General features: G+C 61.7%; 41 protein-coding genes and 2 pseudogenes (2 of these 43 running past the window's edge). 18 read left to right on the top strand and 25 right to left on the bottom strand.

Features of this window, described 5'->3' with window-relative positions; translation table 11 throughout:
- Positions 1 to 370, bottom strand: the 5' portion of a protein-coding gene (locus BFQ01_RS19640) for a DsbA family oxidoreductase (RefSeq protein ID WP_065926542.1). 284 nt of this gene lie to the left of the window's left edge; the window shows 370 of its 654 coding nt (coding positions 1-370); it begins with the start codon at positions 368 to 370; its stop codon lies beyond the left edge, outside the window.
- Between the two features lie 55 nt (positions 371 to 425).
- Complete coding sequence (locus tag BFQ01_RS19645) at positions 426 to 1,445, bottom strand: alpha/beta fold hydrolase (protein ID WP_065926543.1); 1,020 nt, start codon at positions 1,443 to 1,445, stop codon at positions 426 to 428.
- 182 nt (positions 1,446 to 1,627) lie between these two features.
- Here BFQ01_RS19645 and metR point away from each other — a divergent pair, with 182 nt between their 5' ends.
- On the top strand, positions 1,628 to 2,545 hold the full coding sequence (gene metR, locus BFQ01_RS19650) for a transcriptional regulator MetR (protein ID WP_027604617.1): 918 nt from the start codon (positions 1,628 to 1,630) through the stop codon (positions 2,543 to 2,545).
- A 50-nt stretch (positions 2,546 to 2,595) separates the two neighbouring features.
- On the opposite strand, the gene BFQ01_RS19655 is transcribed toward metR, so the two are convergent.
- The 3 genes from BFQ01_RS19655 to BFQ01_RS19665 are packed head-to-tail and all read right to left on the bottom strand — an operon-like array spanning position 2,596 to position 4,870.
- The gene (locus BFQ01_RS19655; RefSeq protein ID WP_065926544.1) at positions 2,596 to 3,102 is read right to left on the bottom strand and encodes a GNAT family N-acetyltransferase; all 507 of its coding nucleotides are present in this window, start codon (positions 3,100 to 3,102) and stop codon (positions 2,596 to 2,598) included.
- A 5-nt stretch (positions 3,103 to 3,107) separates the two neighbouring features.
- Positions 3,108 to 3,521, bottom strand: coding sequence for an NUDIX hydrolase (locus tag BFQ01_RS19660; protein WP_065926545.1), 414 nt, complete (start codon positions 3,519 to 3,521; stop codon positions 3,108 to 3,110).
- Positions 3,522 to 3,553: 32 nt separating this feature from the next.
- On the bottom strand, positions 3,554 to 4,870 hold the full coding sequence (locus BFQ01_RS19665) for an HD domain-containing phosphohydrolase (protein WP_065926546.1): 1,317 nt from the start codon (positions 4,868 to 4,870) through the stop codon (positions 3,554 to 3,556).
- Positions 4,871 to 5,089: 219 nt separating this feature from the next.
- On the opposite strand from BFQ01_RS19665, the pseudogene BFQ01_RS19670 reads away from it, so the two are divergent.
- The 12 genes and pseudogenes from BFQ01_RS19670 (at position 5,090) to BFQ01_RS19720 (ending at position 25,386) form a co-directional block, all read left to right on the top strand.
- Positions 5,090 to 6,964: pseudogene (locus BFQ01_RS19670) on the top strand (putative bifunctional diguanylate cyclase/phosphodiesterase).
- Between the two features lie 25 nt (positions 6,965 to 6,989).
- On the top strand, positions 6,990 to 7,958 hold the full coding sequence (locus BFQ01_RS19675; protein WP_065926547.1) for a cytochrome-c peroxidase: 969 nt from the start codon (positions 6,990 to 6,992) through the stop codon (positions 7,956 to 7,958).
- A 10-nt stretch (positions 7,959 to 7,968) separates the two neighbouring features.
- Entirely contained in the window at positions 7,969 to 9,783 is a 1,815-nt protein-coding gene (locus tag BFQ01_RS19680) for a DAHL domain-containing protein (protein ID WP_065926548.1), read from the top strand.
- Between the two features lie 569 nt (positions 9,784 to 10,352).
- Positions 10,353 to 10,436, top strand: a pseudogene (locus BFQ01_RS33420) (hypothetical protein); the annotation flags it as partial.
- Positions 10,437 to 10,496: 60 nt separating this feature from the next.
- Positions 10,497 to 11,159, top strand: a complete 663-nt coding sequence (locus tag BFQ01_RS33425) for a sensor histidine kinase (RefSeq protein ID WP_370671269.1) — start codon at positions 10,497 to 10,499, stop codon at positions 11,157 to 11,159.
- Between the two features lie 208 nt (positions 11,160 to 11,367).
- On the top strand, positions 11,368 to 12,948 hold the full coding sequence (locus tag BFQ01_RS19690) for a glucan biosynthesis protein (protein ID WP_256097764.1): 1,581 nt from the start codon (positions 11,368 to 11,370) through the stop codon (positions 12,946 to 12,948).
- Positions 12,945 to 15,209 (top strand): beta-glucosidase BglX, encoded by a 2,265-nt coding sequence (bglX, locus tag BFQ01_RS19695; RefSeq protein WP_083244911.1) that lies wholly within the window; start codon positions 12,945 to 12,947, stop codon positions 15,207 to 15,209. The genes BFQ01_RS19690 and bglX overlap by 4 nt, the downstream gene beginning before the upstream one ends.
- Before the next feature lie 81 nt (positions 15,210 to 15,290).
- The gene (locus BFQ01_RS19700) at positions 15,291 to 16,910 is read left to right on the top strand and encodes an FMN-binding glutamate synthase family protein (RefSeq protein WP_065926551.1); all 1,620 of its coding nucleotides are present in this window, start codon (positions 15,291 to 15,293) and stop codon (positions 16,908 to 16,910) included.
- Positions 16,911 to 16,921: 11 nt separating this feature from the next.
- Positions 16,922 to 17,206 carry a putative quinol monooxygenase gene (locus BFQ01_RS19705; RefSeq protein WP_065926552.1) on the top strand — a complete coding sequence of 95 codons (285 nt, stop codon included), beginning with the start codon at positions 16,922 to 16,924 and terminating at the stop codon, positions 17,204 to 17,206.
- A 59-nt stretch (positions 17,207 to 17,265) separates the two neighbouring features.
- On the top strand, positions 17,266 to 17,562 hold the full coding sequence (locus BFQ01_RS19710; protein ID WP_065926553.1) for a cupin domain-containing protein: 297 nt from the start codon (positions 17,266 to 17,268) through the stop codon (positions 17,560 to 17,562).
- A 132-nt stretch (positions 17,563 to 17,694) separates the two neighbouring features.
- Positions 17,695 to 18,828 (top strand): OpgC family protein, encoded by a 1,134-nt coding sequence (locus tag BFQ01_RS19715; protein WP_065926554.1) that lies wholly within the window; start codon positions 17,695 to 17,697, stop codon positions 18,826 to 18,828.
- Between the two features lie 66 nt (positions 18,829 to 18,894).
- Positions 18,895 to 25,386: an NEL-type E3 ubiquitin ligase domain-containing protein gene (locus tag BFQ01_RS19720; protein WP_065926555.1), complete on the top strand. Its 6,492-nt coding sequence runs from the start codon at positions 18,895 to 18,897 to the stop codon at positions 25,384 to 25,386.
- Between the two features lie 48 nt (positions 25,387 to 25,434).
- Here BFQ01_RS19720 and BFQ01_RS19725 read toward each other — a convergent pair whose 3' ends face one another.
- Together BFQ01_RS19725 and BFQ01_RS32985 are read right to left on the bottom strand one after the other, a co-directional pair.
- On the bottom strand, positions 25,435 to 26,853 hold the full coding sequence (locus tag BFQ01_RS19725) for an amino acid permease (RefSeq protein ID WP_065926556.1): 1,419 nt from the start codon (positions 26,851 to 26,853) through the stop codon (positions 25,435 to 25,437).
- A 361-nt stretch (positions 26,854 to 27,214) separates the two neighbouring features.
- Positions 27,215 to 31,846, bottom strand: a complete 4,632-nt coding sequence (locus BFQ01_RS32985) for a hypothetical protein (RefSeq protein WP_065926557.1) — start codon at positions 31,844 to 31,846, stop codon at positions 27,215 to 27,217.
- Between the two features lie 178 nt (positions 31,847 to 32,024).
- On the opposite strand from BFQ01_RS32985, the gene BFQ01_RS19735 reads away from it, so the two are divergent.
- Positions 32,025 to 35,120 carry a transglycosylase domain-containing protein gene (locus BFQ01_RS19735; protein WP_065926558.1) on the top strand — a complete coding sequence of 1,032 codons (3,096 nt, stop codon included), beginning with the start codon at positions 32,025 to 32,027 and terminating at the stop codon, positions 35,118 to 35,120.
- Here BFQ01_RS19735 and BFQ01_RS19740 read toward each other — a convergent pair.
- From BFQ01_RS19740 to BFQ01_RS19765, 6 genes are all read right to left on the bottom strand, one after another.
- Positions 35,110 to 35,850 carry a pilus assembly protein gene (locus BFQ01_RS19740; protein WP_065926559.1) on the bottom strand — a complete coding sequence of 247 codons (741 nt, stop codon included), beginning with the start codon at positions 35,848 to 35,850 and terminating at the stop codon, positions 35,110 to 35,112. The two genes, BFQ01_RS19735 and BFQ01_RS19740, sit on opposite strands and share 11 nt — an antisense overlap.
- 20 nt (positions 35,851 to 35,870) lie before the next feature.
- Positions 35,871 to 36,404, bottom strand: coding sequence for a CS1 type fimbrial major subunit (locus BFQ01_RS19745; protein WP_176718755.1), 534 nt, complete (start codon positions 36,402 to 36,404; stop codon positions 35,871 to 35,873).
- Positions 36,404 to 37,150 carry a pilus assembly protein gene (locus BFQ01_RS19750; RefSeq protein WP_065926560.1) on the bottom strand — a complete coding sequence of 249 codons (747 nt, stop codon included), beginning with the start codon at positions 37,148 to 37,150 and terminating at the stop codon, positions 36,404 to 36,406. The genes BFQ01_RS19745 and BFQ01_RS19750 overlap by 1 nt, the downstream gene beginning before the upstream one ends.
- Positions 37,151 to 37,162: 12 nt before the next feature.
- Entirely contained in the window at positions 37,163 to 38,398 is a 1,236-nt protein-coding gene (locus BFQ01_RS19755; RefSeq protein WP_065926561.1) for a hypothetical protein, read from the bottom strand.
- 26 nt (positions 38,399 to 38,424) lie between these two features.
- Positions 38,425 to 40,950, bottom strand: a complete 2,526-nt coding sequence (locus tag BFQ01_RS19760; RefSeq protein ID WP_065926562.1) for a CS1-pili formation C-terminal domain-containing protein — start codon at positions 40,948 to 40,950, stop codon at positions 38,425 to 38,427.
- A 125-nt stretch (positions 40,951 to 41,075) separates the two neighbouring features.
- The gene (locus tag BFQ01_RS19765; protein WP_065926563.1) at positions 41,076 to 41,567 is read right to left on the bottom strand and encodes a CS1 type fimbrial major subunit; all 492 of its coding nucleotides are present in this window, start codon (positions 41,565 to 41,567) and stop codon (positions 41,076 to 41,078) included.
- A 524-nt stretch (positions 41,568 to 42,091) separates the two neighbouring features.
- Between BFQ01_RS19765 and BFQ01_RS19770 the strand changes: the two genes are divergently transcribed.
- Entirely contained in the window at positions 42,092 to 42,640 is a 549-nt protein-coding gene (locus tag BFQ01_RS19770) for a PadR family transcriptional regulator (protein ID WP_065926564.1), read from the top strand.
- Positions 42,637 to 43,404 carry a siderophore-interacting protein gene (locus BFQ01_RS19775; RefSeq protein WP_065926565.1) on the top strand — a complete coding sequence of 256 codons (768 nt, stop codon included), beginning with the start codon at positions 42,637 to 42,639 and terminating at the stop codon, positions 43,402 to 43,404. Before BFQ01_RS19770 ends, BFQ01_RS19775 begins: the two co-directional genes overlap by 4 nt.
- Before the next feature lie 3 nt (positions 43,405 to 43,407).
- On the opposite strand, the gene BFQ01_RS19780 is transcribed toward BFQ01_RS19775, so the two are convergent.
- The 11 genes from BFQ01_RS19780 to BFQ01_RS19830 all read right to left on the bottom strand — a co-directional run bounded on the left by BFQ01_RS19780 (position 43,408) and on the right by BFQ01_RS19830 (position 52,494).
- Positions 43,408 to 44,364, bottom strand: a complete 957-nt coding sequence (locus BFQ01_RS19780; protein WP_065926566.1) for a fimbrial protein — start codon at positions 44,362 to 44,364, stop codon at positions 43,408 to 43,410.
- Positions 44,365 to 44,476: 112 nt separating this feature from the next.
- Positions 44,477 to 45,025: a fimbrial protein gene (locus BFQ01_RS19785; protein WP_065926567.1), complete on the bottom strand. Its 549-nt coding sequence runs from the start codon at positions 45,023 to 45,025 to the stop codon at positions 44,477 to 44,479.
- Between the two features lie 9 nt (positions 45,026 to 45,034).
- Entirely contained in the window at positions 45,035 to 45,514 is a 480-nt protein-coding gene (locus BFQ01_RS19790; protein WP_065926568.1) for a fimbrial protein, read from the bottom strand.
- 13 nt (positions 45,515 to 45,527) lie between these two features.
- Complete coding sequence (locus BFQ01_RS19795) at positions 45,528 to 46,022, bottom strand: fimbrial protein (RefSeq protein WP_065926569.1); 495 nt, start codon at positions 46,020 to 46,022, stop codon at positions 45,528 to 45,530.
- A gap of 10 nt (positions 46,023 to 46,032) precedes the next feature.
- Positions 46,033 to 46,614, bottom strand: a complete 582-nt coding sequence (locus tag BFQ01_RS19800) for a fimbrial protein (RefSeq protein ID WP_065926570.1) — start codon at positions 46,612 to 46,614, stop codon at positions 46,033 to 46,035.
- A gap of 22 nt (positions 46,615 to 46,636) precedes the next feature.
- Entirely contained in the window at positions 46,637 to 47,398 is a 762-nt protein-coding gene (locus BFQ01_RS19805; RefSeq protein WP_065926571.1) for a fimbria/pilus periplasmic chaperone, read from the bottom strand.
- The gene (locus BFQ01_RS19810; protein WP_176718756.1) at positions 47,398 to 49,998 is read right to left on the bottom strand and encodes an outer membrane usher protein; all 2,601 of its coding nucleotides are present in this window, start codon (positions 49,996 to 49,998) and stop codon (positions 47,398 to 47,400) included. Before BFQ01_RS19810 ends, BFQ01_RS19805 begins: the two co-directional genes overlap by 1 nt.
- Positions 49,999 to 50,017: 19 nt before the next feature.
- Positions 50,018 to 50,578: a fimbrial protein gene (locus tag BFQ01_RS19815; RefSeq protein ID WP_065926572.1), complete on the bottom strand. Its 561-nt coding sequence runs from the start codon at positions 50,576 to 50,578 to the stop codon at positions 50,018 to 50,020.
- Between the two features lie 50 nt (positions 50,579 to 50,628).
- Positions 50,629 to 51,138 carry a fimbrial protein gene (locus BFQ01_RS19820; RefSeq protein ID WP_065926573.1) on the bottom strand — a complete coding sequence of 170 codons (510 nt, stop codon included), beginning with the start codon at positions 51,136 to 51,138 and terminating at the stop codon, positions 50,629 to 50,631.
- A 491-nt stretch (positions 51,139 to 51,629) separates the two neighbouring features.
- Positions 51,630 to 52,256 (bottom strand): Pr6Pr family membrane protein, encoded by a 627-nt coding sequence (locus BFQ01_RS19825; protein ID WP_065926574.1) that lies wholly within the window; start codon positions 52,254 to 52,256, stop codon positions 51,630 to 51,632.
- Positions 52,257 to 52,260: 4 nt separating this feature from the next.
- Positions 52,261 to 52,494, bottom strand: coding sequence for a VF530 family protein (locus BFQ01_RS19830; RefSeq protein ID WP_027604640.1), 234 nt, complete (start codon positions 52,492 to 52,494; stop codon positions 52,261 to 52,263).
- Between the two features lie 150 nt (positions 52,495 to 52,644).
- On the opposite strand from BFQ01_RS19830, the gene BFQ01_RS19835 reads away from it, so the two are divergent.
- Together BFQ01_RS19835 and BFQ01_RS19840 are read left to right on the top strand one after the other, a co-directional pair.
- Positions 52,645 to 54,663: a TonB-dependent receptor gene (locus tag BFQ01_RS19835; RefSeq protein WP_065926575.1), complete on the top strand. Its 2,019-nt coding sequence runs from the start codon at positions 52,645 to 52,647 to the stop codon at positions 54,661 to 54,663.
- Positions 54,664 to 55,046: 383 nt separating this feature from the next.
- Positions 55,047 to 57,464 carry a glucose/quinate/shikimate family membrane-bound PQQ-dependent dehydrogenase gene (locus BFQ01_RS19840; RefSeq protein WP_065926576.1) on the top strand — a complete coding sequence of 806 codons (2,418 nt, stop codon included), beginning with the start codon at positions 55,047 to 55,049 and terminating at the stop codon, positions 57,462 to 57,464.
- Positions 57,465 to 57,555: 91 nt separating this feature from the next.
- Here BFQ01_RS19840 and BFQ01_RS19845 read toward each other — a convergent pair whose 3' ends face one another.
- A protein-coding gene (locus BFQ01_RS19845; protein WP_065926577.1) for a group I truncated hemoglobin crosses the window boundary here: on the bottom strand, positions 57,556 to 57,671 show its 3' portion. 304 nt of this gene lie beyond the right edge of the window; the window shows 116 of its 420 coding nt (coding positions 305-420); the start codon falls outside the window, past its right edge; the stop codon is at positions 57,556 to 57,558.

A 57,671-nucleotide genomic window follows, 5' to 3' on the forward strand; every position in this document is an offset into this window, starting at 1 on the left:
CCTCCTTGAGGTTGTACTGCAAGCCCTCGAGCCCGGCCCAATGCAGCAGGCGGTGTGCGTCGAAGGTGTTGTAGATACGGCTCTGGCCGTCGGTGCGGAAGGCAAAGCCCAGCTCGGCGCCCATGTCGCGGATACGCGCACGGTTGGCCTGGGACTCTTCGGCGCTGGAGCCGTATTTCTCGGTGATGTGTTCGACGATATTTTGCCCTTCGGCGGGCATGTTCGGGTTCAGTTCGAACGGCTGGAAATGGATCTCGGCCTGCACCTCGGTGCCAAGCTGGTCGAGGGCTTCGGTCAGGCCGCGCAGGCCGATGATGCACCAGGGGCAGGACACGTCGCTGACGAAATCGATTTTCAGGGGAGTACTCATGACAGGCAACCTCGCAGGCTTCAATACGCCGTAAAGGGTGCACGATACACCAATGTCACAGCAGCTTCGAAGGCGCGACCGGGTCAATCTGCGCCCAATGTGCGGCATCTTCACGATGAGCCTGCAGGTACGGCAACACCGCCGTCAGCAGCGGCGCCTTGAACGCTTCCTGGAAACGATGGGCCATGCCGGGAATCAACTTCAACTGGCTGCCCTGGATATGCGCCGCCAGGTGCACGCCGTGCATCACCGGCAGCAACGGGTCGGCGGTGCCGTGGACCACCAGTGTCGGCACGCGCAGCTGGTTGAGCAGCGGCACACGGCTGGGTTCGGCGAGGATCGCCATGATCTGGCGCTTCACGCCGTCCGGGTTGAAGGCGCGGTCATAGGACAGCGCCGCCTGGTGCAGCAGCACCTGGCGATCGTCCTTCACAGTCGGGCTGCCCAGCGCCGCGAGCAAATCGGCCTGCTGCTCCAGCGCCACTTCACGATTCGGCGCACTGCGTCGCGACAATAATTGCACCAGCGCCGCATTCGGGGCCGGCAAGCCTTCGGCGCCGGAGCTGGTCATGACCAGGGTCAGGCTTTCCACGCGCTGGGGCGCCATCGCCGCCAGGTGCTGGGCGATCATGCCGCCCATGCTTGCGCCCAGTACGTGGAATTGCTGGACCTGCAAGGCGTCCATCAGGCCCAGGGCGTCATCGGCCATATCCGTCAGCGTGTACGGCGCCGATACCGGCAGGCCGAGCTTGTAGCGCAGCACTTCAAAGGTCAGGTTGGCGTTCGCCGGCGCCTGGCGCCAGGTGGAGAGGCCGACATCGCGGTTGTCGTAGCGGATCACCCGGAAACCCTGCTGACACAGGGCGACGACGACTTCGTCAGGCCAGTGAATCAGTTGCCCGCCCAAGCCCATCACCAGCAGCAAGGCCGGGTCGGACGCACGGCCGATACTCTGGTAGGCGATGCTCACCTGGGCCAGGTCGACCGTTTGGGTCGGGACATTGACATCACATCGAGACGCCGCAAAAGACGGCAGGCCGAACAGTAGAGCGGCCAGTAAAAACAACACGCGCATGAAAAACACCGAAACGCAGAACCCCAGTAGAGCGCGAGTCTGATGAAGTTTGTTCAAGGGCGCTGCCACAGTTCCATGACAGTTTGATGAAGAGCGCCCGGCGGTCATGGTCGACATGGATTGCAACATGAGACAAACTCACGCTATTCCGTTTCGTCACAAATTGTCTTCATGGAGAGCCCGTGCTCGAGATCCGTCACCTCAAGACCCTGCACGCCCTGCGCGAAGCCGACAGCCTGGTGGAGGCCGCCGAGCGTCTGCACCTGACGCAGTCGGCGCTGTCCCACCAGTTCAAGGAGCTGGAAGAGCGCCTGGGCATGCCGCTGTTCGTGCGCAAGACCAAACCCGTGCGCTTCACCAGCGCCGGCCTGCGCCTGCTGCAACTGGCCGACGCCACCCTGCCCCTGCTGCGTGGTGCCGAGCGCGATATTGCACGCCTGGCCGGGGGCACCGCCGGACGCCTGCACATGGCGATCGAGTGCCACAGTTGTTTCCAATGGCTGATGCCGACCATCGACCAATTCCGCGATGCCTGGCCGGAAGTCGAGCTGGACCTGGCCTCGGGCTTTGCGTTCGCGCCACTGCCGGCCCTGGCCCGTGGCGACCTGGACCTGGTGGTGACCTCCGACCCGCTGGAGCTGCCGGGCATCACCTATGTGCCGCTGTTCACCTACGAAGCCATGCTCGCCGTGGCCAACCAGCACGCGCTGGCGAACAAGGCGTACATCGTGCCCGAAGACCTGCTGAGCGAAACCCTGATCACCTACCCGGTGGAGCGTGACCGCCTGGACATCTTCACCCGCTTCCTGGAACCGGCCGATGTGGAACCGGCCCAGGTGCGCACCTCGGAACTGACGGTGATGATGATGCAACTGGTCGCCAGCGGCCGTGGCGTGTGCGGCATGCCCCATTGGGCGCTGCATGAATACAGCTCGCGCGGCTACGTGAAGGCCAAGCGCCTGGGCGAGAAAGGCTTGTTTGCGACGCTGTATGCGGGGATTCGTGCGGACATGCTGGATGCGCCGTATATGCGCGATTTTTTGCTGACGGCAAAAGATACGTCGTTTTCAACGCTGGATGGCGTGAGCGCGGTACGCTGAAACAACACAGTTCCAAATGTGAGAGGGGCAAGCCCCTCCTACATTGGATCTCAGTGAGCCGTGAGTTCGCGCCACATGTAGATTTTGTCGAAGTAGTCCACGCCCACTCGCACCGCCAACGGTTCCAGGCCGTACTGGATAAACCCGCAGCGGCGGTACAGCGCAAACGCTGCATCGTTGCCGGCGGTGACGGTCAGCTGGATCACTTTCAGCCGCGGATGTCGGCGCGCTTCATCCAGCGCTGCCTCGACCAATCGCCGGCCCAAGCCTTTCTGCTGGTAAGCCGCGTTCACGTACATGCCGAACAGGGTCACCTTGTGCCGCGCCTTCTCCCTAGGCTCGAAGGCCAGGCCGACGATGCCGGCCAGTACCCCGTCGACGTACGCGCCGAGCAAACGATCCAGCGGACTTTCCAGGCGCTTTTCCCACCAGCTCAACGGTATCGACGCACGCTCGGCCACACTGGAAGTGAACGCCTGGGGATAGGCGCCGTAAGCTTCCAGCATCAACGCCCGATAAGCCTCGGCATCGTTGGCCCCCAGCGCACGCACGCTCATTCGCGTCAGGCCGGCGTGGTCAGTGACGCGCGATAAAACGGCAGGATCAGGTCACGGGTCAAGGGCGCCAGCACCAGGCCGCCATCACCGGCCGGGTCGATCCAGCGCACCTCTTCGATTTCAGCGGCCGGGCTGACCGGAGCATCGATCTGCACCTGGAACAATTCAGCGTCCACGGTAAACCCCGGTTCGTTGGCCGCAGGGGCCGAGAAGTGACCCAGGTAGACCGCGTCGCCGGGCTCGATGCGCAGGTTCAGCTCTTCGTACAGCTCGCGGGCCAGGGCCTCGACGGGCTGCTCACCGGCGTCGATCTTGCCACCGGGTTGCATAAAGGCCTGGGTACCGCGCTTGCGCACCAGCAAGGTGTGGCCGTCGCTGCCGATCAGCAGGGCAGCGGCGATACGGATAGTGCTAGGCATGAACTGAAAACCTTGAACTCAAAAAATGAAAATTAATGGAGCACCCCTTCGCTCTCGTCCGGTTCCTTGATGAACACGCTGTACTTGGCGCCTTCCATCGCCTCGAACGCAATCAGCTTGTCCACCAACGGCAGGTTCAGCACCTTGCCGGCGTTAAGCAGCAACATGCCGTTATCGGCGTTGAGGTTACGCGCCAGGACCATGCCGTCTTCCAGCTCACGGGTGGTGAGCACCTTGACGGTCGGATCGCCCAGGGTCACGTCACTGAGAAACGCAGCGCACGCCAGGATGAAGTCCTCGACCAGGTCCGGATCGTAGAGGCGCCCGGCATACTTGCGGATATACAACAGCGCTTCATCGCTGTTCAGGTGCCGCTCAAGGATCAGGCCTTTCTGCAACTCGATGAAGTCCACCGCCAGTTTCAGCAGGCGTGAACCGAACGGAATCGCATCGCCCTTGAGGTGGTCGGGAAAACCACTGCCGTCCCAGCGTTCCTGGTGATGACGGATGATCCGCGCCGCATCCTTCATCGGCTCCAGGGTCATCAGCAGCGATTCGCTCTGGGCCGGATAGCCACGGTAGCGCTCGCGATCGGTGCTGTGCAGCTTGTCGGCCGGCTCGATCAACATGCTGTCGCTCCAGCTCAGCTTGCCGATGTTGTACAGCGCGGCGGCCATGGCCATGTCGCGGGCGCTGGCTTCGTCTATGGACTGGGCGGTGCAGTACACTCGCACCAGTTCGATCAGTGCGCGGTTGGTCTGTTTGTTCTTGGGCAGGCGCAGGTTGGCCAGCAACGAAAACACTTCGGTGCCGGTCACGTAGCTGCGCTTGAGCTCGTCGTAGGCCAGGTCGAGCATGTCGGCGGTCTGTTGCAACTCACTGGTGCGTGCTGCCACGCGTTTTTCCAAGGTGGCGTTCAACAGCTTGAGCTGGTCGTTCTGCTGATGGGCCAGGCGCTCCAGCCGCTGAAATTCCAGGGCCTGCTGCAGGATCAGCTTCAGTTCGTCGTCGTTCCAGGGTTTACCGATATAGCGGTGGATCGCCCCTTCGTTGATCGCCTTGATGATCGTCGGCAGGTCGGCGTAGCCGGTGAGCAGGATGCGACTGGTGGCGGGATAAAGGCGATGAACCTCGGCCAGCAGCTGCGCGCCGTCCATGCCGGGCATGCGCGCATCGCTCATCACCAGGTCGATGGGCTGGGCGGCCATGATCTCCAGGGCCTGTGCGCCGCCGCCCGCGAGCACGACATCAAAGGGTTGGCCGCGCAACAGGCGGCGCAAGCTGTTGAGGATCGACTCTTCATCGTCGACCAGCAAAATAGTGGGTTTCGTCGCAAGTTGTTCATCCATGCCTGTTGCGCCTTCACATTGAACTGAATTGAGCTGATTTGAACCCCTGTGCCAAGCCATCTTCCCTCGCTTAAGGCGCGGAGTTGATTTGACGCCAACTGGCCGCCGAATTCAAGGGACCTCGACTACACTGTCACGGCAGGTCTGCGCCCCGCTCAGCCATGGAACCAAGGAAGGAATGGTTATGCCGTCGAACCGTTTGCAGATAAGGCGCGCACTATGAACCCGAACGCAGGGCGGGCCAACCGTCGCATCCTGATCGTCGATGATGCCACGTCCATCCACCTGGACTTTCGCAAGATCCTGTGCGCCGACGCCGACGCCGAGCCCTCCCTGGATACCCTTGAGCAGACCCTGTTCGGCACAACGGCCGTTGCTCGCCAGGCGTTTATCCTCGATTCCGCCTACCAGGGCCAGGAGGCCCTGGATCTGGTGAGTCGGGCCCTGGCAACCAACACCCCCTACGCCATGGCGTTCATCGACATGCGCATGCCGCCCGGCTGGGACGGCCTGCAAACCATCGAGCAGTTGTGGAACGTCGATCCCAACCTGCAGATCGCCCTGTGCACCGCCTATTCCGACTATTCCTTTGAAGCGATCGAGGCGCGATTGAAGTACAACGACCAGTTGCTGATCCTGAAAAAGCCCTTCGACCACCTGGAAATCCGCCAGATGGCCAGCGCCCTGACCTGGAAATGGCAGCTCGCCCAGGATGCCGCCCTCAAGGTGATCGGGCTCGAACGCACGATTGAGGAGCGCGTGCAGGAGTTGCTGAAAGTCTCGCACCTGCTGCAATACGACGCGCTCACGGAGCTGCCCAACAGCACGCTGCTGGGCGACCGCCTGACCCAGGCCATTGCCCTGGGCCGGCGCCATGATACGCAACTGGCGGTGATGTTTATCGGGCTCGACCGCTTCAAGCGCATCAACAACGCCCTGGGTTATCCGGTGGGGGATGAGGTGCTCCAGCAGGTCAGCCAAAGCCTGGTGGCGGCCGTGCGTGAGTCTGACTCGGTGTTTCGCTATGGTTAGGACGAGTTTGTGATCCTGCTCAATGATGTCCAGCATCCCCAGCAAACCCAGCACATCGCCCAGAAGGTGCTCCAGGCCATCAGCGTTACCCGGCATGTCGCGGGGCACGACCTGAGCGTTACCGCCAGCCTCGGCATCAGCATCTACCCGAATGACAGCAGCACTGCGGTGGAACTGATCAAGCACGCCGAAACCGCCATGCACACCACCAAGGAGCGTGGCCCGGACGACCTGAGTTTCTACACCGAAGACATGAACCTGCGCGCCCGGCATCAACAGAACCTGGAAAGCGCGATCCGCCAGGCCCTGGAGCACGATGAGTTTGCGCTGCACTACCAGCCCAAGCTGGACCTGAAAACCGGGCGGATCCTCGGCGCAGAGGCGCTGATCCGCTGGTTTCAACCGCGCTCGGGCTGGGTCCACCCGGCCGACTTCATTCCGGTGGCCGAAGACAGCGGGCTGATCGTCGCCTTGACCCAGTGGGTGCTGCGCCACGCCTGCGAACAGGCACAGGCCTGGCGCACCATGGGCCTGGCGCCGCTGCGCATCTCGGTGAACATCTCGGCCATCGACTTCCGCCAGCGGGAGTTTGTCGACAACCTGGCCGCCATCCTCAAGCAGACCGGCCTGCCGCCCAACCAGCTGGAGCTGGAAATCACCGAAAGCGTGCTGATGCAGAATGTCGACGAGACGGTCGATATCCTGAACCGGATCAAGGCCATGGGCGTGCGCCTGGCCCTGGATGATTTCGGCACCGGCTACTCCAGCCTCAGCTACCTGCGACGCTTTCCCATCGATGTGCTGAAGATCGACCAATCATTCGTGCGCGGGCTGCACGAAAATAGCCAGGACGCGCAACTGATCAGCGCTATCATCGGGATGGGCAAGAGCCTGGAGCTGAACATCATCGCCGAAGGGGTAGAGACCGTCGAACAGCTGAACTTCCTGAGAGCCCAGCACTGTGAAGAAGGCCAGGGCTTTCTGTTCAGCAAGGCCGTGCCTGCGAAGGATTTCGCCCAGTTGCTGCAGGTGGGCAGCCCCACACTGATGCCCGACCAATAGCCCTATGCCTGCAAGGAGTGCTCGCTTGAGCGACGTTTCAACCTACCATTTCGGCTCCATCCTCGCGTTGGGGCTGTGCCTGGGGACGACCGTGACGGCCGCGCCGCTGGACGAAGCGCTCAAACCCCTGCCGCCGGTGCCGCACCTCGATGCGGCCAAGGTCGAGCTGGGCCGCCAGCTGTTCAATGAGCCGCGCCTGTCAGTGAACAACACGCTGTCTTGCGCCAGTTGCCATCACCTCGAATCCGGGGGCGCCGACACCAGGCCCTTCTCCCTGGGTTTCGACGGCAAACCCGTGGAGATCAATACGCCGTCGGTCTTCAACGCCAGCCTGAACTTCAAACAGTTCTGGAATGGCCGCGTGGACACCCTGGAAGCGCAGGTCGAGCAAGTGGTCATCAGCCCGGTGGAAATGGGCAGCGACTGGAACACCGTGGTGCAGAACCTGACCGCCCTGCCCGCCTACCAGGCGGCGTTCAAACAGGCCTACCCCGATGGCGTCACCGCCGCCAATGTGCAAAACGCCCTGGCCACCTATGAACGCACGCTGCTGACGCCCAACTCACGGTTTGACCAGTACCTGCTGGGCAACACGGAAATCCTCACGATCCAGGAAAAGTACGGCTACCAGCGCTTCAAGGATTACGGTTGCATCGCCTGTCACCAGGGCATCAACATCGGCGGCAACATGTTCCAGAAATTCGGCGTGATGGGCGACTACTTCAAGGTCCGCGGCAACCCCGTCGAGTCGGACCTGGGGCGCTACCTGCTGACCAAGGATGAGGAAGACCGGCACGTGTTCAAGGTCCCCAGCCTGCGTAACGTCGCGGTCACGGCCCCGTATTTTCACGATGCCTCGGCCAAGACCCTGGAAGAAGCCGTCGACGTCATGTTCAAGTTCCAACTGGGGCGCAATCCTTCACAGGAGGATAAAGACCTGATCATCCAGTTTCTCAAGACCCTGACCGGCGAATGGAAAGGCAAGCCTTTATGAGCAGACCGTCATGACCCTTTCTCGCCGCCGCACCAGCCAGTTGGCCTTGGGATTGATCACCCTGTTGCTGGCCTCGACCCTGATTTTTCTGTACATCAAGTCGTCCAGCGACCAGTCGTCTTCCTACACCCACTCCCGGGACCTGATCCGGCAGTTGCAGCAACTCAATGCCCAGTGGGACAGCGAAGTCCTCAAGGCCAGGATCGCCATCACCCACAACTACGACCCCCTGGTGACGCCCCTGACGGAAATGACCCGGTTGTGGGCCGAACTGGAAGCACGCGGCTCGTACCACAGCCCGCAAGACCTGCCCGCCTGGGAAGCCAGCCAGCAGGCTTATCAAGCGGCCATCCAGGAAAAGGCCCGGCGCGTCGACCAGTTCAAGTCCCATAACGCGGTATTGCGCAACTCCCTGGCTTTCCTGCCGACCGCCGAAGACGATATCCAGGCGCAGTTCAACCAGGTAAACGACGATACAAAACCGCAACTGCAAAGCGTGGCCACCGACACCTACGACTTGCTGCTCAGCAGCCTTGAATTCGCCCAGGTCACCAGCGACGAGCGCGCCGCCGACATTCTCGTCGGCCTGGGCAAGCTGGCCGTCAACCAGGAACTGCTGCCCAGCGAATTCCGCGGCCCGGTGGAGATCCTGAGCAATCACATCGAACTGATCCTGCGCGAGCAGCCGGTGGTGAACACGTTGCTCGAACAGATCGCCGCCATTCCGGTAGCCGAACGCCTGGATGACCTGACCACCCACCTCAACCAGGACCAACAGGCCCTCGACCTGGTCGAGCAGCAATACCACCGTTACCTGCTGGTGTTCTCGACCCTGCTGGTGGCCCTGCTGCTGTTCCTGGCGGTTCGCCTGCTGCGCAGTTTCGCCGAGATCAACCGCGTCAACCGCGCCTTGCAGGCGGTGAACGAAACCCTGGAACAGCGTGTGGAACGGCGTACCCGACAGCTCAAGGATGCCCAGAGCGAGCTGATGGACAGCGCGCGCCAGGCCGGCATGGCGGAGATCGCCACCAACGTGCTGCACAACGTCGGCAATGTGCTTAACAGCGTGAACATCTCCGCCGACCTGGTCACCCGCAAACTGCGCAGCAGCAAGGCAATGGGCCTGGGCAAGGCCATGCAGTTGATCAACGAACGCCAGGGCGACCTGGGCACTTTTATCACCGAGGATGAGAAGGGCAAGTTGCTGCCCGGCTACTTGAACCAATTGGTGGACGCCATTGCCGTCGAGCAGCAAGGCCTGATCGAGGAGCTGGGGCAACTGAGCAAGAGCGTGGACCATATCAAGGACATCGTCTCCACCCAACAATCCTATGCGGGCGCGCCCTCGATGAAGGAACCGGTGCAGATCAGCACCTTGATGGAAGACGCCCTGCGCATGAACGCGGGGGCACTGAGCCGGCACAATGTCACGGTGGTCAAGCACTATGGGCAGGTACCGGAAGTCCTCGGGGACAAACACCGCTTGCTGCTGATCATGGTCAACCTGATCAGCAACGCCAAGTACGCCATGTCCAACCTCACCGACCGGCCACGGCAGATGACCCTGACAGTCCAGTCGCTGGAGGGCAACAGGTTGCAGATCAGCGTGAAGGACGAAGGCGAAGGCATACCGGCCGAGAACATGACCCGGATATTTACCCACGGGTTTACCACCCGCAAGGAAGGTCACGGCTTCGGCCTGCACAGCTGCGCTTTGGCCGCCGTCGAAATGGACGGCCACCTCAGCGCCCACAGCGACGGGCCGGGCCTGGGCGCGCTATTCACCCTGACTATCCCCCTCATTCCTGCCGGAAGCCTCGTATGAACCAGCCTCCCAACCGGCGCATCCTGTTGATTGATGACACGCCGTCGATTCATGAGGATTTCCGCAAGATCCTGATGCCGCCCACTGAATCCAACCAGGAGCTGGATGACATGGAGTCGGCACTGTTCGGTGAAACCAGCAAACCCACGGCCCCCCCTTTCGACCTGCACTCGGCCTACGGCGGCGAAGAAGGCCTGCAGTTGCTCATCACCGCCATGGCGCACCAGCAGCCCTATGCCCTGGCGTTTGTCGACATGCGCATGCCCCAGGGCTGGGACGGCGCGAGGACCATAGAAGAGCTCTGGAAAGTCGCCCCCGACCTGCAAGTGGTGGTGTGCACCGCGTACTCGGACTATTCCTGGGAGGACCTGCTCGACCGCCTGCAAGGCCATGATCGCTTGCTGATCCTGAAAAAACCGTTCGATAACATCGAAGTCCAGCAGATGGCCAACACCCTGGCCAATAAATGGGACATGGCCCGTCGCGCCACCCTGCAAACCACTCATCTGGAACGGCTGGTGGAACAACGCACCCACGCGCTGCAGCTGGAAATCGAAGAGCGCAAGCACCTGGAAAGCCAACTGGTGCAGTCGGAAAAACTCGCCTCCCTGGGGCAACTCGCCGCGGGCGTGGCCCATGAGATCAATAACCCGGTAGGCTTTATCTCCTCCAACCTCAGCACCCTCGACGGCTACTTCAACCAGTTGCAACAGATGCTGGAGGCTTACCGGCAGGCCGAAGAAAGCCTCGCCACGGGTGAACAGCACGAGCAGCTCAAGGCCTTGCGCACCCGCCTGGAACTGGAGTTTCTACAGGAAGACATTCCGGTGTTGATCCGCGAGTCCAAGGAGGGCATCGGCCGCGTGGTGCAGATCGTCAAGGACCTGAAAAACTTCTCGCGGGTGGACAACGACCAGACCTGGCAATTCGCAAACCTGCAACAGGGCATCGATTCGACGCTGAACATCGTTGCCAGCGAACTCAAGTACAAGGCCGATGTGGTCAAGCACTACGCGCCGCTGCCAGAGATCGAATGCCTGGCCTCCCAGCTCAACCAGGTGGTGATGAACCTGGTGATCAATGCGGCGCAGGCCATGGGGCCGGAGCGCGGCATCATCACCATCAGCAACGGCGTGGAAGGCGAGAACGTGTGGCTGGAAGTGGCGGACAACGGCTGCGGGATTGCCCCCGAGGCGGTGCAGAAAATCTTCGACCCGTTTTTCACCACCAAGCCGGTAGGCGAAGGCACTGGCTTAGGGCTGTCACTCTCCTACGGCATCGTCAAGAAACACCATGGCGATATCTCTGTCAGCAGCGAACTGGGCAAGGGCACGAAGTTTCGCGTGGTATTGCCGATTCGGCAGACGGCGGCGTAGGACACGCCGCCGAATCATCCGCCCCTGCGCACCCTGTTATTTCTGACAGTAGACAGACCCTTTTCCCGACTCGAGACTCCACACAAGCAACACGGTTGCATGCCGGTGGCGTGCTGAACGTGAGGCCTGGACCCTCATCGTCGAAGGAAAGGACAGCATGTCTACGCGTCGCGAGTTCCTCACATACGCGTCACTGGGCGCCTTGCTCATGCCACTGGGCAGGGGCGCCCTGGCGGCCGATACAGCCGACCAGCCCAGCGCTTTTTCCTTCGAAGGCTTGATCGAACAGGCACAGGCCGATGCCTTGAAACCCTACACCTACCCCAGCACCGCATCGGCCGCGCTGCTGGCGCGACTCGACTACGCCGCCCATGGCCAGATCCGCTTCAAACCCGAGCACGCCCTGTTCGCCAAAGGCCCCGGCAAGTTCCCTGTGACATTCTTTCACTTGGGGTCGTTTTTTCGCACGCCCGTCAGGCTGTATGTGCTGGACAACGGCATTGCCCGCGAGATCGTCTACGACCCGGCGCACTTCGATATGCCGGGCGACAGCCCGGCCCATGCCCTGCCCCGTAACAGCGGGTTCGCCGGTTTTCGTATCCAGGAAAGCCGCCTGGGCGACCAGGCCAGGCTGGCGTGGCAACAGAACGACTGGGTGGCCTTTCTTGGCGCGTCGTACTTCCGGGCCATCGGCGAGTTGTACCAGTACGGCCTGTCGGCACGGGCGATTGCCCTGGATGTGGCACAAGCCGGCAAGGCCGAAGAATTCCCCGACTTCACCCACATCTGGTTCGAGCCGCCAAAGAACCAGCACACAAACGCCATGACCCTCTACGCGCGGCTCGACGGCCCCAGTATCTGCGGCGCCTACCGTTTCGAGATCCACCGCACACAGGGCGTGGTCATGGACATCGACTGCACGTTTTTCCTGCGCAAGAACGTCAGCCGGCTGGGCATTGCGCCGCTGACCTCGATGTTCTGGTTCAGTGAAACCGCCAAGCGCACCGCCGCCGACTGGCGCCCCGAGGTCCACGACAGCGACGGCCTGGGGCTCTGGACCGGCAACGGAGAACGTATCTGGCGGCCCCTGAACAACCCGCCACGCACCCTGGTTTCGGCGTTCAGCGACCGGCAACCCAAGGGCTTCGGCCTGTTACAGCGCGACCGTAATTTCGACCACTACCTTGATGGGGTGAATTACCAACGGCGTCCCAGCCTGTGGGTCGAGCCATTGGGCGATTGGGGCGAAGGCAGCGTGCAACTGATGGAAAACGGCACCGACGACGAGATCCACGACAACATCGTCGCGATGTGGGTGCCCTCGGCCCCGGCGGAAGCGGGCAACCGCTATGCGCTGCGGTATCGCCTGCACTGGCTGGCCCGGGAGCCCTACGTTTCGCCACTGGCGGTGTGCGTGGCCACTCGCCTGGGCAAAGGCGGCTCACCGGGTGAGCCGCGCCCGCTGGGGGTACGTAAATTCGTGGTGGAATTCCAGGGCGCCCCATTGGAAAAACTCGCACCGGGGGTCAAGCCCGAGGCCGTGATCAGTTGCTCCAGGGGCGCCCTCAGCCGGGTCTTTACCGAAGCGGTGCCGGACGGCGTCGCCGGCCATTGGCGAGCACAGTTCGACCTGAACGTCGACGGCAAGGAGCCGGTGGAATTGCGCCTGTTCCTGCGCCTGGACGGCCAGCCGCTGTCAGAGACCTGGCTGTATCAGTACCATCCCTTCCATTCGGAATCGACGGCAATCGGTACCCCTTCAACGGCCGACACCGGCAATAGTCCATGAGGCTCGGCGGCCGATGGGCGCTGTTCTGCGTGGTGTTCAGTGTCAGCGGCAACGCTCTCCACGCCGGCGAGCAGGACCCCGTAGAGGCCTTGTTGCAGCAGATGACGCTGGAAGAAAAAGTCGGCCAACTCAGCCAGCTCGGCGTCCAGGACACACCTACCGGCCCGGTCATTGACCAAGGCGAGCTGGCGCAACTGCCCATGAACACCGTGGGCTCGGTCCTTGGCGCCTACGGCGTCGAACAGACCCGCCGGTTGCAGGAACACGTCGTCACCCGTTCTCGCCTGCATATACCGTTGTTGTTTGCCTTTGATGTGATCCACGGGTTTCGCACTGTATTTCCCGTGCCGTTGGCGCAAGCCGCTGCCTGGGACCCTGACCTGGCACAACGGACCGCTCGCGCGGCGGCCGTTGAAGCGACGGCCAGCGGCATACACTGGACCTTCGCGCCCATGGTCGACATTGCCCGCGACCCGCGCTGGGGCCGTGTGGTGGAAGGCACCGGCGAAGATCCGTTCCTGGGCGCAGCGCTGGCCAGCGCCAAGGTGCGGGGGTTCCACGGCGCCGGGCCTGCCGACCCGTCATTTATGCTGGCGACCGCGAAACACTTCGTGACCTACGGCGCGGCCGAAGGCGGGCGCGACTACAACGTCGCCGACGTGTCGGAACGCACGTTGCGGGAAGTGTACTTGCCGCCTTTCCAGGCGGCCGTGGCGGCTGGCGTCGATGGGATCATGCCCTCGTTCAACGAACTGGCCGGGACGCCCCTGCACAGCAACACCGCGCTGTTGACCGGTGTGCTGCGCAATCAGTGGCGGTTCCGTGGCCTCATTGTCAGTGACTTCAACGCCCTCTGGGAGCTGAGCCAGCACGGCATCGCCGGCGGTCCGGCCGACCGGGCACGGCTGGCGTTCAACGCCGGGGTGGACATCGACATGGTCAGCCAGACGTACCGCCAATACCTGCCCACCCTGGTGCGCACTGGCCAGGTTCCCCTGACCGCCGTGGATAATGCGGTGCGCCGTGTACTCCAGGCCAAGCAGCGCCTGGGACTGCTTGACGATCCCTACCGCTACAGCGACGAGGCGCGGCAACGGGCCAATGTCCTGACACCGCAGCACCGGGCACTGGCACGCGAGGCCGCACAGAAGTCCATCGTATTGTTGCAAAACACCGACGCCCTGCTGCCGCTGTCCAAGCACCTGCGCAACGTGCTGGTGGTCGGCAGCCTGGCCACGGACGCCGAGGCCACGATCGGCCCCTGGGCCTTGGCGGCTCATCCCGAAGATTCGATCACGGTCTTGCAGGGCATACGCCGTGCCGTCGCCCCCGGCACCGAGGTGGTTTACCTGCCCGGCGCTTCGCCTATCAGCACCGAGACGCAGAACCTCAACGAGGTCCGGCAGGCCGCCCGCCGCGCCGAAGTGGTGGTCGCCGTGCTCGGCGAGCGCGCGGATCAGAGCGGCGAAGCCCGCAGTCGCGCGGACCTGGGCCTGCCGGGTGCCCAGGAGGCGCTGTTGCGTGCCCTGCTGGACAGCGGCAAACCCGTGGTCATCCTGTTGATGAATGGCCGCCCGCTGGTGCTCTCGCAAAACGTGCGCCAGGCGCCGGCGCTGCTGGAAACCTGGTTCCTGGGCAGTGAGATGGGCCATGCCGTGGCCGATATCCTGTTTGGTGACGTCAACCCCAGCGGCAAACTGCCGATCACGTTCCCGCGCAACGTGGGGCAGATCCCCCTCTACTACGCGCACAAAAGCACCGGGCGTCCGCCCAGCGGCGATGAAAGGTATACCTCCGGCTACATCGATGAACACTGGACGCCGCTGTATCCCTTCGGCTTCGGCCTGAGCTATACCTCGTTCAGTTACTCCGCACCGCGGCTCAGCACACAGCGGCTGGCGTCCACCCAAGTGCTGAGCGTGGCGGTCACCGTCACCAATACCGGAGCGCGCCCAGGCGAAGAAATCGTGCAGTTGTACCTGCGCGATGATGTCGCCAGCGTGACCCGCCCGGTTCGCCAACTACGCGGTTTCCGCAAAGTGCAGCTGGCGCCCGGCGAGGCGCGGGAGCTGACCTTCACCCTTGACCAGGCAGACTTCGCCCTGCTCGACAGCAACTTTTCGCCGGTGATTGAGGCCGGTACGTTCACCGTCTTCGTCGGGGCAGATTCGACCACCGAAAACCAGGCCCGGTTTGAACTGACCGATAGCCGCGCCTTGTCTATTTCGGGCCAGTCCGTCCCATCACCGGGATCAAACTGAGTACACCTGCAGGTTGTCTGGCGTTTCGTTACTGGCGCAGAATGCCGGATCGACCTGAGAGTCCGAACCCAAGGAAACCGTATGAGCCTGTCCTTGCTAAGCCGCTACGCCTTCTTTGCCGTGTGCGTCATTTTCACCCTCGCCAGCCTGCCCTTTATCCAACACGAATGGCTGTGGCCCATCACCCTGGTCACCGGCGTGTTGAGCCTGATCGGTATTTTCGACCTGTTGCAAAGCCCCCACGCGGTGCGCCGCAACTACCCGATCCTGGGCAATATCCGTTACCTGGTGGAAGCTATCCGCCCGGAAATCCGCCAGTACCTGCTGGAGTCCGACAGCGACGCCCTGCCCTTCTCGCGCTCGCAACGATCCCTGGTGTACTCGCGAGCCAAGAACGAAACCGCCGACAAACCCTTCGGCACCCTGATCGATGTGTACCAGCTGGGTTTCGAATTTATCGGCCACTCCATGCGCCCCGCGCCCCTGAGCGACCCCAGCGCCTTTCGCGTGATGGTCGGCGGCCCGCAATGCACCCAGCCGTATTCGGCGTCGGTGTTCAATATCTCGGCGATGAGCTTTGGCTCGTTGAGCGCCAATGCGATCCGCGCGCTCAACCAAGGCGCCAAGCTTGGCAATTTTGCCCATGACACCGGCGAAGGCAGCATCAGCCCCTATCACCGCGAAAACGGCGGCGACCTGACCTGGGAATTGGGCAGCGGCTACTTCGGCTGCCGCACCAGCGACGGCCGCTTCGACCCGGAGCGCTTCGCCGCGCAGGCGCAGAACCCGCAGGTGCGCATGATCGAAATCAAGATGAGCCAGGGCGCCAAACCCGGCCACGGCGGCATCCTGCCCAAGCACAAGGTGACTCAAGAGATCGCCGAAACCCGCGGCATCCTGATGGGCGAAGACTGCATCTCGCCGTCACGTCACAGCGCGTTCTCTACCCCCATCGAGTTGATGCAATTCATCGCCCAATTGCGTGAACTGTCCGGCGGCAAGCCGGTGGGCTTCAAGTTCTGCCTGGGCCACCCGTGGGAGTTCATGGGCATTGCCAAGGCCATGCTCGAAACCGGCATCCTCCCGGACTTTATCGTCGTCGACGGCAAGGAAGGCGGCACCGGCGCCGCGCCCGTGGAGTTCACCGACCATATCGGCGTGCCGCTGCGCGAAGGCCTGCTGTTCGTGCACAACACCCTGGTAGGCCTGAACCTGCGCGACAAGATCAAGCTGGGGGCCAGTGGCAAGATCGTCAGCGCCTTCGATATCGCCAGCGTGTTGGCCATTGGCGCCGACTGGGCCAACTCGGCGCGGGGGTTTATGTTTGCCATTGGTTGCATTCAATCGCAGTCGTGCCACACCAATAAGTGCCCGACCGGCGTCGCCACCCAGGACCCGTTGCGCCAACGTGCCCTGGTGGTACCGGACAAGGCCCAGCGGGTGTTCAACTTCCACCGCAACACGCTCAAGGCCCTGGCCGAAATGCTCGCGGCGGCAGGCCTGGATCATCCGTCGCAGCTGTCGGCCAAGCATCTGGTACGACGCATGTCGGCCACCGAGATCAAGCTGTTCTCGCAGTTGCATGTGTTCCTCAAGCCTGGCGAGTTGCTCACCGGCGAAGTGAATGGCGAGTTCTATTCGCGCATGTGGCAGATGGCGCGGGCGGACAGTTTTGAGCCCCATGAAGTCGCCGCTGCTTAAGGACCCAGATCGTGTTGAAAGTCATCGCCGAAGATTTCATCAAACCCGAATACCTCGACACCGTACGTCCCTGGTACGCCGAACTGGTGGAAAAAACCCGCCAGGAACCGCTGTGCATCGCCTACGATCTGTTTGTCGATCAGAAAGACCCAGGGCACTTCATTTTCATCGAGCAATGGCCCGACCAGGCCGCGCTCGACACCCATTGCCAGACCGAACACTTCACCCGGCTGGTGCCGCAGATCAATGAGCACCAGGCCAAGCCGTGCAAAGTGCTGCTGATGGATGCGTTCTGACCCACCTCTTCCCCGCTGAACCGGACCACCGACGGCATCGTAGAAACAAGGAGATTCACATGCCGTTACTGGACTTCGCTGCACTCGCCGGGCAACTGCCTGACAGCTGGAAATCGATACGCCTGGGCCAGGTCGGCCCGGCGCGGATCAAGGTGTTGCGCATGGATGAGCAGGCTTACGAAGAAGAGGTGCACGACTACAACGAAGGGCTACTGGTGATCAGCGGCCATTTGCGCCTGAGCATCGCTGATGAAGAGATCCACGTAGAGACCGGCCAGATGTACCTCGTGGAAGCAGGCACCGCTCATGCCGTACTTCCAGGTAGCCAGGGCACCCTGGTGATCATTGACGCCTAGAGACATTCAGTAATACCCAACCTTTGCAATTGCTTACAAATACCGCCAACCTGCGCCCGCCCGACGTGCGGCGTACGACAACCTCCGCGCTCACCGGTCATTACTAAACCTTTTGTTCAAGAGCCCGCTGCCATGCTGAACGGACGCGACCCGCGCATCGATTTTTTTCGGGGCCTGGCGTTGATCTTCATTTTCTGGGATCACGTCCCCCACAACCCCCTCGGCCAGATCACCCTGCGCAACTTCGGCTTCAGCGATGCTGCGGAAGTCTTTGTGTTTCTGGCCGGCTACGCCTCGGTACTGGCCTACAGCAAGGTCTTGCAACGCGAAGGCTACTGGATGGCCTGCCTGAAGATCCTGCGCCGCGCCTGGGTGCTGTACGTGGTGCATATCTTTTTGCTGGCGATGCTGATGGGCATCGTGTTCTTCGCCAACAGCAAGGTGGAAACCCGCGACCTCGTCCAGGAAATGGGCCTGACGCACTTCATCACCAACCCGCAACAAGCCTTGACCGACGAGTTGCTGCTGCGCTTCAAGCCCAACCTGATGGACCCGCTGCCGTTGTATATCGTGCTGCTGGCGGGGTTGCCGCTGGTGTTGCCGCTGCTGCTGCGCCACACCTGGCTGGTGGTGGCCGCGTCGGCGACGGTGTATCTGCTGGCGCCGTGGATGGGCTGGAACCTGCGGGCGATTGCCGACGGCGTGTGGTACTTCAACCCGGTGACCTGGCAGTTCCTGTTTATCCTCGGTGGCGCGGCGGCGCTGCAGGCCAGTCAGGCGCGCCCGCCGGAACAGCGCCCGCTCAAGCGCCAGCCGTTGTTCATGGCGGCGGCGGTGTACACCGTGGTGGCGTGTGTGCTGACCCTGTCATGGCGCTGGCCCGAGGTGCATGACGCGCTGATGCCGTCGTGGCTCAGCGACCTGATCTACCCCATCAGCAAGACCGACCTGTCGCCGCTGCGCCTGCTGCACTTCCTGGCCCTGGCCTATGTCACCGCCAAGCTGTTGCCGGGTCGCGGCTGGACGCAAACCTGGTGGGCGCAACAAAGCTGTCGCATGGGCCGCTACTCCCTGGAGGTGTTCTGCCTCGGCGTGCTGCTGGCGCCGCTGGCGGACATGCTCAACGCCCAGGTCGAGGATGCCTGGCCGATGCAGGTTTTCAGCGCGTTGCTGGGCCTGGCGCTGATGGCCAGGCTGGCGGCGTGGCTGGAGTTCAACAAGCGCCTGGACCTGGCGCTGCGCGGCGAGGCGCCGGCCCTTAAATAGATAGCCCCAGCGCCGGCATGCGCGGTGCTTCCATCTGCCCTCCACTTATCGTGAAAGGTAGAGCGCATGCCGACTCAACAATTACTCAACGGCCTGTCCGGCAATCTGCAATCGAGTACCTCCTGGACCCAGCAACAGGCACTGGAGCTGATCCAGCGCAACGTGATCCAAGCCTTGGATGGCCTGGACGACGAGGAAAAGCGACGTTTCGTAAACCTGCAACGCCAGGCCCTCGCGGCCTTGACGGCAGTCGAGACCGAGAAAGAACGGGTCGTAAGTGCCTTCAAGACCAAGGGCCTGGCGCAATTGCGCGACAGGATCGGCGGGCGCGACCCGGAACAGTACCGCTTCGAAACCACCTACCTGGAAAAAGTGGAACAACCCTTGCCATGGGAGCGGCGAACCGGCAGCCACATCCGAGTGCCGCGTCGTTCGGATATGGACCTGCGCCATATCGAACACGTCAAGAGCCTGTCGCTGTGGGAGGCAGCTTGCGTGAACTTCGGCTTCACCGCGTACGCTCGCACGGATTCCGGCTATACCCTGATTGATGCCAGCCGCGTGGTCGGTCCCGACGGCGACCGAAGCCTGAGTGCCCGCGAGTTCATCGGCATCGCCCGCGAGCTGGACCTGGGTCACCAACTGCACGTTACGATCCGAGCCACGCTGGGCGAGCATGGCACGCTGCGTCAATTGATGAATGACGCCGCGCAGGCCCTGCTGCAGTTCGATGTATTAGACGCCTGGCGCAACCGTGCCCACAACGGTTTGACCCGCACGATGTATGAGCGCCTCAGGGCATCGATCGACGGCAGCGGGACGCAGCTGTCGATCGAGAGCCTGAGCCTGACCTCAGGCGTCACGCCCATTGTCTCCGTGCCGTTCGTGGCGTGGGAGAGTTACATTCCCGTGCCCTTGATGCTGATCAAGATTGCCAGCCTCGGGGTGCTGTCCTATTTTCCTTTCCGCCCTGGCGGCGCGTTTCGCTACCACGACGATGCCCGCTCGGCAGAAGCCGACTTTCGTCAGCAACTGCTGGACAGTCACCAGCAAGGCGACCTCGGCTGGTTTTCCCGGCAGTTGCCCTTGGTGGGCTTGTCGGCCTTCCAGTCATTGCTGACCCAGGAAAAACGCCCCGAGGGCATGAACTGGCTGGCGGGCACACTGTACGACGGGTTTCACAACGCCTTCCCGGAACGCACACTCAACGATATCCGCTTCGCCACCGACCCGCATGCCGGCCCCGCCGAGACATTGCGCCAAGCCCTGGCATATCGTCAGTTGCAGCGTTGCCAGGCCGACATGGACACCCTCGCCAGCAGCCGCTCCGAAGCCGATTGGCAAGCCGTCAAGGATGCCGCCGCCGCCATTGCATCCGAAGTCCTGCAACTGCTGCTGACCCCCCTGCCCGGTGGCGTCACGGGCATGAACCGAATCATGCAACTGGCGGTGCTGGGCAGCATGACCTACAGCGTCAGCGTCGGCCTGAATGAAGCCGCCAAGGGCGACGCCAGCGGCTTTGCCTCGACCCTGACCGACGTCGCCGACCTGGCAATCAGCGGACGCCTGATCAATGTCGCGGGTAAAGCCCATCGCCAACGCATGCTCGAACACCTGCAACGGCTGGGCAACCCCCGCAAGGTCACGCGCCCCGACGGCGTGGATGAACTGTGGAAGGCCGACCCAGGCCCTTATGCCCATGATCGGCAATACCTACTGGATGGCAAAAGCGCCGATGCCCTGGGCGTGTTCACCGTACACGGCAAGCAATACGTCAAGCTGCATCATGAAGGCCAGACCCTGGTAGCCGAAGTGAGCCACGACGTGCCGGGCCTGCGCTACGTGCTCAAGAATGGTCGCAGCAGCTACAAGCCACCCATTGTGTTCGAGCCCGCGCTGCAGGCCTGGACCTTCGACCTGCACAACGCTCATACCCTCTCGGATATCCAATTGCTGCAACGGATGCTGCCCAACGGTTCGTCGGTCATCCATCAGCTCGACCTGGAACGCATGCTGCGCAGCACCGCAACCACCCGCACCACCCTGGATCGGGTCTGGCGTGGCGAACCGGCACCGTTGAACCTGATCGAGGGCGTACGGCGCCTGCAGGCTGACCAGGTGATCCAGCAGATCATCGAACGTTTCCCTGAGCCCGGTTACCTGCCGCCCTACGGTGACAGCCTGGTGCTGTGCCTGCTGACCCAACTGCCGGACTGGCCCGCCAGCCTGCTGCTGAGCATCAGCGACCCGCAACGCAGCGTGATCGAAACCTTCGGCAACCTCGAGCACACGGTGGCCGAGTCAAAGACCCTGACCCTCATCCGCAGTGAAGACAGTGGCTACCAGGTCGAAGGGGATCGTGGCCAGCCGCCCTATCGGGCCGAGCCGCTGTTGAGCCTGATCATCAGCCTGCAACCGGCCCACTCACGGCTGGGCCTGGCGGATCAGGCCGACGCCTCGCCCGAACAGCGGATCATGAGCGTTCGCCGGGACGTGGCCGCGCTGGCGAGCCGTGAGCGGATGGCGTTGTTCGCGGCAATCTTCAGCTATGCCGGGTATGAAAAAAGTGAACCACTCCCGCCCATCAATGCCCGACGCTTCTTGCCCATCCAGGCATCGGCCCCGCTGGTGGCGGTCACGCCGCTGCTCAAGAAACTGCGCGATCTCAATCGCCCCTTGTCCCCAGCCTTGCTGGAACGCCTGCTGCAGCAGCACCCTCTGACACCGCGCCAACAGCAGGCCTACTTGCAGGAGGGGGCGCTGCCCAGCCACTTTCATGAAGAACTGGAAAACCACCGCATCGCCCTGCGTATCGACGCGGCAATCGACGGGCTTTATCACCCAAGGCCCTACAACACTGACGCCGACCAATGGGCCAGGGAGTTCGCATCGGCGCTGGTACGCCATCGGCTCAAGCGCGACTTCGTGATCACAGAAGTGCATGCCGGAGCCATCGCCACCCCCTATCGCTCCAGCGGCCCAGACGACCGAACCGTAGAGCTGCGGCACTCAGGCGACGGCGCCTATGAGGCCTACGACATGCGCAATGCCGGCACGATTGCCGTGTCCCCGGTCGTCGACAGTTTCTACCTGGCCATCGGCTCGGTACTGCAACCCCACGAGCACCAGGCGCTGGGCATGCACAGTGCGACCGATGCGCTGGGCCTGCGCCACACCCTGGGCGACTACATGAGCAGCCAACGCACCCCCGAAGGTTTTGTGAGCCTGGTCAACGGGTCACTGGCGCAGTACGAACACACATTGCCCTTGCCGCCCGCCCTGCAACCGGATGCCCAAGGTATTTTCCCCCTGGAAGGCCGCCACTACCTGCCGTTGTTCGGTTCTCTGTACCGCATCATCTATGACAAACGCAGCTTTAAATGGCGGCTCAAGCACCCGCAGAAGGTCGGCGTCGACACCCCGACCCTGGAGCACAACGGTCACGGTGCCTGGCGCCTGTCCAGCGAGAACCCGATGAGCTGGGACGACCATAGCCTGCTCTATCGCCTGGGGGGCGATCACCACAGCTTCACCCAGGACATGTCCAAAAACATCCTCGCCCTGACCGACACCCCTGCCCACCTATTGCGCCAGGTTCACCGCTGCGGCCGTGCAGCGCCGCCATTGCTGGTCGACACCTGCAAACGCTTTCGGATCGACCAGGAAATCGACCAGTTCATCGACGCGATGTACGAAACCCCCATCGCCTCCAACGCCCGACCGGACTTGCAATTACTGGTGCTCTCCAGCCTGCCGGAATGGCCCGACAGCCACGTACTGCAAATTGTCGATGACAACCACCAGGTCACCCATCAATACCCGCAACGCAGCAGCCCGGACGACCTGACGGTGAAGATCACCGAATCCGACTTCAAAAACGCCAGGCTGCTGGAAAACATTATCACCCACGATGACGTGACCCTGGCCCTGCTCGGTGAATTGCCGACGACTCACGAGCAGCGCTTGTTCCAGTTGATCACCCGGATCGTCGAGTACACCGACCGGGAAAAGGCGCAGATCCTGCACTCGCTGTACCAACGCAGCGAGTCCGGGGGCAGCGAGTCGGTGCGACGGTTCAAGGCCAAGCATCCCGATCTGCCAACCAGTTCCGTCACGGCGATTCTTGGCCACGCCTCGCCACGCGAACTCAAGCAACTGCATGAAAACAACCAATTGAGCCTGCGACTCGCGGAACAGGCGCGCTTGAGTAGCCACGACCTGCGACTGAACCGCGCCTATGAGGGCTTGCATGTGTCTGCCTGCGCCAATGCCGACAGCGACCGGATTATCCTGCATTTGCTCAAACTCCTGCCCACCTGGCCGAGGCATGTGCGCATCGATATTCGTGAACGGGACGAACAGGGGCGCCTGCTCAAAACGGCCGGTCATTTGGTAGGCACCTCGCGCAAGACCGTGGCCAAGACCCATCGTGGCTATCAGGCTTATGACGCCAACAGCGTGCCCCTTGGCCAACCTTCGAACGACTTGCTGAGGGTGATTCTCAGCACCTTGTCGGCGAGCGAGCAAACGGTCCTGGGCGTTACCGATGAAACCGGCATCACCGAACTGCGCCAGCAACTCGCCGATATCGCCCTGTCCCGCCGCGTAGAGATCAAGGGCCTGCTGGATATCCCGCACCTGCAACCCTGGATGCAACCGGCGATGGGCCTGGAGCGTTCGTTCCTGGTGTACCCGCTCTGGTCACGTTTCTGGCCGTTCAACGGCCCCAGGCCGCCGGACCTGGTGGCCAAGGTCCAAGAGATTTATCCGCGTTTCACCCGCGACGACGCGCGCCAATTGATCCAGTCGCTGAACCTCACTGAGCCGGCGGTGTTGATTGAGCTCGAACGTCGCAAGGCCGAGTACCAGGCCATGGACCTGGAGTTGCGGCGCTGGAGCGAAACCGTGCTGGATGAAGACAACGTGATCGACGACCCCATCGGGCAGCGCCAGGCCCGGCGCCGCTACATTGCCGAGCAATTGCGCCAGGCATGGCGGCGGGACAACAGGGCGGTCTACATCGCCGGGCTGTTCCACGTGTACTCCCTGGAGTTGCAACTGGACGATGGTGGCCTGCCGCCCGCCTCGTTCATCACAGGTACCAGCGGTTTCAGCCATATTGAACACCTGCGGATTTCCGGCAATGCCTTCCCGTCTTCGGCGGTTGAATTCCTCGCTAAATTCAACCAGCTCAAGGCATTGCACCTCGATTGCCGGATGACCGAACTGCCCAGTGCAATCACGGACATGACCTCGCTCACCTACCTGGACCTGAACGACAACGACATCCGCTTGACCGAAGAGGCGGTACAACGCCTGGCAACCATGGTCAACTTGCGCGACGTGGACTTCAGCGACAACCCGGACCTGGCACTCGCCCCGGATGTCAGTCAAATGACCCAACTGCGCATCCTGCACCTGGGTAACACCGGCATCACGCAATGGCCCCGTGGCGCCAGTGCGCTGCCGTACCTGATGGAGTTGCACCTGCAGGAAAACCAGATCTCCACCATTCCAGAAGAAGTCTTCACCAACCCCTGGCTGCAAGCCGCCAATCGCAACACGCTCCTGCATGAAAACCCGCTGTCGGCACCGACCCTGGCGAGTATCGAAGCGTACCGGCTGGATACCGGCATTCGCCTGGGTGGCCAACTGCGTACGCCTCGGCATACGGCTGTGGCCGTCGACGACCTCAGCCAATGGCTGATGGGCGTGCCGCTCCAGGATGTACCGGCACGCAGAGCGCTGTGGGAGGGTTTGAAAACCAATGAGACGGCGAGTGCCGATGATGTGTTCCGGGTCTTGCAGGACCTGACGCGGACCTACGCCTACATCCACGGCGACACCCCAAGGAGAGCATTGACCCACAGAGTCTGGACCTTACTGAGCGCCATGGGCGAGTCGAGGCAACTGCGCGACACGGTATGCCTCAACACCTACGGCTCAGGCGACTGCGGCGACAGTGTGCTGCTGGCGTTCACCAACATGGAGTTGCATCACCGTATCCACCAGGCCAAGCAGCAACCCCGCAGTTACATGGCCGACAGGGCCTTGCTGGCGCTGGCCAAGAGTTGCTTCTACCTCAATCAGCTGGATCACTTTGCCGATCAGTTCATTCTTGAGCGTGAACGGGCCAACCTGACGGTCGACCCAGCCGAGGTAACGGTGTACCTGCGCGAAAAACTGGCCCGTGAGTTCGACCTGCCGTTTTATCCGCTGGAACTGCTGTACACCGTGAATGACTACGTCACGGACGAGGTGGTCAACACTGCGCGCAACACCCTGCTCCGGCTTGGCGAGTCGCCCGCCTTGCAGGAGTGGATCTTGATGAGCGAATTCTGGATCGAATATTTGGCAAGTAGCGAGCCGGAGCCGTTTCTGACCATCAAGGACACCATGAGCTACAAAGTCAGCGTGCTCGAGCAGCAACTGCCGGACAAGCGTTCGGATGCGTACCTGGAGCGCCGCCAGTCACTGGCCGAGGAAGAACGAATTGAACATAACCGCCTGGTGCGGCAACTGACAGAAGGCACCCAACTGACCCTGCAACACGTCTGACCTGTGGCCTGCCTGTCGCAAGGGGCAGGCAGGCCATCGTTCAGGGGGTCATGCCGAGCGCGGCGAACCCTGGCCAGCCTGGGCCGGCTGCAGCTTGAACACATAGAACAACACGGTCAGCAGCACCAGGAACGCCGGGCCGATGTACAGCGCGATCCGGGTGTCCGGGAAGTAGGCCATCAAGCCGACCACCAGCACCAGGAACGCCAGCGCCAGGTAGGAACTGACCGGGTACAGCCACATGCGGTACTTGAGCCCGGCGCGCTCATCCGGGCTCAGGCCGCGACGGAACTTGAGCTGCGCCAGCAGGATCATCACCCAGGTCCATATCGCGCCGAAGGTGGCGATGGACGTCACCCACACAAAGACTTTTTCCGGCACCAGGTAGTTGAGCAACACGCCCAACAGCAACGCGCCTATCGACAACAACAGGGCGCGACGCGGCACGCCATTGCTGGAAGTGGTGGCGAACGTCGCCGGAGCCTGGCCGTTCTGTGCCAGGCTGTAGAGCATGCGACCGGTGCTGAAGATGCCGCCGTTGCACGACGACAGCGCAGCGGTGATCACCACGAAGTTGATAATGCCGGCGGCGGTCTTGATGCCCAACCGCTCGAACGTCATCACGAAGGGGCTGCCCTGGGTGCCGATTTCATTCCACGGGTAAATCGACAGGATCACGAACAACGCGCCGACATAGAACAGCAGAATCCGCCAGAACACCGAGCCGATGGCATTGGGGATGGTCTTCTGCGGGTTCTTCGCCTCACCGGCGGTCAGGCCGATCATCTCCACGCCCAAATAGGCGAACATCACCATCTGCAGCGACATCAACACACCCTGCACGCCGTTGGGCAGGAAGCCGCCGTGGGCCCACAGGTTGGAAATACCCAGGGCAACACCGTCATTGCCGAAACCGAAGGCAATGATGCCGACACCGCCGATGACCATCGCGATGATGGTGACGATCTTGATCAGGGCGAACCAGAACTCGAACTCACCGAAGGCCTTGACGGCGATCAGGTTGATGGTGCCCATGCTCACCAGGGCCGCCAGGGCCCAGATCCAGCGCGGTACATCGGGGAACCACACGCCCATGTACACCGCCACGGCGGTGATCTCGGCGACGCAGGTCACCAGCCACAGGAACCAGTAGTTCCAGCCGGTCAGGAAGCCCGCCAACGGGCCAAGGTAGTCTTGGGCATAACGGCTGAACGAACCGGCGACCGGGTTGTGCACGGCCATCTCGCCGAGGGCGCGCATGATCACCAGGATCGCCAGGCCGCCAATGATGTAGGAGAGCATGATCGCCGGGCCGGCCATCTCGATGGCCTTGGCCGAACCGAGGAACAGGCCGACACCGATACAGGCGCCGAGGGCCATCAGGCGGATATGCCGCTCACCGAGTTCGCGTTTGAGCGGGCCGCCAGAAGCGGTCTCGCCATGGGGCAGGTGGTTGCCAGCTGGCATGGGGATACAACCTCATTTTGTTATTGGATTGAACCACCGAGTGTTCAGCGCCACAGCGGGTCGCCGTGACGCTGTCCTAGCGGGCTCACCTCGTGGGTAAACCCGTCCGGCCGACACACCGGCCAGCTCAGGGGGCGTGCAGTATAGAAAGCCGCAAGCAGGGCTTTTCACTCAATAAGCAACAAAATTCAGCGAGATTCCTCGGCAAATGCCGCTTCTGCGGAGGGGCATCACCTGGGAACTGTAGGAATAGTCTGTCGCAAACGGCGGCGAGTATTGCACAGCATCGGTGCACCGTCATGCCCCTGCCCTGGTCGTATTTACCGGAGCTGGAGCGCTCTAGCCCGAGGGTCCGTATCGATCACCAGTCGCCGGTCCACTGCGGCGCATCGAAAAACAACCTGCGCGCCATCCTGAGGTTGATTTCGCCCCGATGGATCTCCAGAGTTTGCGTCACACGCCCGCTTTGCCCCGCCTGCATGCTGGCGAATGCCTGGGCACGGGCCTGGGCCTGGGACTGTTTGCCCATTCGATGTTGCGCGGGTGTCTTGAGGTGCGCAGCGGTGAAATGGTCGTCCGGCCCGGTCGGCCGTTCGTAGTGAAAATGCCCGTAGCACAGGGCCTGACGCGTTTGCGCGTCCATCACCACGTACGCTTGCAACCAGTCATTGGACCGTCCGGCGAGTTCGACCCGCGCCCCCTGGCGAAAGATGCGCGCTTCGTGATGACTGACCAGCACCTCCACCCCGGCCTGGGTCGGCAGGCGCGCCTTGATTGCAGCCAGGCGTGCCTGCAAACCTTGCTCGGACAAGCGGCTGGCGGCCGCGCGCAACTCATCGGCCTCGGTTGTGGCCCGGGCACGCTGCGTCGCGGCCAGGCGCTCCGGCACGCTGTGCAGCAACCGCTGCTGGATCGCCTCGGCGCACTGGCGCAACTTGTCGGCGCGCTGCTCCAGCAGGTCCTGCAACGACTGAGGCTCATTGGCCCGACTGGCCATTTTGAGTACCTCGGCGATGGCCTTTTCCACCGGTGCGCGTAACGCCTGCCCCTGTTCGACCAGCCGGCCCAGGTTGGGCAGCGGCCCAGGAAGCGCCGGGGCGGGTGCCTTGACCGGCTCCCAAATGCCATCGTCGGCCTGGGTAAACGTGGCGATCACCGCGTCCTGGGCATCCGTGACTTCGGCCACTTCCTGGGGATGCTCGCCGGTTGTCACTTTGACCTGGGCGACGTACATGTCCTGGTTGCGCACGCGAATGATTTTTTTCTGCCGAACCCGCGCACGTCCCACAGCAGGCGTCGCGGCGGCTGTCGGAACCAGCACCGCTGCCAGCTCACGCTGAACCTCCTTGTGCAATTGCGCGAGCAACTGTTGCAGCTTCTCCAGGTACTTGAGATCGAATCGCTCCGGGGCCATAGCGCGCCAGAACTCAATCCGATCATCGCTCAAGGCGTAGACACGGTCGAAACTCTCCAGCAACTCGGTACGCAGCTCCGCACTTTGCGGCGCCAGCTCGTCCAAGTGCGCCTGCGAGCCACTGGCCCAACGGGCGCGGTGAATGGTGTCGTCCAGGCTTTGAAAAAAACCTTCCTCCAGCGTCGGCCCTTCGGTATTGATCGCCACGGCCCACAAGGCGGTGACCTGCAGCGATTGCAGTTCGAGCACCGTCGGCGCGGACAACTCGCTCTCGCGCAAGGCTTGGGCCTTGTCCCGCCCATACTTGGGCACCTGACTCAGTTCATCCAGCAAACCCAGTTGCAGGCCGCGCCAGTCAATGGCTTGCTCATTACTGTCGGCCAACTGCCGCAGCCCCTCCATGATCTGCCGGTGGGGCTGCTGATAGATATCCAAAAGTGCCTCCTGCGCGCTCAGCGATTGCACCAGCTCCAGCAGCGGCACCAACCTGCGGTGGATCGCGACGGTCTGTTGGCGGGCGTGCTGGAGCAATAGCTGCAACGTGAGCGCCGTCCCTTCCAGCAACGTGGACAACTCTCTCGCATAACCGGGTCGGCGCCTGATGACCTGCAGCGCCCTGAGGCACTCCAGCTCAAGCAATGAGGCCTCGAGTTTGTTCTGAAGCTCCTGCACATAGCGAGCGCCCGCCGTGGCGCGATGCTGTTCGGTGACGCGCGTATCCTCACTGTCTCTAAGCATGCGGGCCGTGGTCAGCGCACGGTCTGCGGTTTCCCGGCGCTCGGTGGATTGGCGGTAATCCTGCTCCAGTTGCTGACGGCGTGACTCACTGTCAACCAGGCCGGTCGGGGTATCCGATTGCCCGCCGCGCAGGCGCAAGCCCAAGTCCACATCCCATGCACCGCTCCCCAGCGACTTGAGCCACGGCCCGTTCGCGCTACCGTCGGCGCTGACCACTCGCACGCGGTCACGGGCCACTTGCACGCGGTACACATGACCGCGCACCAACGCCTGCCAATGGACCGGGTTCGACGCCGTATCCAGTAGCAAGCCTTCGTGTATCCCCGAAGCCTGTGCGCCTGGCAGCCGTGATGGCCAAGGTTGGGGCAAGGCCTTAAGACTCATACCCTCCAGCCGGGCGCGCAAGGACGGTGTGAGCGTATCGCGCGAATTACTCCAACTGAAGGGAGGCTGCAACTGCACGGTGGCAGGGCCAGGTATCACTGCGGGAGGACGCTGCATCGACGCTGGCGAAGCAAACGTTGAGGCTTGCTGGTCCAGCATCGCCGGCCACTCATGAGGCGAGGCCCGATGGGCCAGGATCATCACCAGATTGGTCAACAGGTCTATCACACCTTGGGTCTGCATGACCGAGTCGTTACTGGCCAATGCCGCCACATCCCGTTGGACACTGTCCATCACCTGCACCATCCAGCCCGCCAGCAGTGCCGGCCCCCGGACAAACGGCAGCAGTGTATTGAACAGCAACCAACCGCCGGCCTTTAACGTCCGCCAGCGTTGCTGAGCATTGGACACCGACTGGGCCTGGGCCAGGCTGACCAACGCCTGGGCAGTCGAGACAAACAGGCCAGGCAACGGGTCGCCTTCCTCCAGCCGTTTACTGAGCTGTGCCGGCGCTGGCCGATCCGGCACGCTGAACTCATCACCGGCCAGAAAGTGCGCGACATGCGGTTCCTGGAAACCACCGTTGGCATACACCGGCTGGCGGGCCGGGGCCATCCAGGCGAGGACACTGTCGTGCAATTCCCCTGGCGCCTTGATGGCCTCCAACAACGCCTGCTGCGACTCGAACTCACGCAGGCTTGGGGTCGACAACGGCCGGTACAACAGATGCGGCCCGTGCTCGGTGTCACGTGGGCCGATCACGTAAAAACCGACCACCTCGTCCGCCGTCGCAGCTGGCGTGGCCTTGAATGCCAGCGACCACATACCCGCCGCGCGCCCATCCGCACTGGCCTGGACGGCCGCCTCCACCAACCGGTAACCGGCCTGGCTCAAGCCGCCCTCGCGTTTGAGCTTCAGCTCCAGCGCCAGCAGCGGCAGTTGCGCCCGCAGTTGCCGACTGAACAGCTTCTCGCGGCGGGCCGATTCAATCGGGTCGTCGATCAGTTTTTTGCGCAACAGGTCGGGGTACGCCTGGCCGACGTCCGTCTCGGTCACGCAGCCGGTCAACAAAGAGGCGCTCAACCAAGCGGGCGCCACGTCGCCGTTGAGTTTTATCCGGGACGGCGCATGGGGGAAACCGCCGAGGTTTTCCAGGGCCAGCTCCGTCAGCGTGAGTGTCACCCGGTGGGCATCACCACTGGTAAAACCGCCTGGCAACATCACCGCCGTGACAAGGCTGTAGGTCAGTTCAATGTGATCCGGGCTGATCGCCTTGGCGCGGGGCTCCTTCTCCAGGCAGTGCGTCAGGGCCTGGGCGGTGAACGTGCGAATCGGCGCGATACCGTCGAGAAAGGTGTGCCCCGCCGCCGCTGTTTGCGCAGCGACCAGCCCCTGTAGCAGGCGAGCATAGGCCAGGCTGTCGTCCGGCGAAGCATGGATGAGCCAGAGCGGTAATCGATCTTGCAAGCGTTGCTGTTCAGGTGTGAGGGCCGACTCGAACCAACGATGGGGGTCAGTCACGTAGTCCAGCATTGCCTGGCACTGCTCGGGCGTACGTGATACTGAGCGGTCGATTGCCATGACTTCGGCGCTCTGCTGTTGGGCAAAGCAGGCCGCCAACGCATCGAACGGGTCGCCGGGTAGTTCCTCGACAAACCACTCCACGGCCCCGTGTGCCAGCGAGGCGCTCACGAACCCGGGGATCAGGGGTTCGATATCCTCCAACTGTTGCAACGGATGAATCCCCGTGGCGGGACTGAACACGAGCAGCGTGCGCAGTTCGGCCCCCAGCAGCCGGTGATCAAGGATCAATACCGGCACCATGTCAGGGGGTTGCGTGCTCTGGCCACGGCGCACCGACAGCGTACGTACCGTCAACGTCTCACCCTGCGAACGCCACGTACGATCAGGTCGGCTGGGGTGCAGCGCCTGACGTGGAAACAGCCGTGAAAAGTGCTCTGCACTCATGCCCGCAGGCATCTGGCATTCATACAGCAACCCCACTAATTCATCGGACAACTCAGCCCAGCGGCTCGTCCCCTCCCCTCGCGGCGCCCCCCACCAATCCCGCAAACGTGCGAGCCAGGCATCCAACAACTCGCCTCCCGCGTGGTTGACCAGCCGTTCCAGATCGACCAGCCCCGGCCCGCCCTGCACGTAGACCTCCCGTTGATGCTGCATCACCTGGTGAAAGTCTTCGACATACCGAACCGGTCGCGCACGGGCCAGGCGCGCCAGCACTTCGTCGGCCAGTGCACTGTAGCGATAACCCTGACCTACAGGTATGCCAATGGCGAGGTGTGCGGCGGCATAGTGCAAGGAAGGGTACTGCCGATCCAGTGCCGCCTGGATCTGGGCCTGCGCTACCGTACGCAAGCTCGGCACAGAGGAAAACGTATTGACGATCCGCTCGATGCGCGCACGCCGCAACGTGGGCACAGGGGGGGTTTGAGACATGAGGGAGCTCCTGGTAACGGACACCGGAAATCGGTCCGATTGACCTCGCAGGCTATGGCTTGCCTTCCACGCACCTGCGGTAGCCCGCTAGGGGTTTGCGACAAATCCCTTGTCTGCCTCAATCAACGTCTACGCTTGAATCAAGTCCGATCAATCTGCGTGAATGGATCAATCGACTATGGGCGCTTTATGGCAAACCGATTCACCCAAGGCTGCTGGCCCCGCCGACAGCCTGGATGAACAGCCATTGCCGCAAAGCCCCCGCAAGCGGCGGTATGCGTGGCGAATGGTCTGGTTACTGCTGCTGATCGGCCTGATCGCGCTGGGGTTTGCCGCCCATCGGGAAATGCGCACGGCCCACTGGCAAGCCCGAGAGTTAAGCCGTCTCGCCCACGCGTTGAGCTATACGGTACAACCCGGTGCCAGCGACGCCATTGTCTATCCCGGCGACGGTCCGTTCGACCGGCGCCTGGGCTACAGCGCCCTGGGTGAGTTCCTGCCGCGCCTGCTCAAACGCAACTACCTGATCGAACGTCAGGCACGCTTCTCCACGGCGCTGATCGACTACAGCGATCACGGCCTGTTCATTCCCTACCGCGAGAAAATCCAGGCTGGTCTGACGATTACCGATTGCCGGGCCGCCCCGGTGTACCGCTTCAATTACCCGCAACAGGCGTACCCGCGTTTCAGCGCCATCCCGCCCGTGATCGTCAGTAGCCTGCTGTTTATCGAGAACCGCGACCTGCTCGACCCCGACCAACCCCAAGCCAACCCCGCCGTGGATTGGCCACGTTTTGCCAAGGCCGCGTGGTCGCAGGTCGCACGCTTGCTGCACCTGCCGGGCCAAAGTGCCGGTGGCAGCACCCTGGCCACGCAATTGGAAAAATACCGCCACTCACCCGATGGGCTGACCCTGAGCGGTGGTGAGAAAATCCGCCAGATGATTTCCGCCAGTGTACGGGCGTATCAGGGCGGGCCGGACAGCCTGCAAGCACGTCAGGATGTGGTGCGCGACTACCTCAACAGCGTGCCGCTGTCGGCGGTGCCCGGCCACGGCGAGGTGCATGGCCTGGCAGAAGGACTGCGGGTCTGGTATGGCGCCGACTTCAACCAGACCAACGCCCTGCTCGCCAGTGACGACCCGCAAACGCTCAAGCAAAAAGGCCTGGCCCTGCGCGAAGTGTTGTCCCTGATGATTGCCCAGCGCCGCCCGTCTTACTACCTCGCCAAGGGCCGTGCCGACCTGGAGCAACTGACCGACAGTCATCTGCGTTTGCTGGCGCAGAACGGGGTGATTGAGCCGGGGCTGTCCGAGGCCGCACTCGCCAGCCGGGTCACGTACCGGGACTGGCAGCAGCAGCCCACGGTCCAGCCCATCGAAAGCAACAAAGGCATCAACGTTGCCCGCAGCCGCCTGGGTTCCCTGCTCAACCGGCCGCTGTATGACCTGGACCGCCTCGACCTGTCCGCCACCAGCACCCTGCACAGCGACCTGCAAACCCAGGCCACCGACTACCTCAAACGCCTGGCAGACCCGGCCTTCGCCGGCCAACTGGGGCTACTCGGCCCGCGCCTGCTGACGCCCAGCAGCACCGCCCAAGTGCGCTACAGCTTCACCCTGTATGAGATGACGCCCGACGGTGCCCGCGTACGGGTGCAGACCGACAACACCGACCAACCGTTCGACATCAACGAAAGCAGCAAGCTGGAACTGGGCTCCACCGCCAAGCTGCGGGTACTGACCACCTACCTGCAAATCATCAGCGAGTTGCATGATCGGTTCGCCGGCCAGCCGCCCGCTGCGCTGAAAAAAATCGAGATCGATGACCAGGATCGCCTGTCCCGCTGGGCCGTGGACTACCTGGCGCAAAACAGTGACCAGAGCCTGCCGAAGATGCTCGACGCAGCCCTTGATCGACAATATTCGGCCAGCCCCGGCGAAAGCTTTTTCACCGGTGGCGGCCTGCATCACTTCCACAACTTTCGCAACGAAGACAACGGCCGCAGCCCGACCCTGCGTGACGCCCTGCGCGAGTCGATCAACCTGCCCTTCATCCGCCTGATGCGCGACCTGGTGCGCTACAGCACCTACCAGGCCCCGGGCAACAGCGCGCAATTACTCAAGGACGACAGCGACCCACGGCGCCAGGAATACCTGGCCCAGTTCGCCGACCGCGAGGGCACGACGTTTTTGCTGCGCTTCTGGAAAAAATACCGCAACAAGGACACCCAGGCCCGGCTCAACACCTTCCTCGACGGCCTGCACCCCACTGCCATCCGTCTGGCGGCCGTGCATCGCTACCTGCTGCCCCAGGCCAGCCAAGAGAGTTTCGACCGTTTCATCCGCTCCCACCTGAGCGGCAGCAAGACCAGCGAAAAACTCAGCGACGAGCGCCTGCAAAAACTCTACCTGAGCTACGGCCCCGGCGCCTACGACCTGCCGGACCAAGGCTATATCGCCAAGGTTCACCCACTGGACCTATGGCTGCTCGGTTACCTGCTCAACCATCCCGACGCGACCTTTACCCAGGCGGTCGCGGCCAGCGAACATGAACGCCAGGAAGTCTATGGCTGGCTATTCAAGAGCCGGCACAAAAGCGCCCGCGACAGCCGCATCCGCACCATGCTGGAGATCGAAGCGTTCCTGGATATTCATCAGCGCTGGAAAGCCGTCGGCTACCCCTTCGATCACTTGGTGCCGTCCCTGGCCACGGCCATCGGCAGTTCTGGCGACAAGCCCGCGGCCCTCGCCGAACTGGTGGGCACGATCCTCAATGACGGTGTGCGCCAACCGACCCTGCGCATCGACAGCCTGCACTTTGCCGCCGGCACACCTTATGAAACCCGCCTGATCAATGACCCGAATCGCGGCAAACGGGTGATGCCCAGCGAAGTGGCCACTGCCTTGCGTGGGGCCTTGTCGCAAGTGGTGGACGCAGGCACCGCCAAACGTGTCTCCGGCAGTTTCAAGTTGGCCGATGGCAGCCCCTTGGCGATGGGCGGCAAGACCGGCACCGGGGATAACCGCATTGAGGCGATTGGCGCGGGTGGGCGGGTCCTGAGTTCCAAGGCGATCAACCGCACCGCGACCTTTGTGTTTTACATCGGTGAACACCACTTCGGCACCCTGACTGCCTTTGTTCCCGGCAGCGGCGCGCAGAATTTCACCTTTACCTCAGCGCTGCCGGTGCAGGTGCTCAAGGGCATGGCGCCGGTGCTGATGCCCTATCTGCAACCGGGCAGCCATACCTTGTGCACCGCTGCTAGCCACTGATTTCGACGATTCTTTGGGTAGTGCCCTCTACCAGATAGAACCGATAAGTACGCCCGGCCTGTTTTTCAAAGCTGAACACCCGCCCCGGAAAAATATGATTCTTGGTGGTGGGGGCGCACGACGTTCGGTCATTGGCCGCGCAATCTTTGAACTCATCCACCACAACCACCGTATTCCCCGCATTGCGCAAGGTGTAACGCTGCCCGCCATTTTCGACCCGCGTATCGAAGCGGCTGTCCTTGGGCCGCACGAAGAACACGGTGCCGTAGCCAGCCATCACCTGCACACCGCCCACCAAGGTCTCTTCATAGGCTTTGCGCTCCTCATCGGTGACACCAAAGCCGTCGTCTTTCTCGGGCGCCACTGGCAGGTAACGTACCCGGAAATAGCGCTCGCTATCGCGCTCACCGATGAATACAAAACGTGTGCTCTGCATGCCATCGGCCGGCACGATCAGCCGCGCTGGACTGGCGACCAGACCATTGCGCACGCTGCCGTCGGCTTCGAGCTTGAGCGGCACTTCGTCATAGCTGCCGTCGGGTTTGTAGAGCATTTCGGTGACGTTGACCTTGACGAAGGCGGTCTTGGTGCCACCGTTGAAGACACGCTTGAGGTAGGTGCTTTTATCGCCACGCAAATAGTCGTAAAAGTCGCCAATGTTGATGTTCGGCCCGGCCTGGGCACTCAACGAACACACCATCAAGCCCAGCATTGCCGCTACACGTTTCATAACCCCTCCTTTAAAAATCGTCATGGGCGTACCGCGTCGAACAGCAACTCGACGCTGCCGTAATACTCGCCGGGGGTAAACCCATCCGCCGGCTCGACCGCCGAGATGTCCAGCAGCACACGTTTGCCCTGGCGCGCTTCGTCCTGGGGCACCACCAGGGTGTCGTCGAGGCTCAGCGCCTGGCCATTGAACGTGACACTCAAGTCGATATAGGTACGCCCGCCGTTGAACAACATGGGCACCGCGCCCAGCCGCGCGTTGATCCCGCCCGCCGAACTCTTCACGTCGAAGTGTTCGCGCAGCGGACGCAGGCGACCCGGCACCAGGTCCCAGACCATCTGTTGCTCACGCTCCAGGAACCCTGGGGTGATCGGCAGTACGTAAAAGTCCGAGGTCGGGATGGTCACCGACACATCGAACACCCGCGCTTCGCGAACCGCCAGCGCCGATGAACTGAACAGCACGGCGACCAACAACACCGCCCACGCGAGGCCTTTGTACAGCGTCTCCGACGGCCGTCCGCGCCAGCCGACGTGGGTTGTTTCACTGCTCATCATCCTTTGACCTCATAAGGTTTTTTGTCACCGCCTTCGATCAGAGTGAAGCGGTAAGTCCGCCCGGCCTGCTTGTCAAAGTCAAACGCGCGGCCTGGCAAAATGTGGTGCTTGGTGGTGGGCTGGCAGTCCTGGGGCGCGGCGGTGGAACAGTCCTTGAACTCATCGATCACCACCACGCTATTGCCGTCGTTACGCAGACGGTAGCTCCCGGCACTGTCATCGGTGCCCGTCGCAAAGCGCGTCACCTTGGGCCTCACGAAAAACACCGTGCCGAACCCTGCCAATACCGTGACCCCGGCTGACAAGGACGTTTTGTAGGCTTCGCGTTCCTCATTCGAAACCGCAAACTCGTCGTCCTTTTCTGGCATCACCGGCACGAAGCGCACGCGGAAATAACGCTCTTTTTCGCGCTCGCCGAGGTACAACAGGCGCGTGCCCTGCATGCCTTCGGCCGGAACGATCAAGCGCGTCGGGCTGGCCATCAGGCCGTCACGAATGCTGGGGTCGGCGGCCGGCTTGAGCGCCACCTCTTCGGAGGTTCCGTCATTGTTGTAGAGGATTTCCTGCACCTGGATCCGTACAAAGGCGGTGCTGTCGCCAGCATTGAAGACCCGCTTGAGGTAGGTACTCTTATCGCCTTCCAGGTAGTCGTAGAACGCCCCGACGTTGAGGCTCGGGCCGGCGTGTGCCCACAGCGGCAAGCCGCCGAGCACCCACAGGGCCAACACATACTTGATCCACATAAAGCTCTCCGTTTACAGGTCCGAATCCCAGATCACCGTGACCTGCCCCGAATAGGTGCTGCCGCCCTGGCTGAGCATGGCGTCGACATGTTCCTTGGCGACCTCGAAATGCAAGGTTCCAGGGCGGCGGTTCACATAGAACCCCGGCTGGAATTGCTCGGTGCCGGCACCACTCAACAACAGCGGCTGGCGATTGACGGCAGAGCTGTCAGGGCGGTTCAGGCCGTGGGGCAAGGAGACACTGATATTCACGGGAACCTGGTGGTCGGCCGCGTTTCTCAAGGCGCAGGTATTGCCCATCACTCGCTCGCACTCCAACTGCATCTTGAAACGCGACGAAGCGGAAATATTGAAAGTCTGGTCGCGAAACAGCCGCGCCGGCTTGCGCCCTTGGTTCAGCCAAGCCTGCCAACCGCCTTGGGGTACCAGTTCAATGCGGGTGCCTCCCGGCGGCACCTCGACTTTCAGGTCGTGCTCCACACTCAAGGTGAAATTGAAGGTGAGGGCATTTTTCGAGGGGATCACGACATCGCCAAAATCGTAATCGCCACCGGGGCCCATGGTGTACGTAATGCTTCCGGTGTAGTGACCACTGGACATGCCCAACGGGTTGGGAGTGCGCAGTTCGTAGGCATACTCCATGGTGTTGTAACGCAGGGTCGCCAAGTCCTGGGACGGTTGCCGACTGCAGGGGCCCGCACCTTTGGGTGTCAGCCAGAAGTACGAGGCAAAGAAAGTGCCGGCAGCAAGGTGGCCGGTGCTCTGACAGGGCGCGGGCGCCGTCGTCCATCGACTTTGCCAGCTCACCCCAGGCTGTGCCCACGCCGAAACGCCAGGTGGCCGCGGCACATACCAAAGCGATCCGACGCCGGCGATCCTGACCTGTACGGTCTCGGTCTCCTGGGTAACCGTATGCGTCACGGTCAAGTCACGCCAATCAGACGGCACCTTGACCATGAAGCCTTGGCGCTCGTCCGAATGGTTGGCCTGGATGGGCGCAATGGCGGCTGCCGTGAAGTTGGTGTCGCGCAGGCTGAAGATATTCAACGCCTTGCACCGGGCCGGAATGTGCGCGGCGCAAATCGAACTGATCGGCGTGGTGTTCTCGAACCTGTTCACCATGGGGTTGCCGGGGTCCGGCCTGAACCGTGCGGTGATGTCCTCGTCGGCCAGCGCCGCGAAGGAACACAGGAGCATCGCCGTACCCACTACATGGCGTTGGGTGGCGCGGGAAAGAAGCGTTTTCATGACTGTGCGTGTTCTCATCTTCATGCTCAACCGGCAATCTGTTCGGTGACTGTGGACTCCGCCAACGTATCCGGCGTGCAGCGCAAGTCCCCGATCATCAGCACACTGTTTTCAAGGCGCGCCTTGGAAGGATCAAGCCTGAACTGGCAGAGCAGTTGGTTGTTGCGGCGCACTTCCAGGGTCGGCGAACTGGCATTCATTTCCAGGGAGAAGAACCCGTCGACCTCACTCACCCCACGCGTGGCGTGGTTGATCACATGCAGGCCCTTGAGCGGTTTACCCTGGGGGTCCACCAGGCGCCCGAGCACGGTGACGGTTTGCATCACGCTGACCTTGCGGTACTCCACGCCGCCCTTGTTCAGGTGGTAGCGCGTGCGCGGCGGTTGAATCGAGGCCGAGGGGGCGTGGTTGCCTTCGAAGTCGAAGCTCACCGAGCTGCCTTTGTAGGCGGTGATCGGGATGAAGTTTCGACCAGGGCGCAGGGCCGTGCTACCGCCGCTCAAGTCATCGGCGCGCAGGGCGATGTCGTCGACGTCGGTTTCGACATCCACGATCAACCCGGAGCCGGTGCCGTGGTATTGGCTGGTGAGCACCATTTTTTGTTGGCCCAGGGCAAAGGTGCTGTCCAGGTTCAGGCCGCCCGCCAGCTCATTGTTGAATGAGGAACGCTGGACGTAGCCGTCACCACTGACAAACTCGTTCTCGAAACTGGCCATGCCGGACAAACCGATGCCGTAGGTGTCAGTGGTCGCCGTGGCGGAGACGCTTTGCAGCATGTGGTCTTGCAGGTCCTTGCGGTAGGTCAGCGAGGCATTGTTGTCGCGGGTGCCCTCGCGGGAGGTACGCGTGCCGATGCTGGCGGACCACTGCTCGCCGGGGGCGCCGAGGGCCAGGCTGATGCTCAGGTCGACCCCACGGTTGCGCCGGTCGCCCGTGCTGGCGGTGGCTGGCCGGTCAAATACCGACACGCGCCAGTTGGCGTCGTTGCCAAACAGATGGGTGCGCTCGGTCCAGCCCAGGTCCAGGCCGACGCCTTCACTGTTGCCTTCGCTGTAGAACAGGCGAGCGTTGATCGAGCGCAGGTTGCTCAAGCGGTGGTTGACTGAAATCGATGAGTTACTGGTCTGGCCCACAAACACGTCGCGCTGGCGAATGCGCGTGCCATCCGGCAGGGTTTCATAGGTGTTACGGGTGTCTAGCCAGCTGCGCGTGTGGTTGAACACGACGCTTCCCAGGCCGTAGTTGTACAGGCCGTTGAGGTCGAGGCCGGTGCCGTATTTTTCCGTCCAGTAGACGTTGGCATACAGGCTGGCCTGGTCGGCGAGGGTCCAGTCGACCGAGGTGCCGTATTGCATGTTGTCCTTGACCTGGCGACCGGACGCCCCCAACACCACACGGGGGTGAGCCAGGTAGTTCACCGAGATGCCTGCGGTCGGGCTGCCGCTGCTCTGCTCATCAAAGTTGCTCAGCAGTTTGCTTTCCCGGCCAGCAAACAGGTTGTAGCGCCAGCGCTCGTCGTGGTTGCGCCAGTTGTTGGGCTTGTACACCAACTCCTGGGTGGTGCTGGTGATCTGGCCGTCCTCCACCAGGCGTACTTCCACTTCATAAATGCCACCGGGCAGCGGCCGCGTGTCCAGGCTGTGCAAGCCGCTGCTGACCGGCTGGGTGTTGATCAGCAGGCCATTGCGATAAATCTCCACCGCTGCCTGGCGGCTGGCGGTGACATAGATCGGGTAAACGGCAGGCTTGGAATTATTGATCATCAGGCTGTCGGAACTGCCATACATCACGCCCACGGCGGTGTCCGGGCTGGCCCCGAAGGTTCGCAACTGGCGGGTCAGGCCTTCGGCATTGGGTGTGAAATAGCCCAAGCGCAGGAAATTGCCCTGCAGTTCACGCTGGGTATAGAGCGCATACACGGCGTGGTTGAGGTCATCGTCGTCCGGCCCGCCGAGACGCGAGAACTGCATGTTCAGGGTCTGGCTCCACAGGCCCAGGCTGCTGCTGGCATCGATGCCGAAGCGCCCGCCCAGGTCCTGCCCTTCGCCACCGCTGAGGTTCATCTGGTTGCGCACGATCAGGCCAGTGCTGCCGCCGGTGGGCAGAAAGTAGTAGCGCTGCTCCTCGGCGTCGCGCTCGGCATTTTCGGTCAGCAGGGAAACCGTGGAGTTTTCCAGGTTGTAATGCACGGCCATGAGCCCGTCGGGGCAATTGGTTTCGCATGCCCCCAGGGGCACGCCTTGTTTCAGGTACTCGGCCCAGCGGTCACGCTCGTCATCCTTGATCACGCTGCCGTCATGGTCGGTAAAGTCGAGTAAGGTCAGCCCGTCATCACGGGTCAATACGATCATCGCCTCGGACACAAACTCTTGGTCCAGATCCACCTTGACTGCCAGGGGCACGTCGAAGAAATGCTCTTCAAAGTCCGCCGGAAGTCCCTTGGCCTGGGAAAGCAGACTACGAGGTGTAGTGCCGTCGGCAGTACCTGCCGCCAGCGCGTTCGCACAAAACAACAAGGCAAGCGCTGCCGCGATGGGAGTCATCGGGAACATGAACGGAATACTCTGATTTCGAATTTCAATACGAGAAAACCGGCCGACCGACAGACAGAGACTGACTGCCGACCGGTTTGACTACCGAGCCACAGGCCGGTGCTTACCGCTCAACGAGCCTGGCTTCACGGCGTGACGCGCGGCTCGTGGTCGAACACGATGGTGTAGTTGGTGGTGAAGAGCCCGGAAACGCCATCCGCAGGTTTGGCAGCGGCCACTACCAGGTCCGCCTGGGTACCTGGAGTGGAGCTGGCATCATCGACCACTTCCAGCGGCGAGCCGGTCAGTACGACACCGTTGAAGGTGTTGGTCAGTGCGATCGCGTCGCTACCGTTGGTCAACGAAGCAGGGCCGCCCTCGATGTAAGCCTTGATCGAGCCGTCGGTGTTTTTCACATCGTAGGTGGCGCGCAACTGGCTCAACTCGCCGGTGACGGTGTTGTAGTTCATGGTTTCGTCACGACCGAAGTTGGGGTCACGTGGCTGCGCGTGGAACTGCTTGGTCGGAATCGTTGCCTTGATGTTGATGACACTGCTGGCTTCACCTGCGGCGAACACGCTGGACGTGCTGAAAGCCAGTGCGAGAAACGGCAGTACGAAAGCGGTCTTCTTAAGCATTTTAAGTACCTGTTGTGGCATTAGATGTTGGTTGGGAAACCGATTTTCCCAATGCGACAAAACACGAATAAACCGGGTCTTGCGACGCAGGTAAATAGTGCTTGGAAATCACACTTGACGATGCCAGCAACCTCGCTTTAGCGCGTAATAAATCTCGACCCGACCAGAAAGAAAAAAACCTTAATATTCAATATTATAAATACTAACTGTCATCCACTAATTACATCCAAACATCACTGATACTACTTATATAAATCATAAAGCTGTAGGAGATCGGCCACACGACTAGAGCGGGCTTGAGTCTGCATACTTCTAGAGCAAACACTCCAACTAACAACTGTATTTAATATTCATGCAAATGCCATGTGTTCGCCCACTTAAAGGCGAGCAGTGCCACGCTCCGTTCACCCCTACCGACCACCCGCCAAGCGCAGATTTGCTTGCGCTACCGTTCGTCAGACGATTTTGCGCTCTTCATAAGATATATCTTAAGTTGTATCTTAATTAGACAGGAGAGAACGATCATGAGAGACCCTCATCACCACCGAGACCACGGTGACGACCGCGACGGCTTCGAGAAACGCCCCGTCCGCGAACGCGGCGGCCGTGGCCCGCGCGTCTTTGCGCCGGGCGACCTGAAGCTGCTGCTGCCCGCCCTGATCGCCGAACAGCCGTGCCACGGCTACGACCTGATCCGCCAGATCGAAGGCCTGTTTGACGGCGCCTACACCCCAAGCCCAGGGGTGATCTACCCGACGCTGACCTTCCTGGAAGAAAGCGAATTGATCAGCGGCGACGCCGAAGGCGGAAAAAAACGCTACACAATCACCGACGCCGGACGTCTCTTCTTAAGCGAACAGGCGGTTGCGCTGGACGGTGTGCGCATGCGCATCCAATTGAGCAAACGCTCGCTGCGCGGTCATGACCGCCCTGCGGAAATCCACGAGGCCGTGCACAACCTGCGCCATGCCTTGCATTCGCACCACGGGCGCTGGAGCCCGGAAGAAATCGTTCGTGTCGCGGCGCTGCTCAACGGCGCCGCCCAAGCCATTGCCGACGGGACAGCTCAATGAATACGCAAGCCATCCACCGTGTCACCCACGAAATCAAACGCCGCCGCCTTGAAGTATTGCGGGTAGTCGACCTCACCCCGCGCATGCGCCGCATCACCCTGGGCGGCCCGGAACTGGCGGGCTTTATCAGCCTGGGCAGTGACGATCACATCAAGCTGCTGTTCCCACAGAACGCTGCGGAACAAGCGGCGCTGGAAAGCCCGACCTTCAACATCAAGGGCGACGGCCCGCAGCCGGCGATGCGCGACTACACGCCACGCCGCTTCGACCTGGACATCGGCGAACTGGACATCGACTTCGTGCTGCACGGCGACGGCCCGGCCTCCACCTGGGCTGAACAGGCCAAGGTCGGCCAGCACCTGTATATCGGCGGGCCACGGGGCTCGATGATCGTGCCGGATATGTTCGACAGCTATTTGCTGATCGGCGATGAGACGGCGATCCCGGCCATTGCTCGGCGCCTGGAAGAATTACCGGCCGGGCGCAAGGTGCTGGCGGTGATCGAAATCGCCAATGCGGCGGAACGGCAGGCACTGGCAAGTGCTGCCGATGTGGAGGTGAAATGGATCGTGCGCGGCCAGGACGACCTGCTCGACACCGTGCAGAAACTGACGCTGCCGAGCGGTTCGTTGTACAGCTTTGTCGCCACCGAAACCAGGCTGTCGCGCCAGGTCCGCCGGGTGCTGCTGGACACACACAAGGTCAATGAGGCGTTCCTCAAGGCGGTGGGTTACTGGCGTGCGGAAGGCAGCGAAGAGGAGTAAGCCTCAGGGCACCCCCATTACAAGGACGCCGCTGCCGCTGACAACCCCAGCGGCAGGCAGTGAACCGAAACGCCGTACGAGGGAAAACGTCACATCGTCGCTCCCCACACTGTTGGTGATTTGGGTCAGGAATGAACCACCGACTTGAACCGCGCTTGCGCCACGAACCAGGGCCGTGCCCACGTCCGGGTTGGTCATGCGCAGCAGGCGCGTGTCGAACGACGAGGCGGTACCTTTGTAGGTGATGGTGATCGGCGTGGTAATCCCGCCGTCCGGGCATGAATAGGTGAGCCGGCGGTTGCTGCGGATGGTCGTGGTCAGCGGATCGGTACCTATTGCTCTTTGGTGCACATTGCCGAAGTTGATCTCGATCGGGTTGTTATTGTTGATCGTGCAGGTGGACGGGGAGATGGTGAAGTTGTTGGCAGCCGTATACGTGACCGTGAGTTGCGGCCGTGTCGCGTCGTAATTGTTCGAGCTGGTGAGACGCAACAGGCCGAGGGTATCTCCTGTTCGTATATCGATCGGATTGGAGGGACTGTGACGCACCAGGATGTAAGGGGTGATATTGATCGGATAGCCGATCCCGTTGTTGGGCATGGTAGCCACCCGTATACCCGCCGGAACCGGGGTATTGAGGAAAGCGCCATTGATACGCAAACCACTCCGTTCACTGACGAACTTGGGGCCGGATGTCCAAGGTGTCCCAGAGGCATTGCCGGTTTCCCAATAGTCCGCCCCCCAAGCCGGGCCTGCTCCAGCCGTAAACCGACATTCGAGCCGGGCACCTTCCATCAGGATCCTCGTGCGATCCGCATCGAGTCGTACCGTTACGGGGACGGTCAGATGAGTGACGCGCGCCCACTCACCGCCATTGACCCGACAGTCTACGGCCTGCGCGGTCGTGCTGACGCCAATCAGCAGGAGAAGCACAATGGCGCTGTCATATAGTCGTTTCATGTTGATCTCTCGTTGCTTATCTACACAGGCGCCATCCAGCGAACAATCAGTTCGTGCAGACCTGATTGATCTGGAGCCCCATGCGTATGCGCCCGGTTGTCGAGCGTTTGAATTACGGATAATCCAGCGTAAAAGTAGAAGTCGCGGTATAGCTGCCGTGCCCTATGGTCTGGTCCCTGATGGCCATCGGCTCCCCTTGCACGTAGGCTTTGAGTTCGATGACATTGCTGCCATTACTCAGTACCTGTTCGTCGCTGGTTTTATTCAGCGGCAAGGGCTTGTTACCCAGCGTCTCTATACCGATCCCGATACCGGAGGCGCCGCTTCCACCATCGAGTGCGAGCAACCCCGGAAGCTCCCGGTTTTCTACGCCGCCGAACGTGATAGTCACCGTGTCGCCGATGGTGGTGTCGCAGTCCTCCAGGTGCAGCTTGAAACCTTTGCCCACCGAACGCGTATTGATGTAGAGGTGCTTGCTGGTCAGGTCCCAGAGTTCCAGGCTGATTGCCTCGTCACCCGGGCGGATGGTGCAGGCTTCTTCAACCAGGTTGCCCTTGAAATTCAGGTTATCCGCCGCGTGTGCTTCGCAGATCAGGCCGAGGGCCGGCAGGCACGCCAGCACGGCGTACAGCCTGGCCCTATGAACAGTTTCATGTCCCATATCCAACTCCTACTGGTACTCGGCCAACAACGTCGCCACCGCGGTAAACCTGGCGGGGGCAAGCGTTGCACCGGGCTGTTTGACCGGCACGACTTCCAATACCGGCGGGGAAGACAGGGTGATGTCCAGTGGCGTATTGAGTCGAAACGGCAGGTTGTTTTGGAATATCCGAATACCCAGGTCAGGTGCACTGGTCTGCAATGCCGCGCCGTCGAACGTCGTGGGGGTACCGTTGACACTCAACTTGAGTACCCACGGGAGCGTGTCGACGCCACAATTGATGGTGTAACCCACCCCCCGGCGATATTTCACCCCATCGACCCGCTTGACCCCCACATCCCCAAAGTCGACTTCAATCTTGTTGCCCGCATCAATGGTGCAGGGCGGGGGCTCGTTAAGCGTTCCGCTGAACGTTACGTTGGCCGACGCACTATGGCAGAGGCCGATGGAACACAAAGCGAGCAAGGCTCGCTGCTGCCAGCATGTCATTGCGCGCTCCTCATCACTGGTAATCGATCACGAAGGTGGCGGCAGCGTCGAATGCGCCTCCCACCAGCCGGCTGCCCGCGCGCTTGACAGGCACCGCCTGCACCACGGGAAAGTTCGGATAGGTAAAATTCACGCTCGAATTCAGCGCCCAGTCAGCGCCATTGAGCGACAGCTTGACCCCCAGGTCCGGGTTGCGGGTCGAGAGCACACGCCCATCGAACGAAGCCCCGGTCCCCCTGAGCTGGAGAGTCATCGCGTTACTGAACGGGGCGTCACAGGTGACGGTGTAAGGCACGTTGCGACGGTAGTTGACCCCGTCGATCCGTGACGTAAGAAGGTCATTGCCAAAAGGCACATTGAGCGTACCGCCGCCATTGATGACGCAGGGCGGAGGCGCAATGATGACTGCGCGGATGATCAGGCTGGTCTCGGCCTGCGCGCCTTGACTGACCGCCCACAACAGGCCCCCCACGATAAGAATGGCCCGCGAGCCGACTGACTTAGCCATTGTTTTGCCCTTACTCATAACTGAGCCTGAAATCCACCACGGCCCGAAACGCTCCGCTGGTCAACGGCGCGGAGGTACGCGTGGGTTGAACATTCCACGTCTGGGTCGTGCTGCCCTCGCTCAGAAACAACGGTTCGCCCTTGAAGCCCAGCTGTACATCGCGCCCCAGGGCATCGGTCAACCGCAGTCCCATCCCGGTGATGCCTTGCACTTTGACCAGTCGTGGGTCGTCGGCATCGGCAGGGGCAACAAACGTCACCGACAACACCGGTTGGTGAGCGCTCCATGCCAGGTTCCCGGTACGTTCGCTGCGGATACTGCCTGCGGTGCGCTGGCAATCCTGAAAACGCAGTTGAAACGGCTTCGATGGGGCCTGATCGCCAGGTCGTTGCAGCTGACTGGCAGACACGGCGCCCAAGTCGACCGTTTGATGCAACGATGTCATCTCCAGCGTGCAAGGGGACTCATGCATGGATCCGGAAACGTTCAACCGGCCACGCTGGCCATCGATTCCATCGTCATCCTCGGCGCCCGCGCGCGTTGCCAGGACCAGTAACACACAGCCCAGGACTTTCACGTTGTGCAACTTCATGACGCTCTCCCGCTGCAGGCTGCTACTCATTAGGCGTCGAGACTTGCAAGTTCACCTTGCATGTTTCGCCCGTGCAGGTGAACGCCAGTAATGGACGCCCGCCGTAGTCATTCACGTAGGCCAGGTAGGGTGAATTGCCCAGCGCTTTGGCCGTCGGCCCCAGGGTTTGCGTGCCTTTAGGCGGGATCATCACGGGCTCGAAACCCGGCACGGTCTTGCCGTCTTTGCTGCTGCGAGCATCCACCAGAGACACGTAGTAAGGCGTAGGGTTGTTCACCTGGTAACGGTCGCCCTGGCGGGTCAGGGTCAGCTTTTCCTGCCAGGGGTTGGACAGGTCTTGCTGACTGGGAGCGATGGCCTGCGGTCGGTAGAACAATTTAATCCGGGTCTGCAGCGCGATTTGCAGGGTGTTGGATTTGTCGCTGCGCGGTGGAATCTCCCGCAGGTTGAAGTAGTAGACCGTCTCGCGATCCTGCGGCAACGACTTGGCCGCCGGCAACGCCTGCACTTTCACCTGGCTTTGCTTGCCGGGCTCCAAGCGTTGAACCGGCGGCAGCACGATCAAGGGCGAGGTGATCTTGTTGCCCTCCTCGTCCTCGATCCAGCCTTGGGCCAGGTACGGCAGTTGGGTGTTGTTATTGGTGATATTCACGCTGGTCGCATCCTTGCCACCGTCAAAAATCACCCGGGTTCGGTCCAGGCCAACCGCGGCGCCGGCACTCTGGCTCAGACCCAGAGCCAGCAGTGCGAAGACCAGGAGTGTGGGGTGCGTATTGAGCATCATCAGGCGTTGTTCTCCGTATCGGTACGCTTCCCGGTCAGCGCTGCTGGCTCGGGTGAGGATTGATCAGTGGCTACGCTCTGGCAGCGCAATTGCAAGGCATCGGTCAAACTGTCTGCGGGCAGCGCGACGGGCAGCGTGAGCAGGCAGCGTTCGATGCCGCCCCAACTGACGATCATTTGCTCACCGGCCTGAATACCGCTCAGGTAAACAGCGCCACCGTCGTTCACAATCCCGGTGTCCTGCTGTTTGGTGTTCTTCACCGTCGCGCCGAAGGGCGGTGCACTGCCATCCGGCAGGCGCAGGACAGCCATGGCCTTCTCACCGGCAATCACGTCCAGGGACCGATAACCAATGGCCCCTTCGGTAAGGGTCAGTTGGGTCACCGATTGAGTGGCTTCAACGTTGCTCGGCAGGTTCTCCAGGTCGACACTGGCGGCCGTACGCTGGTAGCTGCTGATATCGGAAATCACTGCCTTGCCGAACGCGTTGGTGCGGGTCGATGTGCCGTAACCACGCACAGGCACATCGGGCACACCTCCGGTGTCGAGCATCAGGCGGGTGCCACCGGTGCCATTGGTTCGGTGCAGCGCCGCACCGTAGGGCGTGAGCGTGCCGCCGCCGCGAATGGATGCACTGAGGGTCCTGCCACTGCCTTCCTGGGTGCTGGCGCTGAGATCGATGTCGGCCTGGTCGCCGATATGACTCAGATAGCCGCTGGCGGAGCGGTCGCTTGCATTGAGCTGGTAACTGTTGCGCTCATCGAGGCGATCGCTGTAGCGCGTCGAGAAACTCTCTTTACCCGAGGTCCTGTTGGCGTCCAGCGACAGGGTGCCGCTGCGCCCCAACGGCAGGCTGACCGTCAGCGCCATTCCGTTATCCTTGTAGGCATACTCCTGGGTGCGAAACATGTTCAGGGACAGGCTCATGTTCCTGACGGTTCCCACATTGAAGTAGCGCGACATCGACAGGTTCCAACGCTGAGTGTCCGGGCGCCCCCAATACGTCTGCTTGTTGTAGCTGGCGTAGACGGTCGCCCCAAGGTCACGAAACTGCTTGTTGAGCGTCACCGTATACAGGGCCTTGCTGTCGCCAATCGGCTTCCAGCCCTCGATGTATTCACCGCGCTCGATCCCGCCGCGCTCACCGTTCAACCCGTAATGACGGGCGTCCAGGTACTCGCTCATGCTCAAGTAGTTTTTCTCGGAAAACCGGTAACCGGCAAACGTGACCTGGCTGTCGTACTGCTCGAAGTGCTTGGAGTATTGAAGGCGGTAGGATTTGCCCGAGAATGTCTGGTTCCACACACTGGCGTGGGACTGGGTGGCATCCAGCGATACGGCGCCGAACGCCAGCAGGTCGCGACCGACCCCGACAGACAATGCGCGGTAGTTGTTATCCGTTATCCCGCCGCCAAACAGCGACCAGCCATTGCTGATCCCCCAGGAGAATTCGCCGGTGCCGAAAACGCTGCCGTTGGCACCGTACTGAAGATCGGACGGGCGCCCGGTCGCCAGCTTGTATCGAACGTGCCCAGGACGTGTCAGGTAGGGAACGCCTGCCGTATCGATCTGGAAGGTCTGAACCGAACCGTCCTGCTCCTCGACCCGCACATCCAGAGTGCCACTCACGGCGTCGCTGAGGTCCTGAATGCGATAAGGGCCTGCGGCGACCAGCGTTTCATACAGCACGCGGCCCTTCTGGCTGATGATGATTCTTGCGTTGGTCTTGGCGACCCCGACGACTTCCGGTGCGTAGCCACGCAGGTTGGGTGGCAGTTGGCTTTGATCCGAGATCAGCGAAGCCCCGGTAAAACGGAAGCTGTCGAAGATGTCCGAGTACAGGTAGTCCTCTCCGACCGTCAAGCGTGCCTTCAGTGCAGGCACTGCGCGATAGGCGTAGTAACGACTCCACTCCAACTGTTGTTGATCCCTGGGTGCCCCCTCCACGCCTTTCTCGATCCGCCCCTGCCAGTCGGCCCTCAGGCGCCAGGCCCCGGCATTGGCGCCAAGGGTTCCGTTACCACTGAGGTTGTTGCGGGTGCCGTCATTCTTTTGATAGCTGGACTGCGCCGTCATGTTGTAGTCAACCAGCAGCCCCGGCACCCCCTCATCCCACCGGGACGGCGGATCCCAATGGATGGCGCTGTACTCGAGGTAGGCCTGGGGCAGGTTGATGTTCAGTGTGGAGGTGGCCAGGTCGCCACTGACCTCCATGCCAGGCAAACTTTCGGTATCCAGGCACTCGCCGTTTTTCCACCATTTGAGTTTGGCCGCGTCCGACGCCTTGAGACCCAATTGATCGACAAGATCCAGCGATAAACATGCCTGGCTGCCTTTAGGGTCATTATCGGGGGGATAGAAAGCCACCGATTGCTCAGCAATGGGCTGGGCATTGATCTGCACTACCATCGAATAGGTGCCCGGCAGAATAAACCCGCTGCGGGCAAACTGAGACAAGTCAATATTAGTGCGATCACTCAGATCAAGAACATCAGTATTAAACTCAATATCCCCAGCAGCCAGTGCAGTGCCTGCCAATGATATCAACCCGCCAAAAAGGCTTGGGCGCAGCGTATTTTTGACCTTCGCTGTATTTAACATGCAAGCAACCCATCAACGTTCAAAAATATTCCAACTTGAACCGCACGGCAGTACGGTGGGCTCCGGCCACTATGGGCAATCCGTTACCGACAAAATGAAGCGTGTAGTGCAGCGTCATATCGCCTTCCGTTAACGGATGTGGAGTCATCGGCTGACCCGGAACACTTAACTGGCCAGCGGAATCCTCAATATTCATCGCAACGCCTTGGGAGCCACCAAAGACCGCAAAAGAACGACCGCCTCTGTCGGTGGGGCCGTCAAACGTCACCCGAAGGTGCTGCCAGTCGGGCAGCGTCACCCCTGGACGGGATGGATCGGTACGACTCAAGGTGCAATTGACCAGGCGCAACTGGAAGGACTGGTCCTGGCCCCTGGCGCGCCGCAGGAACCGGCCAATGGGCTCGGGGTCCGTATCGATGGTTTGATCGACGCTGACCAACTCCAGCCCGCAGGCCGAGTCGACGACCTCTCCTCCCAGCGTGACAAGCCCATCACCTTGAGCAGGCTCCTGGGCAACCACCCCAGGGCTGATGAACATCGCCAAAGAAGAGGAGATAGCGAGACTTATGAATGTTTTCACCTGTGCCTCCACCAGCCTCCCCCGCCACGCTGGGTGGCGGGGGAAAACGCTTACTGATAAGCCAAGGTGAAGTTGGTCACCGCGCTGAAGTCGCCTGGCACGATGTCGCCCGTGGCAGCGCCTTGTACATAGGCACCGAACTCCAGCGTGTTGTCACCGGCGGCAATCACTTGCGGCGTGGTAGCCACGCCCAATTCAACGGGTTTACTGCCATGGGTCATCATGATGCCCACATTGCCCGCGCTCCCGACGGTGCCCAGTGCACCCGGCACAACGCTCGATGGCGCTCCGGTGAAGGTGGTGGTCACGGTGTTATCGGTGAGACCCGCCAGGTCGCAGCCCTCAAGTTCAATCAGCAGGCGACGCGGCTCGGACTTCCCGCCCGCTTGCAATTGATGTTTGGCGATCGCGCCAAGGGGAATGGTCTGATCGACCGAATCAGGCTTGATAGAGCAGGCACCCGAATGGACCGACCCCAAGAACGTGACAGTTCCGTCCGCCGCCTGGGCAACGGACATCGACCCCACCAACAGCCCGATAGAGAACAGCGCGGTTTTCATTTTAGCTTTCATTTATAGATGCCCACATTAGTAATAAACGTCGTTTAAGTGATTCCGCCGCCGTGGCGCACAGAATTCCTCTATTTATTCCAATTACTTGTATTGCAAACCAGCTCATTTGAAGCCAGGCGATTATCCCGACCAGATTCCAAAAACATAAGTCGGCCAGTTCTTCTAATTACGTAGCCCTGCAACACTTAGACACATAGGAAAAACATGGCAAATTGCCAAAACTTTAAAAACATCCGTAAGAATTGGACTACATCGGCCTTAGTTGCAAAAGCTTGTCTTCAGATATAACTGTAAGAGAGGGATTACACTCAACGAAAAATAACAATATTTACTGGAGCACATCAACTAACGTGTTGATAAGTGCGCGACGTGGCGAAACACCGCTCAATGGAAAACCATGGACGGTGCGCAGCGGGGGGAATGACGAGGCTTAAAGCCTGGGAGAAGGGAGTTGCTCCCTGCCCAGAGATCCGTACAGGTTAAATTCGGGGTGACTTCAAGGTCTTGTCCAGGCCGACCGCCGCCAGGGCAACCAGCACGAACCCCAGCAGGATCCCCCCGGCATTCACAAACACTTGTGGATAACCCAGGGTGCCGACATCGATGAACGGGTACTGGTACTGCCCGAGCAAATCCCCGCGCAGCAGCACATAGCCGAAGTACACCAGCGGGTAGATGACCCACAGGCCAATGTGCTTGAGGTGCAACTGGCCCTTGGGCACGCAGCGCCACCAGTACAGCACGAACAGCAGCGGCATCACGTCGTGCAGCAGTTCATCGGCGATCCATTGAAAGCCTTCGGGCTGCCACAGATGCCGCAGCAACAGGCTGTAGGCCAAGCCGACCACCACGATGCTGACGGCGATGCCGCTGCTGACGCCGGGGGCGAGGAAAAACCGCCTGGCTGCAGAATCGCGCTTCACCCACGCATAGCTCAGCACCACCGCTGCCAGGGTATTGGTCAGCACCGTGAAGAAACTGAAGAAGTTGATCAGCCCGCCGAGCAGACTGGCGCCGGACTCCCAGCGCGAATAGAAAATCAGGTATTGCTGAATCGCCAGGCCCACCCAACCGGCCAGCGCCGCTGCCGCCACATACCGCTTCATGAGGTCAATCCAGCGGGCGTTTGGTGCGCATCAGCTTGACGTACAAGCCTTCGACCTTCTCCCGCGCCCATGGGGTCTTGCGCAAGAAAGTCAGGCTCGACTTGATGCTCGGGTCGCTCTTGAAGCAACGGATATCAATGCGTTCGGCCAGGCCTGCCCATTCGTAGTGTTCCACCAGGGTGGTGAGGACGTGTTGCAGGGTCACGCCGTGGAGGGGGTCGTTGTTTGTCGCGGTCATGCCGGGCCTATGAAAAAGTGCTCACGAAGGCGCACACCTTATCACTCCGCCCTGGCAGGTAAAAAAAGTTCCCGCTCCCGGCAAAAAAAGAGATGTTATATTGTAACTATAAATCTCAAATCTTTTCGTCGTTTTGCCAAGGAATGTCCGATGTCCCTCTCCTCCCTGTGGCGCTTGTCGCCGCTCGCCGCCGCCCTGTTGATCAGCTCGGAAGCCCACGCCCTGGAACTGCAACCCCAAGTCATCACCGGCAACCCGCTGGGCAGCGAGCAACTCGCCTCGCCGACCACCGTGCTGGAGGGCGATGAGCTGACCCTGCAACAAAAAGGCAGCCTCGGCGAAACCCTGAACAAGCAGCCGGGCGTGTCCTCCTCGTACTTTGGCCCAGGCGCCAGCCGGCCGATCATTCGTGGCCAGGACGGCGACCGTATACGCATTTTGCGCAACGGCGTGGGCGCGCTGGATGCGTCGTCGCTGTCCTATGACCACGCGGTGCCGCTGGACCCGGTCAACGTCGAACGCATTGAAATCGTACGCGGCCCGGCAGCGCTGTTGTATGGCGGCAGCGCCATCGGTGGCGTGGTCAACACCTTCGACAACCGCATCCCCACCGAAGCCATCGAGGGCATCCACGGCGCCGGTGAATTGCGTTACGGCGGCGCCGATACCACGCGCAGCAGTGCGGGCAAGCTGGAAGCCGGCAATGGCACCTTCGCCTTGCACCTGGACGCCAACGCGCGGGAATTCAACGACCTGAAAATCCCCGGCCAGGCCCGCAGCCGCCACGCCCCGGACAGCGATGACGCACCCGGCAGGAACGGCCGCCTGGGCAACAGCGACGGGCGCCAGGACGGCGGTGCGGTAGGCGGCTCCTACACCTGGGACGACGGTTACGCCGGGCTGTCCTACAGCAACTACGACAGCAACTACGGCTCGCCGGCCGAGCAGGAAGTGCGCATCCGCATGAAGCAGGATCACTACGCCTTTGCGTCCGAGATCCGCAACCTGCAAGGCCCGTTCACCTCGGTCAAACTCGACGCGGGCTACACCGACTACGAGCACCGCGAAATCGAAGGCGGCGAAACCGGCACGATCTTCAAGAACAAAGGCTATGAAGCCCGCGTCGAAGCGCGTCACCAGCCCGTTGGCCCGTTCGATGGCGTGGTGGGCGCCCAAGTAACCCGCAACGAATTCTCGGCCCTCGGTGAAGAAGCCTTCGTGCCGCAGACCGACACCAACGCCGGCGCGCTGTTTATCCTCGAAGAAATGCAGGCCACCGAGCGCCTCAAGCTCAGCCTCGGCGGGCGCCTGGAGCACACCAGCGTCGACCCGGACGCCAAGGGCAACGCGCGTTTTGCCGGTGCCGACAAGACCAACGACTTCACCGCCGGCAGCCTGTCGTCCGGCGCGGTGTATACGCTGACGCCCATCTGGTCCCTGGCCGCGACCCTGGGCTACACCGAGCGCGCGCCGACCTTCTACGAGCTGTATGCCAACGGCGCCCACGTCGCCACCGGCACCTATGAACTGGGCGATGCCAACCTGAAAAAAGAAAAGGCCGTGTCCAGCGACCTGGCCCTGCGCTTTGACAATGGCACGCACAAGGGCAGCTTCGGCGTGTTCTACAGCCGCTTCTCCAATTACATCGGCCTGCTGGGCACGGGTCGTACGCTGAACGATGAAGGCGAAGAAGACGCGGATGGCATTCCTGAGTACGAATATTCCGGCGTGCGGGCACGTTTCGCCGGCTTCGAAGCCCAGGATCACATCAAGCTCGGCGAAGGCGCCTACGGCAAATTCGCGCTGGAGCTGTCAGGCGACTACACCCGCGCCACCAACCTCGACACCGGCGAAGCCTTGCCGCGCATCGCCCCGTTGCGCTTGAACAGCGGTTTGCTGTGGGAACTGGACCGCTGGCAGGCACGCATCGACGTCGAACACGCCGCTGGCCAGGGCCGTGTGCCGGATAACGAAAGCGGCACCGATGGCTACACCACATTGGGCGCGAGCGCCGGTTATCACTTCAATGTCGGCGGCAGCCAATGGCTGGCGTTTGTGAACGGTGAAAACCTGACCAACCAGACCGTGCGCTATGCCAGCTCGATCCTGCGCGATATCGCGCCGGCACCGGGACGCAGTGTGCAATTGGGCATCCGCACCACCTTCTAAACACACTGAAATTCCCCTGTGGGAGGAGGCTTGCCCCTCCCACCGTTATTTGGCAGCGACGATCTGTCACTGTTACCAAATCGGAAATGATGCATCTTGCGATTTGCGCTTTCTCTCGGCGCGTCCGCGCTTTATCCTTGTCGGCAATAAACTGAAACGTTTCACTTCCCCGGTCGATCCTATCTTGCTGATTATTCCTGCCCACCAAGACAGCGCTGTCTTACACCGACCCGCGCCTGGGGATAAATCGCCCGCCTGTGGATAACCCCCGCTTTCCCCAGAAAAACCGAATTAACGCTGAACCAAGCCCGTGCCGAATCGTCATCTACAGTGAATGAAGCACGGGGTTACACAATTATTCCAACGTCACGGAGAAACACACTATGAGCACTGATGGTGCTTCGAGCCCAAGCCGCCTGCTGCCCAGGCTGCTGGGGATCTTGCTGCTGATCATGGGCTTGGCCTTGCTGGCCGGCGGCGTCAAGCTGAGCCTGCTCGGCGGGTCGCTGTACTACCTGCTGGCCGGTATCGGCATCACCCTGACCGGCCTCCTGCTGCTGGCTACCCGCCGCGCAGCGCTGGGCCTGTACGCGCTGGTGCTGTTCGCCAGTACCGTGTGGGCCTTGTGGGAAGTCGGCCTGGACTGGTGGCAGTTGGTGCCGCGCCTGGCGCTGCTGTTCGCCCTGGGCATCGTCATGCTGCTCCCGTGGTTTCGCCGTCCGTTGCTGCGCGGCCAACCTGCCCCGCTGGGCACTGGTGCGCTGAGCGTGGCCGTGGTGCTGGCCGGTGCAACCGCCCTGGCCAGCCAATTCACCAACCCCGGTGAAATGGTCAAGACCGGCCAACTGGACCGCGACGCGGTACCGGGCATGGCCAGCGCTGCACCGTCCCAGGCCGATGGCGACTGGAACTCCTATGGCCGCTCGGCCTACGGTGATCGTTACTCGCCGTTGGCGCAGATCACTCCGGAAAACGCGCACAAGCTGGTACCGGCATGGACCTATCGCACCGGCGACATCCCCGGCCCGAACGATCCAGGCGAGACCACCGCGGAAAACACCCCGCTGAAAGTCAACGGCATGCTCTACGTGTGCACGCCCCACAGCCAGGTGATTGCGCTGGACCCGGACACCGGCAAGGAAATCTGGCGCTTCGATCCGAAGATCAGCAGCCAGGGTGCCGAGAACTTCAAGGGTTGGGCGCACATGACCTGCCGTGGCGTGTCGTATCACGATGACGCCGCCTACGCTTCCGAGCAGAGCCCGACCGGCAGCGCCAGCCCGGCCGCCGCGCCGAATGCCTGCCCGAAACGCATCTTCGTGCCGACCGCCGACACCCGCCTGATCGCCCTGAACGCCGACACCGGCAAGATGTGCGAAGACTTCGGTGACAAAGGCCAGGTCGACCTGCGTGCCAACATCGGCAGCTTCGCCCCAGGCGGTTACTACTCCACTTCGCCACCGGCCGTGACCAAAAACCTGGTGGTGATCGGTGGACACGTCACCGATAACGTCTCCACCGACGAGCCCAGCGGCGTGATCCGCGCGTTCGACGTACACACCGGCAAGCTGGTGTGGAACTGGGACAGCGGCAACCCGGACGACACTACCCCGTTGGCCGAAGGCAAGACCTACACCCGCAACTCGCCGAACATGTGGTCCATGTTCGCCGTGGATGAAAAACTCGGCATGCTCTACCTGCCGATGGGCAACCAGATGCCCGACCAGTACGGCGGCGATCGTACCGACGATTCCGAGAAATACGCTGCGGGCCTGACCGCCCTGGACATCGACAGCGGCCACGTGAAGTGGACCTTCCAGTTCACTCACCATGACCTGTGGGACATGGACGTCGGCGGCCAGCCGTCGCTGATCGACATCAAGACCGAAGCCGGCGTGAAGCAAGCGGTGATGGCGTCGACCAAGCAAGGCAGCATCTACGTGCTGGACCGCGCCACCGGCCAGCCGGTGGTGCCGATCCACGAAGTGGCCGTGCCCCAGGGCGCTGTCGCGGGCGACCGTACTTCCCCGACCCAGCCGAAGTCCGAGCTGAACTTCATGCCACCGCCCCTCAAGGAGCGTGACATGTGGGGCGTGACACCGTTCGACCAACTGCTGTGCCGCATCGATTTCAAATCCATGCGCTACGACGGCCCGTTCACCCCGCCATCGCTGCAAGGTTCGATCGTTTACCCAGGTAACTTTGGCGTGTTCGACTGGGGTGGTATTTCCGTCGACCCGGTACGCCAGATCGCCTTCGTGAACCCGAGCTACATGGCGTTCAAATCCAAGCTGATCCCGGCGGCCGATATCGCCAAGCAAGGCCCTCGCGTCAGCGAAACCCAGGGCGTGCAGCCGAACAAAGGCGCGCCGTACGGCGTGATCCTCGAAGCACTGCTGTCGCCCCTGGGCCTGCCGTGCCAGGCACCGGCGTGGGGTTATGTGGCCGCGGTCGACCTGACCACCCACCAGACTATCTGGATGCACAAGAACGGTACCGTGCGTGACAGCTCGCCGGTTCCTGTTCCGCTGACCATGGGCGTACCGAGCTTGGGCGGCACCTTCACCACGGCCGGTGGCGTGTCGTTCCTCAGCGGTACCCTCGACCAGTACCTGCGGGCCTATGACGTGAAAAACGGCAAGCAGTTGTGGGAAGGCCGCCTGCCAGCCGGCGCGCAAACCACCCCGATGACCTACACCGGCAAGGACGGCAAGCAATACGTGCTGGTCGTGGCGGGTGGTCATGGTTCCCTGGGGACTAAGCAGGGTGACTATGTGATGGCGTTTAAACTGCCGGATTAAGCAAGACTGGCGGTAAAACAAAGGCGGCTACCCTCAACAGGTAGCCGCCTTTTTCATGTGTGATGCAGGACTGAATGTGGTGTTCAGCAGACTAGTGCTCGATCACTTCTCCACGCATCGCAGCCAGCCGGGCAATCAATCGATTTTGCACCGCTACCGCAATGCCCTCGCGGTCCATCGCCTTGATCAAATCCTCCACCAACGCAT

The sequence above is a fragment of the Pseudomonas sp. 8 R 14 genome, assembly GCF_900005955.1.
Classification (GTDB): domain Bacteria; phylum Pseudomonadota; class Gammaproteobacteria; order Pseudomonadales; family Pseudomonadaceae; genus Aquipseudomonas; species Aquipseudomonas marginalis.

What these genes read in the sequence shown, in the direction of transcription:
- BFQ01_RS19820 (WP_065926573.1), bottom strand. Translation starts at nt 51,138, where the DNA reads ATGAAAACCGCGCTGTTCTCTATCGGGCTGTTGGTGGGGTCGATGTCC.
- BFQ01_RS19785 (WP_065926567.1), bottom strand. Translation starts at nt 45,025, where the DNA reads ATGGGACATGAAACTGTTCATAGGGCCAGGCTGTACGCCGTGCTGGCG.
- BFQ01_RS19840 (WP_065926576.1), top strand. Translation starts at nt 55,047, where the DNA reads ATGAGCACTGATGGTGCTTCGAGCCCAAGCCGCCTGCTGCCCAGGCTG.
- BFQ01_RS19775 (WP_065926565.1), top strand. Translation starts at nt 42,637, where the DNA reads ATGAATACGCAAGCCATCCACCGTGTCACCCACGAAATCAAACGCCGC.
- BFQ01_RS19740 (WP_065926559.1), bottom strand. Translation starts at nt 35,850, where the DNA reads ATGAAACGTGTAGCGGCAATGCTGGGCTTGATGGTGTGTTCGTTGAGT.
- BFQ01_RS19780 (WP_065926566.1), bottom strand. Translation starts at nt 44,364, where the DNA reads ATGAAACGACTATATGACAGCGCCATTGTGCTTCTCCTGCTGATTGGC.
- BFQ01_RS19725 (WP_065926556.1), bottom strand. Translation starts at nt 26,853, where the DNA reads ATGCCAGCTGGCAACCACCTGCCCCATGGCGAGACCGCTTCTGGCGGC.
- BFQ01_RS19795 (WP_065926569.1), bottom strand. Translation starts at nt 46,022, where the DNA reads ATGGCTAAGTCAGTCGGCTCGCGGGCCATTCTTATCGTGGGGGGCCTG.
- BFQ01_RS19655 (WP_065926544.1), bottom strand. Translation starts at nt 3,102, where the DNA reads ATGAGCGTGCGTGCGCTGGGGGCCAACGATGCCGAGGCTTATCGGGCG.
- BFQ01_RS19760 (WP_065926562.1), bottom strand. Translation starts at nt 40,950, where the DNA reads ATGTTCCCGATGACTCCCATCGCGGCAGCGCTTGCCTTGTTGTTTTGT.
- BFQ01_RS19715 (WP_065926554.1), top strand. Translation starts at nt 17,695, where the DNA reads ATGCTGAACGGACGCGACCCGCGCATCGATTTTTTTCGGGGCCTGGCG.
- BFQ01_RS19750 (WP_065926560.1), bottom strand. Translation starts at nt 37,150, where the DNA reads ATGTGGATCAAGTATGTGTTGGCCCTGTGGGTGCTCGGCGGCTTGCCG.
- BFQ01_RS19745 (WP_176718755.1), bottom strand. Translation starts at nt 36,404, where the DNA reads ATGAGCAGTGAAACAACCCACGTCGGCTGGCGCGGACGGCCGTCGGAG.
- BFQ01_RS19735 (WP_065926558.1), top strand. Translation starts at nt 32,025, where the DNA reads ATGGGCGCTTTATGGCAAACCGATTCACCCAAGGCTGCTGGCCCCGCC.
- BFQ01_RS19720 (WP_065926555.1), top strand. Translation starts at nt 18,895, where the DNA reads ATGCCGACTCAACAATTACTCAACGGCCTGTCCGGCAATCTGCAATCG.
- BFQ01_RS19755 (WP_065926561.1), bottom strand. Translation starts at nt 38,398, where the DNA reads ATGAAAACGCTTCTTTCCCGCGCCACCCAACGCCATGTAGTGGGTACG.
- BFQ01_RS19770 (WP_065926564.1), top strand. Translation starts at nt 42,092, where the DNA reads ATGAGAGACCCTCATCACCACCGAGACCACGGTGACGACCGCGACGGC.
- BFQ01_RS19700 (WP_065926551.1), top strand. Translation starts at nt 15,291, where the DNA reads ATGAGCCTGTCCTTGCTAAGCCGCTACGCCTTCTTTGCCGTGTGCGTC.
- BFQ01_RS19710 (WP_065926553.1), top strand. Translation starts at nt 17,266, where the DNA reads ATGCCGTTACTGGACTTCGCTGCACTCGCCGGGCAACTGCCTGACAGC.
- BFQ01_RS19765 (WP_065926563.1), bottom strand. Translation starts at nt 41,567, where the DNA reads ATGCTTAAGAAGACCGCTTTCGTACTGCCGTTTCTCGCACTGGCTTTC.
- BFQ01_RS19690 (WP_256097764.1), top strand. Translation starts at nt 11,368, where the DNA reads ATGCCACTGGGCAGGGGCGCCCTGGCGGCCGATACAGCCGACCAGCCC.
- BFQ01_RS19680 (WP_065926548.1), top strand. Translation starts at nt 7,969, where the DNA reads ATGACCCTTTCTCGCCGCCGCACCAGCCAGTTGGCCTTGGGATTGATC.
- BFQ01_RS19665 (WP_065926546.1), bottom strand. Translation starts at nt 4,870, where the DNA reads ATGGATGAACAACTTGCGACGAAACCCACTATTTTGCTGGTCGACGAT.
- BFQ01_RS19645 (WP_065926543.1), bottom strand. Translation starts at nt 1,445, where the DNA reads ATGCGCGTGTTGTTTTTACTGGCCGCTCTACTGTTCGGCCTGCCGTCT.
- BFQ01_RS19830 (WP_027604640.1), bottom strand. Translation starts at nt 52,494, where the DNA reads ATGACCGCGACAAACAACGACCCCCTCCACGGCGTGACCCTGCAACAC.
- BFQ01_RS19810 (WP_176718756.1), bottom strand. Translation starts at nt 49,998, where the DNA reads ATGTTAAATACAGCGAAGGTCAAAAATACGCTGCGCCCAAGCCTTTTT.
- BFQ01_RS32985 (WP_065926557.1), bottom strand. Translation starts at nt 31,846, where the DNA reads ATGTCTCAAACCCCCCCTGTGCCCACGTTGCGGCGTGCGCGCATCGAG.
- BFQ01_RS19825 (WP_065926574.1), bottom strand. Translation starts at nt 52,256, where the DNA reads ATGAAGCGGTATGTGGCGGCAGCGGCGCTGGCCGGTTGGGTGGGCCTG.
- BFQ01_RS19790 (WP_065926568.1), bottom strand. Translation starts at nt 45,514, where the DNA reads ATGACATGCTGGCAGCAGCGAGCCTTGCTCGCTTTGTGTTCCATCGGC.
- BFQ01_RS19800 (WP_065926570.1), bottom strand. Translation starts at nt 46,614, where the DNA reads ATGAAGTTGCACAACGTGAAAGTCCTGGGCTGTGTGTTACTGGTCCTG.
- BFQ01_RS19805 (WP_065926571.1), bottom strand. Translation starts at nt 47,398, where the DNA reads ATGATGCTCAATACGCACCCCACACTCCTGGTCTTCGCACTGCTGGCT.
- BFQ01_RS19835 (WP_065926575.1), top strand. Translation starts at nt 52,645, where the DNA reads ATGTCCCTCTCCTCCCTGTGGCGCTTGTCGCCGCTCGCCGCCGCCCTG.
- bglX (WP_083244911.1), top strand. Translation starts at nt 12,945, where the DNA reads ATGAGGCTCGGCGGCCGATGGGCGCTGTTCTGCGTGGTGTTCAGTGTC.
- BFQ01_RS33425 (WP_370671269.1), top strand. Translation starts at nt 10,497, where the DNA reads ATGCTGGAGGCTTACCGGCAGGCCGAAGAAAGCCTCGCCACGGGTGAA.
- BFQ01_RS19660 (WP_065926545.1), bottom strand. Translation starts at nt 3,521, where the DNA reads ATGCCTAGCACTATCCGTATCGCCGCTGCCCTGCTGATCGGCAGCGAC.